The organism is Streptomyces sp. NPDC001920 (genome assembly GCF_053594495.1).
This window is the reverse complement of the sequence record NZ_JBSFEP010000012.1, coordinates 116741-172731: the sequence shown is the minus strand read 5'-3', so window position 1 is coordinate 172731 and position 55991 is coordinate 116741. Positions and strand designations below refer to the sequence as shown.

52 protein-coding genes (2 of these 52 running past the window's edge) are annotated in these 55991 nt (G+C 71.3%); 23 read left to right on the top strand and 29 right to left on the bottom strand.

Annotated elements, in window-relative coordinates; genetic code table 11:
* On the bottom strand, positions 1 to 622 hold the 5' portion of the coding sequence (locus ACWCPI_RS21900; protein WP_451039673.1) for a nitrate- and nitrite sensing domain-containing protein. It extends 2321 nt beyond the left edge of the window; the window shows 622 of its 2943 coding nt (coding positions 1–622); it begins with the start codon at positions 620 to 622; its stop codon lies beyond the left edge, outside the window.
* Between the two features lie 406 nt (positions 623 to 1028).
* Here ACWCPI_RS21900 and ACWCPI_RS21895 point away from each other — a divergent pair, with 406 nt between their 5' ends.
* Complete coding sequence (locus ACWCPI_RS21895) at positions 1029 to 1817, top strand: protein phosphatase 2C domain-containing protein (protein WP_451039672.1); 789 nt, start codon at positions 1029 to 1031, stop codon at positions 1815 to 1817.
* 42 nt (positions 1818 to 1859) lie between these two features.
* On the opposite strand, the gene ACWCPI_RS21890 is transcribed toward ACWCPI_RS21895, so the two are convergent.
* On the bottom strand, positions 1860 to 2354 hold the full coding sequence (locus ACWCPI_RS21890; RefSeq protein WP_388801740.1) for a MarR family winged helix-turn-helix transcriptional regulator: 495 nt from the start codon (positions 2352 to 2354) through the stop codon (positions 1860 to 1862).
* A gap of 242 nt (positions 2355 to 2596) precedes the next feature.
* Here ACWCPI_RS21890 and ACWCPI_RS21885 point away from each other — a divergent pair, with 242 nt between their 5' ends.
* Positions 2597 to 3427 carry a lysozyme gene (locus ACWCPI_RS21885; protein ID WP_451039798.1) on the top strand — a complete coding sequence of 277 codons (831 nt, stop codon included), beginning with the start codon at positions 2597 to 2599 and terminating at the stop codon, positions 3425 to 3427.
* Positions 3428 to 3511: 84 nt separating this feature from the next.
* On the opposite strand, the gene lon is transcribed toward ACWCPI_RS21885, so the two are convergent.
* Positions 3512 to 5935 (bottom strand): endopeptidase La, encoded by a 2424-nt coding sequence (gene lon / locus ACWCPI_RS21880; RefSeq protein ID WP_451039671.1) that lies wholly within the window; start codon positions 5933 to 5935, stop codon positions 3512 to 3514.
* Positions 5936 to 6168: 233 nt separating this feature from the next.
* On the opposite strand from lon, the gene ACWCPI_RS21875 reads away from it, so the two are divergent.
* The 4 genes from ACWCPI_RS21875 to ACWCPI_RS21860 all read left to right on the top strand — a co-directional run bounded on the left by ACWCPI_RS21875 (position 6169) and on the right by ACWCPI_RS21860 (position 12883).
* A complete protein-coding gene (locus ACWCPI_RS21875; RefSeq protein ID WP_451039670.1) occupies positions 6169 to 6846 on the top strand; it encodes a spermidine synthase in 678 nt (225 codons plus the stop codon).
* 132 nt (positions 6847 to 6978) lie between these two features.
* Positions 6979 to 7716, top strand: a complete 738-nt coding sequence (locus ACWCPI_RS21870; protein WP_062706191.1) for a response regulator transcription factor — start codon at positions 6979 to 6981, stop codon at positions 7714 to 7716.
* Positions 7713 to 8819 carry a sensor histidine kinase gene (locus ACWCPI_RS21865; RefSeq protein WP_451039669.1) on the top strand — a complete coding sequence of 369 codons (1107 nt, stop codon included), beginning with the start codon at positions 7713 to 7715 and terminating at the stop codon, positions 8817 to 8819. Before ACWCPI_RS21870 ends, ACWCPI_RS21865 begins: the two co-directional genes overlap by 4 nt.
* 281 nt (positions 8820 to 9100) lie before the next feature.
* Complete coding sequence (locus tag ACWCPI_RS21860; protein ID WP_451039668.1) at positions 9101 to 12883, top strand: multifunctional oxoglutarate decarboxylase/oxoglutarate dehydrogenase thiamine pyrophosphate-binding subunit/dihydrolipoyllysine-residue succinyltransferase subunit; 3783 nt, start codon at positions 9101 to 9103, stop codon at positions 12881 to 12883.
* Between the two features lie 80 nt (positions 12884 to 12963).
* Here ACWCPI_RS21860 and ACWCPI_RS21855 read toward each other — a convergent pair whose 3' ends face one another.
* The 4 genes from ACWCPI_RS21855 to ACWCPI_RS21840 are packed head-to-tail and all read right to left on the bottom strand — an operon-like array spanning position 12964 to position 20684.
* A complete protein-coding gene (locus ACWCPI_RS21855; RefSeq protein WP_451039667.1) occupies positions 12964 to 17253 on the bottom strand; it encodes an SAV_2336 N-terminal domain-related protein in 4290 nt (1429 codons plus the stop codon).
* A complete protein-coding gene (locus tag ACWCPI_RS21850; RefSeq protein ID WP_451039666.1) occupies positions 17253 to 18284 on the bottom strand; it encodes an AAA family ATPase in 1032 nt (343 codons plus the stop codon). Before ACWCPI_RS21850 ends, ACWCPI_RS21855 begins: the two co-directional genes overlap by 1 nt.
* Before the next feature lie 28 nt (positions 18285 to 18312).
* A complete protein-coding gene (locus tag ACWCPI_RS21845; RefSeq protein WP_451039665.1) occupies positions 18313 to 20277 on the bottom strand; it encodes a VMAP-C domain-containing protein in 1965 nt (654 codons plus the stop codon).
* A 2-nt stretch (positions 20278 to 20279) separates the two neighbouring features.
* Positions 20280 to 20684 (bottom strand): CU044_2847 family protein, encoded by a 405-nt coding sequence (locus ACWCPI_RS21840; protein ID WP_451039664.1) that lies wholly within the window; start codon positions 20682 to 20684, stop codon positions 20280 to 20282.
* 187 nt (positions 20685 to 20871) lie between these two features.
* Between ACWCPI_RS21840 and ACWCPI_RS21835 the strand changes: the two genes are divergently transcribed.
* Complete coding sequence (locus ACWCPI_RS21835; RefSeq protein WP_388801758.1) at positions 20872 to 21054, top strand: DUF6104 family protein; 183 nt, start codon at positions 20872 to 20874, stop codon at positions 21052 to 21054.
* A 404-nt stretch (positions 21055 to 21458) separates the two neighbouring features.
* Here ACWCPI_RS21835 and ACWCPI_RS21830 read toward each other — a convergent pair whose 3' ends face one another.
* The gene (locus ACWCPI_RS21830; protein ID WP_451039663.1) at positions 21459 to 22301 is read right to left on the bottom strand and encodes a hypothetical protein; all 843 of its coding nucleotides are present in this window, start codon (positions 22299 to 22301) and stop codon (positions 21459 to 21461) included.
* A gap of 172 nt (positions 22302 to 22473) precedes the next feature.
* Here ACWCPI_RS21830 and ACWCPI_RS21825 point away from each other — a divergent pair, with 172 nt between their 5' ends.
* Complete coding sequence (locus ACWCPI_RS21825) at positions 22474 to 23463, top strand: DUF4097 family beta strand repeat-containing protein (protein ID WP_451039662.1); 990 nt, start codon at positions 22474 to 22476, stop codon at positions 23461 to 23463.
* A 1-nt stretch (position 23464) separates the two neighbouring features.
* Positions 23465 to 24514 carry a helix-turn-helix transcriptional regulator gene (locus tag ACWCPI_RS21820; protein ID WP_451039661.1) on the top strand — a complete coding sequence of 350 codons (1050 nt, stop codon included), beginning with the start codon at positions 23465 to 23467 and terminating at the stop codon, positions 24512 to 24514.
* 104 nt (positions 24515 to 24618) lie between these two features.
* On the opposite strand, the gene ACWCPI_RS21815 is transcribed toward ACWCPI_RS21820, so the two are convergent.
* From ACWCPI_RS21815 to ACWCPI_RS21800, 4 genes are all read right to left on the bottom strand, one after another.
* Positions 24619 to 25182, bottom strand: coding sequence for a Clp protease N-terminal domain-containing protein (locus ACWCPI_RS21815; protein WP_451039660.1), 564 nt, complete (start codon positions 25180 to 25182; stop codon positions 24619 to 24621).
* Entirely contained in the window at positions 25182 to 25391 is a 210-nt protein-coding gene (locus ACWCPI_RS21810; RefSeq protein ID WP_003997975.1) for a helix-turn-helix domain-containing protein, read from the bottom strand. The genes ACWCPI_RS21815 and ACWCPI_RS21810 overlap by 1 nt, the downstream gene beginning before the upstream one ends.
* Before the next feature lie 223 nt (positions 25392 to 25614).
* Positions 25615 to 26577, bottom strand: coding sequence for a zinc-binding dehydrogenase (locus ACWCPI_RS21805; protein ID WP_451039659.1), 963 nt, complete (start codon positions 26575 to 26577; stop codon positions 25615 to 25617).
* A 215-nt stretch (positions 26578 to 26792) separates the two neighbouring features.
* Positions 26793 to 28016: an NAD(P)-dependent malic enzyme gene (locus tag ACWCPI_RS21800; protein ID WP_388801775.1), complete on the bottom strand. Its 1224-nt coding sequence runs from the start codon at positions 28014 to 28016 to the stop codon at positions 26793 to 26795.
* 653 nt (positions 28017 to 28669) lie between these two features.
* Here ACWCPI_RS21800 and ACWCPI_RS21795 point away from each other — a divergent pair.
* From ACWCPI_RS21795 to ACWCPI_RS21785, 3 genes are read left to right on the top strand one after another with little or no spacing between them, the layout of a single operon-like run.
* On the top strand, positions 28670 to 29635 hold the full coding sequence (locus tag ACWCPI_RS21795; protein ID WP_451039658.1) for an ABC transporter substrate-binding protein: 966 nt from the start codon (positions 28670 to 28672) through the stop codon (positions 29633 to 29635).
* Positions 29636 to 29666: 31 nt separating this feature from the next.
* The gene (locus ACWCPI_RS21790; RefSeq protein ID WP_451039657.1) at positions 29667 to 30629 is read left to right on the top strand and encodes an amino acid ABC transporter permease; all 963 of its coding nucleotides are present in this window, start codon (positions 29667 to 29669) and stop codon (positions 30627 to 30629) included.
* Complete coding sequence (locus ACWCPI_RS21785; protein ID WP_451039656.1) at positions 30626 to 31387, top strand: amino acid ABC transporter ATP-binding protein; 762 nt, start codon at positions 30626 to 30628, stop codon at positions 31385 to 31387. The genes ACWCPI_RS21790 and ACWCPI_RS21785 overlap by 4 nt, the downstream gene beginning before the upstream one ends.
* Before the next feature lie 65 nt (positions 31388 to 31452).
* Here the strand turns inward: ACWCPI_RS21785 and ACWCPI_RS21780 are convergent, their stop codons facing one another.
* On the bottom strand, positions 31453 to 32223 hold the full coding sequence (locus ACWCPI_RS21780) for a class I SAM-dependent methyltransferase (RefSeq protein ID WP_451039655.1): 771 nt from the start codon (positions 32221 to 32223) through the stop codon (positions 31453 to 31455).
* A 100-nt stretch (positions 32224 to 32323) separates the two neighbouring features.
* Between ACWCPI_RS21780 and ACWCPI_RS21775 the strand changes: the two genes are divergently transcribed.
* Positions 32324 to 32953: a CGNR zinc finger domain-containing protein gene (locus ACWCPI_RS21775; protein WP_388801789.1), complete on the top strand. Its 630-nt coding sequence runs from the start codon at positions 32324 to 32326 to the stop codon at positions 32951 to 32953.
* On the opposite strand, the gene sodX is transcribed toward ACWCPI_RS21775, so the two are convergent.
* The gene (gene sodX / locus ACWCPI_RS21770; RefSeq protein ID WP_451039797.1) at positions 32857 to 33291 is read right to left on the bottom strand and encodes a nickel-type superoxide dismutase maturation protease; all 435 of its coding nucleotides are present in this window, start codon (positions 33289 to 33291) and stop codon (positions 32857 to 32859) included. The genes ACWCPI_RS21775 and sodX overlap by 97 nt on opposite strands.
* A gap of 145 nt (positions 33292 to 33436) precedes the next feature.
* Between sodX and sodN the strand changes: the two genes are divergently transcribed.
* Positions 33437 to 33832, top strand: a complete 396-nt coding sequence (sodN, locus tag ACWCPI_RS21765; RefSeq protein WP_020123534.1) for a superoxide dismutase, Ni — start codon at positions 33437 to 33439, stop codon at positions 33830 to 33832.
* Positions 33833 to 33955: 123 nt separating this feature from the next.
* On the opposite strand, the gene ACWCPI_RS21760 is transcribed toward sodN, so the two are convergent.
* Complete coding sequence (locus ACWCPI_RS21760; protein ID WP_451039654.1) at positions 33956 to 34090, bottom strand: hypothetical protein; 135 nt, start codon at positions 34088 to 34090, stop codon at positions 33956 to 33958.
* A 464-nt stretch (positions 34091 to 34554) separates the two neighbouring features.
* On the opposite strand from ACWCPI_RS21760, the gene ACWCPI_RS21755 reads away from it, so the two are divergent.
* Entirely contained in the window at positions 34555 to 36009 is a 1455-nt protein-coding gene (locus ACWCPI_RS21755) for a glycosyltransferase family 39 protein (protein WP_451039796.1), read from the top strand.
* 47 nt (positions 36010 to 36056) lie between these two features.
* On the opposite strand, the gene ACWCPI_RS21750 is transcribed toward ACWCPI_RS21755, so the two are convergent.
* Together ACWCPI_RS21750 and ACWCPI_RS21745 are read right to left on the bottom strand one after the other, a co-directional pair.
* Positions 36057 to 36290, bottom strand: a complete 234-nt coding sequence (locus ACWCPI_RS21750) for a hypothetical protein (protein ID WP_451039653.1) — start codon at positions 36288 to 36290, stop codon at positions 36057 to 36059.
* 31 nt (positions 36291 to 36321) lie between these two features.
* Positions 36322 to 37476, bottom strand: a complete 1155-nt coding sequence (locus ACWCPI_RS21745; RefSeq protein WP_451039652.1) for an anion permease — start codon at positions 37474 to 37476, stop codon at positions 36322 to 36324.
* A 149-nt stretch (positions 37477 to 37625) separates the two neighbouring features.
* Between ACWCPI_RS21745 and ACWCPI_RS21740 the strand changes: the two genes are divergently transcribed.
* Positions 37626 to 38375, top strand: coding sequence for a VOC family protein (locus ACWCPI_RS21740; protein ID WP_451039651.1), 750 nt, complete (start codon positions 37626 to 37628; stop codon positions 38373 to 38375).
* Positions 38376 to 38462: 87 nt separating this feature from the next.
* Here the strand turns inward: ACWCPI_RS21740 and ACWCPI_RS21735 are convergent, their stop codons facing one another.
* The 8 genes from ACWCPI_RS21735 to ACWCPI_RS21700 form a co-directional block, all read right to left on the bottom strand.
* The gene (locus ACWCPI_RS21735) at positions 38463 to 38795 is read right to left on the bottom strand and encodes a DUF952 domain-containing protein (protein ID WP_451039650.1); all 333 of its coding nucleotides are present in this window, start codon (positions 38793 to 38795) and stop codon (positions 38463 to 38465) included.
* Between the two features lie 9 nt (positions 38796 to 38804).
* Complete coding sequence (locus ACWCPI_RS21730; RefSeq protein ID WP_451039649.1) at positions 38805 to 40031, bottom strand: RNA polymerase sigma factor; 1227 nt, start codon at positions 40029 to 40031, stop codon at positions 38805 to 38807.
* Between the two features lie 7 nt (positions 40032 to 40038).
* Complete coding sequence (locus tag ACWCPI_RS21725; RefSeq protein WP_451039648.1) at positions 40039 to 40452, bottom strand: YciI family protein; 414 nt, start codon at positions 40450 to 40452, stop codon at positions 40039 to 40041.
* A gap of 96 nt (positions 40453 to 40548) precedes the next feature.
* The gene (locus ACWCPI_RS21720; RefSeq protein WP_451039647.1) at positions 40549 to 40818 is read right to left on the bottom strand and encodes a hypothetical protein; all 270 of its coding nucleotides are present in this window, start codon (positions 40816 to 40818) and stop codon (positions 40549 to 40551) included.
* Positions 40819 to 40844: 26 nt separating this feature from the next.
* A complete protein-coding gene (locus ACWCPI_RS21715; protein WP_451039646.1) occupies positions 40845 to 41429 on the bottom strand; it encodes a dihydrofolate reductase family protein in 585 nt (194 codons plus the stop codon).
* A gap of 163 nt (positions 41430 to 41592) precedes the next feature.
* The gene (locus tag ACWCPI_RS21710; protein ID WP_451039645.1) at positions 41593 to 42186 is read right to left on the bottom strand and encodes a GNAT family N-acetyltransferase; all 594 of its coding nucleotides are present in this window, start codon (positions 42184 to 42186) and stop codon (positions 41593 to 41595) included.
* 463 nt (positions 42187 to 42649) lie between these two features.
* Positions 42650 to 43798, bottom strand: a complete 1149-nt coding sequence (locus ACWCPI_RS21705; RefSeq protein ID WP_451039644.1) for a family 2 encapsulin nanocompartment cargo protein polyprenyl transferase — start codon at positions 43796 to 43798, stop codon at positions 42650 to 42652.
* Between the two features lie 111 nt (positions 43799 to 43909).
* A complete protein-coding gene (locus tag ACWCPI_RS21700) occupies positions 43910 to 45316 on the bottom strand; it encodes a family 2B encapsulin nanocompartment shell protein (protein ID WP_451039643.1) in 1407 nt (468 codons plus the stop codon).
* A 324-nt stretch (positions 45317 to 45640) separates the two neighbouring features.
* Here ACWCPI_RS21700 and ACWCPI_RS21695 point away from each other — a divergent pair, with 324 nt between their 5' ends.
* Positions 45641 to 46231 (top strand): N-acetylmuramoyl-L-alanine amidase, encoded by a 591-nt coding sequence (locus tag ACWCPI_RS21695; RefSeq protein WP_451039642.1) that lies wholly within the window; start codon positions 45641 to 45643, stop codon positions 46229 to 46231.
* 31 nt (positions 46232 to 46262) lie between these two features.
* On the top strand, positions 46263 to 47165 hold the full coding sequence (locus tag ACWCPI_RS21690) for a 1-aminocyclopropane-1-carboxylate deaminase/D-cysteine desulfhydrase (protein WP_451039641.1): 903 nt from the start codon (positions 46263 to 46265) through the stop codon (positions 47163 to 47165).
* An 89-nt stretch (positions 47166 to 47254) separates the two neighbouring features.
* Here ACWCPI_RS21690 and ACWCPI_RS21685 read toward each other — a convergent pair whose 3' ends face one another.
* Positions 47255 to 48850, bottom strand: coding sequence for a Na+/H+ antiporter (locus ACWCPI_RS21685; protein ID WP_451039640.1), 1596 nt, complete (start codon positions 48848 to 48850; stop codon positions 47255 to 47257).
* A gap of 212 nt (positions 48851 to 49062) precedes the next feature.
* On the opposite strand from ACWCPI_RS21685, the gene ACWCPI_RS21680 reads away from it, so the two are divergent.
* From ACWCPI_RS21680 to ACWCPI_RS21670, 3 genes are all read left to right on the top strand, one after another.
* A complete protein-coding gene (locus tag ACWCPI_RS21680; protein WP_451039639.1) occupies positions 49063 to 49323 on the top strand; it encodes a UBP-type zinc finger domain-containing protein in 261 nt (86 codons plus the stop codon).
* 267 nt (positions 49324 to 49590) lie between these two features.
* Positions 49591 to 50004: an ATP-binding protein gene (locus ACWCPI_RS21675; RefSeq protein ID WP_004925829.1), complete on the top strand. Its 414-nt coding sequence runs from the start codon at positions 49591 to 49593 to the stop codon at positions 50002 to 50004.
* A 17-nt stretch (positions 50005 to 50021) separates the two neighbouring features.
* Entirely contained in the window at positions 50022 to 51191 is a 1170-nt protein-coding gene (locus ACWCPI_RS21670; protein ID WP_451039638.1) for a SigB/SigF/SigG family RNA polymerase sigma factor, read from the top strand.
* A 54-nt stretch (positions 51192 to 51245) separates the two neighbouring features.
* On the opposite strand, the gene ACWCPI_RS21665 is transcribed toward ACWCPI_RS21670, so the two are convergent.
* Positions 51246 to 51707, bottom strand: a complete 462-nt coding sequence (locus tag ACWCPI_RS21665; RefSeq protein WP_451039637.1) for a hypothetical protein — start codon at positions 51705 to 51707, stop codon at positions 51246 to 51248.
* 229 nt (positions 51708 to 51936) lie between these two features.
* On the opposite strand from ACWCPI_RS21665, the gene ACWCPI_RS21660 reads away from it, so the two are divergent.
* Both ACWCPI_RS21660 and ACWCPI_RS21655 read left to right on the top strand, forming a co-directional pair.
* Positions 51937 to 52905 carry a diacylglycerol/lipid kinase family protein gene (locus ACWCPI_RS21660; protein WP_451039636.1) on the top strand — a complete coding sequence of 323 codons (969 nt, stop codon included), beginning with the start codon at positions 51937 to 51939 and terminating at the stop codon, positions 52903 to 52905.
* 319 nt (positions 52906 to 53224) lie between these two features.
* Positions 53225 to 53482 (top strand): WhiB family transcriptional regulator, encoded by a 258-nt coding sequence (locus ACWCPI_RS21655; protein ID WP_003992873.1) that lies wholly within the window; start codon positions 53225 to 53227, stop codon positions 53480 to 53482.
* Positions 53483 to 53697: 215 nt separating this feature from the next.
* On the opposite strand, the gene ACWCPI_RS21650 is transcribed toward ACWCPI_RS21655, so the two are convergent.
* On the bottom strand, positions 53698 to 55164 hold the full coding sequence (locus ACWCPI_RS21650) for a sensor histidine kinase (RefSeq protein WP_451039795.1): 1467 nt from the start codon (positions 55162 to 55164) through the stop codon (positions 53698 to 53700).
* 422 nt (positions 55165 to 55586) lie between these two features.
* A protein-coding gene (locus tag ACWCPI_RS21645; protein WP_451039635.1) for a TetR/AcrR family transcriptional regulator crosses the window boundary here: on the bottom strand, positions 55587 to 55991 show its 3' portion. It continues 225 nt past the right edge of the window; 405 of the gene's 630 nt are visible here — the last part of the coding sequence; the start codon falls outside the window, past its right edge; the stop codon is at positions 55587 to 55589.

Below are 55991 nucleotides of genomic sequence, written 5' to 3'. Positions count from 1 at the left end.
GCACGGCGGAGTCCAGCTCGGCCAGGGCGTGGGCGCCGGCGCCCGCGCGCGGCGGCATCTGCTCGGCCAGCCGCTCGGCGAGCCGGTGCAGTTCGGTGATGGCGGCCGAATAGGCGGCGTGCGCCTCCAGCGCGGTGCTCTTGCCGGTGAGCGCGGACCGCCGCACGGCCGCGATGCCGTCGAGGTCGTCGCGCAGTGAGGCGGGTGTGTCGGTGTCGGTGCGCAGTTCCTCGACCTGCCGGTCGACGCGGGCGCTGCGCTGCTCGCTGGGCGCCTTGGACTTGGGGCGGCCGGCGGCGATGTAGGAGGTGACCTCGTCGCGTTCGTCGGCGAGGGAGTGGGCCAGGGTGAGCGCGTCCTCGGTCTGCTCGGCGAGGGTCACCAGTTCCTGGGAGTCGTGCAGTTGCCCGGAGGCGGCGACGATCGAGGGCGCACCGGCTCCGGCGATGGCGGCGGCCACCACGGCCACGGCGACGATCAGCCGGTTGCGCACGTGGGTGGGGCGCCCCTTGCCGGCGGGTGCGGCGTCGGTCGTGGTGCCGGGAGTGGGCTGCGTGGCCCCCGCGGAGGGCGACTGCTTGCCTGAGCGACGAGGCCGCATCTTCTGCACCGGTGCTCGCATTCCTGACTCGTGATACCCATGGGTTCGGATGACGCTTTGTCAACTACCGCTGACCTCGCGTGCACCCCTCCCCCAAGCTCTCGACTCTGCGCGAGCAGGGGGTGCCCTCACCGGTCCCCGACCCTCCCAGTGCCGGTGGGCAACGGTCGCGCATCACCTGACCCGCCACCCGAAGGAGTGAACCCCGGAGGGGAGTTGGCGGGCAAGTTCCTCTGGCTCGTGCACGGGCCTTGCGCGGCGGGCCGGTTGGACGTCTGCGGCGGGCGATGGCAGTATTCGCCGCCACGCCTGGCCGGAGCCGACCATTCCGCCGCAAATCCGGCGGCTGACCTGCGCGCCTACGCCCATTCGGCAACCGATGCAGGCCCTTTGCGAACCTTGTGAAGGGCTCGTGCAGACTGGCCGGATGCGAACTGAGCTTGTTTCGGCACCCGGCGATCCGGCCCGCCCCAACGAGGACTTCGCGAGTGTCGCGCTTCCCGCCTCGGGACAGGGCGGCGCGCTGGTGGTCCTGGACGGGGTGACGCCGCCGAGGGGTGAGACGGGTTGTCTGCATTCCGTCCCCTGGTTCACCGCACGGCTCGGCGGAGCACTGACCGAACTGACCGTTTCACTCCTGGATGTTCCCCTCGCAGATGTCCTGGCCCGTGCCATCGCACGTACCGCCGACTCCCACGCCGCAACCTGTGACCTTTCTCACCCACGCACCCCGCAGGCAACCGTCGCTCTGGCGCGGTGGACGGAGGCGACGGTCGAGTACCTGGTCCTGTCGGACTCCGCGCTTCTGACGGAGTCCCCCGACGGGGCGGTCACCGCCCACCTGGACGACCGTCTGGCCCTCCTCCCCCGCGCGTCGCTGGCCACGGACGCGATGATCGACGCCCACATCCGCAACAAGGAGGGCGGCTTCTTCACGGCCGCCGCGGATCCGACGGTGGCGGCACGGGCGGTGACGGGGGCGCTGCCGCGCACGGAGGTGCGGGCGCTGGCCGCCATGACCGACGGGGCGACGCGGTGGGTGGAGACGTTCCGCGAGGGGGACTGGGGGGACTGCTTCACCTTCGTACGGAAGGAAGGGGCGCGGGCGCTGGTGGAGCGGGTGCGGGCGCTGGAGGCGGCGGACGCCGAGGAGCGGGCGTTCCTCGGGCGGAGCAAGACGCATGACGACGCGACGGTCGTGTACGCGCAGTGGTGAGCGGCGGGAGCGCCCGGCGGCACCGCGGGCCCCGGCCGGGGGCTACTTCTCCATGCCCCGGTTCAACTGGTTGAGCAACCGCGCCAGCTCGGCCACCTCACCCCGGTCCCAGTGGGAGAGCTGCTCGACGTACCGCGCCCGCCGGGCCTCGCGCACCTTGGAGACCCGGCCGCGGCCCTCTTCCGTGAGGTGCACGAGCCATGCCCGCCCGTCGGCGGGGTCCGGCTCCCTGGCGACCAGGCCCAGGTCCTCCAGGGCCCGCAGCTGACGGGACATGGTGGCCTTGCCGACGCCGATGTAGGCCGCGAGCTCGGTGGCCCGCTGGCGGCCGCACTCACCCAGCCGGACCAACAGGCCGTACGCCGCGGGCTCCAGGTCCGGATGGACCTCGCGGGCCATCTCGCCCTGCTTGGCGCGGGCGCGCCGCAGGAGCACCGTCAACTCCCGTTCGAGATCGAGGAACTCGGGCCGGCCCGGGCCACCTCCGGGCACCCCGGATCCGACTCCCCGTCCGTCGCCGTTCCCGTTGTCGTGCACGTCAGCCCCTGCCTTGATTCCCGGTCCCGGGGATTTCGCCGACCGCCGCGGTCGTCACCCCTGCTCCTTCAGTATTTCGCAGGCCGGGACCGACGGCAGCCTCCGGATTCCGCTCCCACCTGCTGTTCTGCGTGCGTGACGGCAGCACCGAAACAGTCGAGCGGCATGTACGCGACATCACGGTAGCCGGAGCCGCGGCCCACTCCTCCACCGAGCGGTTCCGGGCCTTCGGAGGCACGCTGTTGCCCGTGCACAGACCTGAACCGCTTCGCGCCCGGGGCCCGTACCTCGCCGGGCTCCTGCTGCTCGCCCTCACCCTCCTCCTCACCACCCGGACCGCCCCCGCCGCCGCCCGCGACGAGGTCCCGCCCCGCGGCTCCGCCCACATGGGCATGGGGGTCGCGGCCCACGACGGCGTGCACGGCCTGCCCGCCGGCACCAAGGCCGCGCGGACCGAAGGCGTGGACGTATCCAGCCACCAGGGGTACGTCGACTGGCCGACCCTGTGGAACAGCGGGGTCAAGTGGGCCTACGCGAAGGCCACCGAGGGGACCTACTACACCAACCCCTACTTCGCCCAGCAGTACAACGGCTCCTACGACATGGGCATGATCCGGGGCGCGTACCACTTCGCCACCCCGGACACCACCGATGGAGCAACCCAGGCCGACTACTTCGTCGACCACGGCGGCGGCTGGTCCCGCGACGGCCGGACCCTGCCGGGCGTCCTCGACATCGAGTGGAACCCGTACGGGGACACCTGCTACGGCAGGACACCGAGCGCGATGGTCACCTGGATCCGCGACTTCCTGACCCGGTACAAGGCCCGCACCGGCCGCGACGCCGTCATCTACACGGCGACCAGCTGGTGGACCCGGTGCACCGGCAACCACAGCGGCTTCGCCACCGCCAACCCGCTGTGGATCGCCCGGTACGCGGCGACGGTGGGAGAGCTGCCCGCGGGCTGGAGCTACTACACGATGTGGCAGTACACCTCCTCCGGCCCGACGGTCGGCGACCACAACAAGTTCAACGGGGCACTGGACAGGCTGCAGGCGTTGGCCAACGGCTGACCCGGAGCCGTACCGCCCGCTGCCCAGGGCGAAGGCCCGGGCCTCCCTCACGGGACCCGGGCCCTGCCCCTCCGGCCGCGTCCGTCACGCCGCGACCGGAACCTCGGGGGCCGCGCCGTCGGTGGCCGGCGCCAGCGCCAGTTCCAGGACCTGGCAGACGTCGGTCACGGCGTGGACGTCGAGCTTGTCCAGCACCTCGGCCGGGACGTCGTCCAGGTCGGGCTCGTTGCGCTTGGGGATGATCACCGTGGTGACCCCCGCCCGGTGTGCGGCCAGCAGCTTCTGCTTCACCCCGCCGATGGGCAGGACGCGGCCGGTCAGCGAGACCTCACCCGTCATCGCCACGTCCGTGCGGACCAGCCGGCCGGAGAGCAGCGAGGCCAGTGCCGTCGTCATGGTGATGCCCGCGCTCGGGCCGTCCTTCGGCACCGCGCCCGCCGGGAAGTGGATGTGCACACCCCGGTCCTTGAGGTCGGCGACGGGCAGTTCGAGTTCGGCGCCGTGGGAGCGCAGGAAGGACAGGGCGATCTGCGCGCTCTCCTTCATCACGTCACCCAGCTGGCCGGTGAGGGTCAGGCCCGCCGCGCCCGTCTCCGGGTCGGCCAGCGACGCCTCCACGTACAGCACGTCGCCGCCAGCGCCCGTCACCGCCAGGCCCGTCGCCACGCCCGGCACGGCCGTGCGGCGCTCCGCCGGGTCCTGCGCGGACTCGGGCACGTGGTGCGGCCGGCCGATCAGGCCGCGCAGATCGCCGTCCGTGACGGTGAAGGGCAGCTCCCGCTCACCGAGTTCGTGCTGCGCCGCGACCTTGCGGAGCAGCCTCGCGATGGACCGCTCCAGGTTGCGGACGCCCGCCTCGCGCGTGTACTCACCGGCGAGCCTGCGCAGTGCTCCCTCCTCGATGGCCACCTCGTCCTTGTCCAGACCGGCCCGTTCCAGCTGGCGCGGGAGCAGGTGGTCACGGGCGATGACGACCTTCTCGTCCTCGGTGTAGCCGTCCAGGCGGACCAGCTCCATACGGTCGAGCAGCGCCTCCGGGATGGCCTCCAGGACGTTGGCGGTGGCGAGGAAGACCACGTCGGACAGGTCCAGCTCCACCTCCAGGTAGTGGTCCCGGAAGGTGTGGTTCTGGGCCGGGTCCAGTACCTCCAGCAGGGCGGCCGCCGGGTCCCCGCGGAAGTCGGACCCCACCTTGTCGATCTCGTCGAGGAGGACCACCGGGTTCATCGACCCCGCCTCCTTGATCGCCCGCACGATCCGTCCGGGCAGCGCCCCGACGTAGGTACGGCGGTGGCCGCGGATCTCGGCCTCGTCGCGGACACCGCCGAGGGCGACGCGGACGAACTTGCGCCCCATGGCGTGCGCGACGGACTCGCCGAGCGAGGTCTTGCCGACGCCTGGCGGGCCCACCAGGGCCAGCACGGCACCGCCGCGCCGCCCGCCGACGACGCCGAGCCCCCGGTCGGTTCGGCGCTTGCGCACCGCGAGGTACTCGGTGATCCGCTCCTTCACGTCCTCCAGGCCGGCGTGCTCGGCGTCCAGCACGGCCTTGGCGCCCTGGATGTCGTACGCGTCCTCGGTGCGCTCGTTCCACGGGAGTTCGAGAACGGTGTCCAGCCAGGTCCGGATCCATGACCCCTCGGGCGACTGGTCGCTCGCCCGCTCCAGCTTGTCGACCTCCTTGAGCGCGGCTTCACGCACCTTCTCCGGCAGGTCGGCGGCCTCCACGCGGGCGCGGTAGTCGTCGGACTCCTCGCCCTCCTTCTCGCCGTTCAGTTCGCGCAGTTCCTTGCGCACCGCCTCCAGCTGACGGCGCAGCAGGAACTCGCGCTGCTGCTTGTCGACGCCCTCCTGGACGTCCTTGGCGATGGTCTCGGCGACGTCCTGCTCGGCGAGGTGGTCGCGCAGTTGCCTGGTGGCGAGCCGGAGGCGGGCGACCGGGTCGGCGGTCTCCAGCAGCTCCACCTTCTGTTCGGTCGTCAGGAAGGGCGAGTATCCGGAGTTGTCGGCGAGCTGGGACACGTCGTCGATGGCCTGGACGCGGTCCACGACCTGCCAGGCTCCGCGCTTGCGCAGCCAGGCGGTGGCGAGTGCCTTGTACTCCTTGACCAGTTCGGCGACCTGTCCGGGCAGCGGTTCGGGCGCGCTCTCGTCGACCCGCGTCCCCTCGACCCACAGCGCGGCACCCGGCCCGGTCGTGCCGGCCCCGATCCGCACGCGGCCCCGGCCGCGGATCAGGGCGCCGGGGTCACCGTCGGCCAGCCGGCCGACCTGCTCGACGGTGCCGAGCACACCGGTGCTCGCGTACGTCCCGTCGATGCGCGGCACCAGCAGAACCCGTGGCTTCCCCGGCTGCGACCGGGCGGCGGCCTGAGCGGCCTCCACCGCGGCGCGCACATCGGCGTCGTTCAAGTCCAGCGGGACCACCATCCCGGGCAGCACGACCTCGTCGTCGAGCGGCAGCACGGGCAGGGTGAGCGGTGTGAACGCCGTGGACTCAGCAGCCATGATCTCCCCTTCGGCAGTCAAGTTGAGTTATGCCGACTCAATGCACGGGGGGACCCGAATGTTCCCCGACCCACGTTCGCTGTGAGCGATCATCGTTGCCACGGGCTGTGACCTGGGGTTTCCCGGAGTCGGGTGGAGCTCCGGCCGCCCGGGGCAGGCCCGCCCCCACCGTCTGCTCCGCCCCTGCGGGTAATTCCCTCGGCCCGCCCACGCCGAGCTGACAGGATGGCCGGATGCCCACTTCGTACGACATCCCGGAAGTACTGGACCGTCGCGAAGGCCCTCACGGCGAGGTCGCCCTGCGGCGGCACGGCGAGTTGCTGCAGATCATCGCCAACGGCTGCTTCCTGATGGACACCTCCGACGGGCGCTCGGAGCGGCTCCTCGTGGACGCGGCGCTCGGCGCGCTGGACGATCGCGCGCAGCCGGCGGTGCTGATCGGAGGGCTCGGCGTCGGGTTCTCGCTCGCACACGCCGCGGCCGATCCCCGCCCCGGCCGCATCACCGTCGTGGAGCGCGAGCGCGCGATTATCGACTGGCATCTCGACGGACCGCTGTCCCACTTCTCCGCCGACGCCCTCGCCGACCCGCTCACCGAGATTGTGGAATCGGATCTGGTGGCGTACGTGCATGAGACTTCCGCCACGTACGACGCCCTGTGCCTCGACATCGACAACGGCCCCGGCTGGACCGTCACGGAGGGCAACGACAGCCTGTACTCACCGGCCGGACTGGCCGCCTGCGCAGGGGCGTTGAGACCGGGCGGGGTGCTGGCCGTATGGTCCGCCCAGCCCTCTCCGGAATTCGAAGAAACCTTGCGTAATGCCGGATTCCAGCAGGTGCGTACCGAAGAGATCCCCGTTGCCCGGGGCGTTCCGGACGCCGTGCACCTCGGCGTCCGACCTGGATAGCCCTGGCGCGGTGACTCCCCGTACTCTGCTGCTCTGACGCGGATCATTCAAGCGTCAATCGCAAGCATGCGCAGGCATATGCAGTCACAGGAATCACCCCACGGATTCCGGAAAGCAACTTTGGGGCGGGCGATGGAGCAGACACACACCTCCCACAACGGCACGACGGCGACCCCTGGCGCACAGCGCCGGGTCCTCGTGGTCGAGGACGATCCGACCATCGTGGACGCCATCGCGGCCCGCCTGCGCGCCGAGGGCTTCCTCGTGCAGACCGCGGGTGACGGTCCGGCGGCCGTCGACACGGCGGAGGCATGGCAGCCCGACCTGCTGATCCTCGACATCATGCTCCCCGGCTTCGACGGCCTGGAGGTCTGCCGCCGGGTGCAGGCCCAGCGGCCGGTGCCGGTACTGATGCTGACCGCGCGCGACGACGAGACGGACATGCTGGTCGGGCTCGGTGTCGGCGCGGACGACTACATGACGAAGCCGTTCTCGATGCGGGAACTGGCGGCCCGGGTGCACGTGCTGCTGCGCCGCGTCGAGCGGGCGGCCCTGGCGGCCACGACCCCGCGCTCCGGCATCCTGCGGCTCGGCGAGCTGGAGATCGACCACGCGCAGCGGCGCGTGCGGGTGCGCAGTGAGGATGTTCACCTCACGCCCACCGAGTTCGACCTCCTGGTGTGCCTGGCGAACACCCCGCGCGCCGTCCTCTCCCGCGAGCAGCTGCTCGCCGAGGTGTGGGACTGGGCGGACGCCTCCGGCACCCGGACCGTCGACAGCCACATCAAGGCGCTGCGCCGGAAGATCGGGGCCGAGCGGATCCGCACCGTGCACGGCGTGGGCTACGCCCTGGAGACACCGACGCCATGAGCGACGGGCCGGCCGCGCGGAGAGGCCCCGGGGAACCCTGGGCCGGCGTCAGTCCGTTCTCGATCAAGACCAAGCTCGGCGCGCTGGTCGTCATCTCGGTGCTGATCACGACAGGGCTGTCGATGATCGCCGTGCGCACCCAGACGGAGCTGCGCTTCATCACGGTCTTCTCGATGATCGCCACACTGCTCATCACGCAGTTCGTGGCCCATTCGCTCACCGCTCCGCTGGACGAGATGAACGCGGTGGCCCGGTCCATCTCGCACGGCGACTACACCCGCCGGGTGCAGGACAACCGCCGCGACGAGCTGGGCGATCTCGCCGAGACGATCAACCTCATGGCCGACGAGCTGGAAGCCCAGGACCAGCAGCGCAAGGAGCTGGTGGCGAACGTCTCGCACGAGTTGCGCACCCCCATCGCGGGCCTGCGAGCGGTCCTGGAGAACGTGGTCGACGGCATCGCCGAGGCCGACCCGGAGACCATGCGTACGGCACTGAAGCAGACCGAGCGGCTGGGCCGCCTGGTGGAGACGCTCCTGGACCTGTCCCGGCTGGACAACGGCGTCGTACCCCTGCGCACACGGCGTTTCGAGGTCTGGCCGTATCTCTCGGGCGTGCTGAAGGAGGCCAACATGGTCGCCTCCGCGCGTGCCGGCATGGCCTCGGGCTCCGGAAGCCACACCCGCACCGACGTCCATCTGCACCTGGACGTCTCCCCACCGGAGCTGACCGCGCACGCCGACCCCGAGCGCATCCACCAGGTCGTCGCCAACCTCATCGACAACGCGATCAAGCACAGCCCGCCGCACGGCCGCGTGACCGTCAAGGCACGGCGCGGGGACCACCCGGAGTCGCTGGTGCTGGAGGTCCTGGACGAGGGTCCGGGCATTCCGAGGTCGGACTGGCACCGGGTCTTCGAGCGGTTCAACCGGGGTGCCGTCAGCAGGCCGCACGGGCCGGGCAGTGACGGCGGTACGGGTCTGGGGCTGGCGATCGCGCGCTGGGCCGTCGATCTGCACGGCGGGCGGATCGGTGTGGCCGAATCCGAGCGGGGTTGCCGGATCCTGGTCACGCTCCCGGGGCAGCCTTCTTTGCCAAGTTGACGTAAAGTTCGAAGCGGAGCCACAAGATCCATGTGCGTCCGGACGGGCGGACACGTGTGATCAGGCACAGGCCCGCACGTTCGCCGTGCCGAGGCCCGCCTCATCCTTCCCATTCGAAGCGGAACCACGCTTGTTTCCCGCCATTTCCGGGCCCGAAACACGCTTTCAGATGTGACTTACACGACGATGACCTTGCCCGGCCTGACCTTCCCGGCCATGGAGGCGTAGCCTTTATTCCCGCTGTCCATCACCTTGTGAAGCGGAAGAGGGCGGTTGCCGCCGTGTCGCCACAGTCCCCCAGTAACTCGAGCATCTCGACCGACGCCGACCAAGCGGGCAAGAACCCCGCTGCCGCGTTCGGTCCGAACGAGTGGCTCGTCGACGAGATCTATCAGCAGTACCTCCAGGACCCGAATTCGGTAGACCGCGCCTGGTGGGACTTCTTCGCCGACTACAAGCCCGGGGCGGCCGCCGCCTCGGCTCCGGCGGGTACCGCGGCCACGGGGGCCGCGGAGACCACCAGTGCGGCTCCGGCCGCCCCGGCGACCCCGTCGGTTCCCGCGCCGGCCCCCACGGCTGCGAAGCCCGCGGCCGCCGCGCCCGCCGCTGCGGCCCCGGCCGCGGCGAAGCCCGCCGCCCCCGCTCCGGCCGCGAAGCCCGCTCAGCCGAAGAAGGCCGAGCCCGCCGCGGCCGCCGACGGTCCCGAGCTCGTGACGCTGCGCGGCCCGGCCGCCGCGGTCGCGAAGAACATGAACGCCTCCCTGGAGCTGCCGACGGCCACGTCCGTGCGCGCGGTGCCGGTGAAGCTGCTCTTCGACAACCGCATCGTCATCAACAACCACCTCAAGCGCGCCCGGGGCGGGAAGATCTCCTTCACGCACCTGATCGGCTACGCGATGGTGCAGGCCATCAAGGCCATGCCGTCGATGAACTACGCGTTCGGCGAGAAGGACGGCAAGCCGACGCTGATCAAGCCGGCGCACGTCAACCTCGGCCTCGCCATCGACCTGGTCAAGCCCAACGGCGACCGCCAGCTGGTCGTCGCGGCGATCAAGAAGGCCGAGACGCTGAACTTCTTCGAGTTCTGGCAGGCCTACGAGGACATCGTCCGCCGCGCCCGCGACGGCAAGCTGACGATGGACGACTTCACCGGTGTCACGGTCTCGCTGACCAACCCCGGCGGTCTCGGCACGGTCCACTCGGTGCCGCGCCTGATGCCCGGCCAGTCGGTGATCATGGGCGTCGGCTCCATGGACTACCCGGCCGAGTTCCAGGGCACCTCCCAGGACACCCTCAACAAGCTCGGCATCTCGAAGGTCATGACGCTCACGTCGACCTACGACCACCGGGTCATCCAGGGCGCCGCCTCCGGCGAGTTCCTGCGCCAGGTCGCCAACCTCCTCCTCGGCGAGAACGGCTTCTACGACGACATCTTCGAGGCGCTGCGCATCCCCTACGAGCCGGTCCGCTGGCTCAAGGACATCGACGCCAGCCACGACGACGACGTCACCAAGGCCGCCCGCGTCTTCGAGCTGATCCACTCCTACCGGGTCCGCGGCCACGTCATGGCCGACACCGACCCGCTGGAGTACCAGCAGCGCAAGCACCCCGACCTGGACATCACCGAGCACGGGCTCACCCTGTGGGACCTGGAGCGCGAGTTCGCCGTCGGCGGTTTCGCCGGCAAGTCGATGATGAAGCTGCGCGACATCCTCGGCGTGCTGCGCGACTCGTACTGCCGCACCACCGGCATCGAGTTCATGCACATCCAGGACCCCAAGCAGCGCAAGTGGATCCAGGACCGCGTGGAGCGCCCGCACTCCAAGCCGGAGCGCGAGGAGCAGCTGCGCATCCTGCGCCGCCTGAACGCGGCGGAGGCCTTCGAGACCTTCCTGCAGACGAAGTACGTCGGCCAGAAGCGCTTCTCGCTGGAGGGCGGCGAGTCCGTCATCCCGCTGCTGGACGCGGTGCTGGACTCGGCCGCCGAGTCCCGCCTCGACGAGGTCGTCATCGGCATGGCCCACCGTGGCCGCCTGAACGTCCTCGCCAACATCGTCGGCAAGTCGTACGCCCAGATCTTCCGTGAGTTCGAGGGCAACCTCGACCCGAAGTCGATGCACGGCTCCGGTGACGTGAAGTACCACCTGGGCGCCGAGGGCACCTTCACGGGCCTGGACGGCGAGCAGATCCGCGTCTCGCTGGTCGCGAACCCCTCGCACCTCGAAGCCGTCGACCCCGTCCTGGAGGGCGTCGCCCGCGCCAAGCAGGACATCATCGGCAAGGGCGGCACGGACTTCACCGTCCTGCCGGTGGCGATCCACGGCGACGCGGCCTTCGCGGGCCAGGGCGTGGTGGCCGAGACCCTGAACATGTCGCAGCTGCGCGGCTACCGCACCGGCGGCACGGTCCACATCGTCATCAACAACCAGGTCGGCTTCACGGCGGCGCCGGAGTCCTCGCGCTCGTCGATGTACGCCACCGACGTGGCCCGCATGATCGAGGCCCCGATCTTCCACGTGAACGGCGACGACCCGGAGGCCGTGGTCCGCGTGGCCCGCCTGGCCTTCGAGTTCCGTCAGGCGTTCAACAAGGACGTGGTGATCGACCTCATCTGCTACCGCCGCCGCGGTCACAACGAGTCGGACAACCCGGCCTTCACCCAGCCGCTGATGTACGACCTGATCGACAAGAAGCGCTCGGTGCGCAAGCTCTACACCGAGTCCCTCATCGGTCGCGGCGACATCACCCTGGAAGAGGCCGAGCAGGCGCTGCAGGACTACCAGGGCCAGCTGGAGAAGGTCTTCACGGAGGTCCGCGAGGCCACCTCGCAGCCGGCCGCCGTGGAGCCCTCGGACCCGCAGGCCGAGTTCCCGGTCGCCGTCAACACGGCGGTGACCACGGAGACCGTCAAGCGGATCGCCGAGTCCCAGGTCAACATCCCCGACCACATCACCGTCCACCCGCGTCTGCTGCCGCAACTGCAGCGCCGGGCGTCGATGGTCGAGGACGGCACCATCGACTGGGGCATGGGCGAGACCCTGGCGATCGGCTCCCTGCTGCTGGAGGGCGTTCCGGTCCGCCTGGCGGGCCAGGACTCGCAGCGCGGTACGTTCGGCCAGCGCCACGCGGTCATCATCGACCGTGAGACGGGCGAGGAGTACACGCCGCTGCAGTACCTCTCCGAGGAGCAGGCGCGGCTGAACGTCTACAACTCCCTGCTGTCCGAGTACGCGGCCATGGGCTTCGAGTACGGCTACTCGCTGGCCCGCCCCGACGCCCTCGTGATGTGGGAGGCGCAGTTCGGCGACTTCGTCAACGGCGCCCAGACGGTCGTGGACGAGTTCATCTCCTCGGCCGAGCAGAAGTGGGCCCAGACCTCCGGCGTCGTCCTGCTGCTGCCGCACGGCTACGAGGGCCAGGGCCCGGACCACTCCTCGGCCCGCCCGGAGCGGTTCCTGCAGCTCTGCGCGCAGAACAACATGACGGTCGCGATGCCGACGTCGCCGTCGAACTACTTCCACCTCCTGCGGTGGCAGGTGCACAACCCGCACCACAAGCCGCTGGTGGTCTTCACGCCGAAGTCGATGCTGCGTCTGAAGGCGGCGGCCGCGAAGGCGGAGGAGTTCACGACCGGCCAGTTCCAGCCGGTCATCGGTGACGCGACGGTCGACCCGGCCGCGGTCAAGAAGGTCGTCTTCTGCGCCGGCAAGGTCTACTACGACCTTGAGGCCGAGCGGAAGAAGCGCGGCGTCACGGACACGGCGATCATCCGCATCGAGCGCCTGTACCCGCTGCCGGGTGCCGAGCTCCAGGCCGAGATCGCCAAGTACCCGAACGCCGAGAAGTACCTGTGGGCCCAGGAGGAGCCGGCGAACCAGGGTGCGTGGCCGTTCATCGCGCTGAACCTGATCGACCACCTGGACCTGGCCGTCGGCGCCGACGTCCCGCACGGCGAGCGCCTGCGCCGCATCTCGCGTCCGCACTCCTCGTCCCCGGCCGTGGGTTCCGCGAAGCGGCACCAGGCCGAGCAGGAGCAGCTGGTCCGCGAGGTGTTCGAGGCCTGAGCCGCTGAGCACCGGTTGATCGACGGGTCGGCCCCATCGCCTCGGACGAGGTGATGGGGCCGACCCGTTTCACGGCGCCCTCAGAAGAGCGAGTGCCCGAGGGGCGGGTCGTAGAGGACGGCGAGGCCGCGGGCCCAGGCGTTCGCCGGGTCGTCCTGGGCGACCCGCAGCAGCCGGACCCGTTCGAGGAGGTTCGCCGCCGTCCCGGCGGAGCGCACCAGCTCGGCGGCCCCGGCGTGGAACTCCGCACAGTCGCGGTGGTCGTCACCTCGCCGCCACAGCAGCAGTCCGTACCCGTTGCCCAGGGCCGCGTCCAGGGCGCCGATCCCCCTGCCGTCGCTCAGCGTTCCGCAGTGGATCGGCACGGTCGCCAGGGTTGCGAAGAGCAGATCGGCGTGCGCGTCCCGGCCGGTGTCATGGGTGAGGGCCAGCGGCCGCAGCGGGCCCTTGGTGACGCCGGCCCAGCGGAATCTGCGCGGAGCCTCGCCGTCCTGGTGGGGCAGGTCGTCCCGCTCGACGGCCACACTGACTCGGCAGCGCCGCCCCAACGGCCCGCGCGCGGTTTCCCATTCCTCGAACCCCTCGTCGAGCAGCGGTCCGGGTGACACGACGAACGCGACATGGGCCACCTCGCCGTGCGCCTCGCTGAACCCGACGGCCGCCTCGAACCCGCTGTCACGGTACGCCGCCAGGGGTGACGGCGATCCGGCGGTGCTCTCCTGAACGGTCCGCAGGACTTCCCCCTCCCGTCGGCATACACGCCAGCCGTGCCCGCCCGGGGCGTGGACCAGCTCGACGAAGATGTCCGAGCGGGCAAGGGCCCGGCCTGCGTCGAGGATGCCGAGCACCTCGCGCCGGGCGCCTTCGTCGAGCCGGTCGCGCGCCACTTCCTCCGTCCAGGCCCGTAGTTCCACCAGCGCCCGGTGGTCCTCCCCATGTCCGGCACCGAGGCGGAAGGCCCAGATGTGCGCGGCGCACCGCGCGATGATCTCCAGTCCTTGTCCGTACGCCACCAGCAGCCGGAGCCCGTCGCCCCAGTCGCGCGGCGCTTCGCTCACCTCGACGCCCGCCATGACCAGCGGGGATCGCGCCTCCTCGGGGCCGGGGGGCGCGGTGAGGGAGGCGACGACCCCGTACAGGCGGGTGCGCAGCTGCGGGGTGAGGGCCTCGGCGTCGCCCCCGCGCGCCAGCCCCGACTGGACGGCGGGCCAGCTCTGGGCGCGGTGGAGGCGGCCGAGGTGGTGGCGGTCGTGTGCGCGCATGATCTCCCGCCAGAGGTAGGCCGTCGGTGCGGCCTCCAGAAACTGGGCGGCCAGCGCGGTGGTGGACACGAACGCCGCGTCCCGCCAGTCTCCGCCGTGGCCTGGCAGCGCCAGCCCGACGGCCTTTCCCTGCGACCGGTCGACGACGGGGCAGCCCACCCCGGGTGTCCGGGCGCGGGGGCCCGCGACGACGTACTCGTGCTCCGAGACGGCCGTGACGGGCGGACCCGGCATCGTGTCCGCGAGCCAGACGCACTCGTGGTCGATGCCTTCCGGCAGCTGCACCAGGGCGGGGCGAGGCTCCTGGAACGACGCCGGGACGTGCGCCAGTTGGCCGGGGACCGCCCGTCCGTCAGCCAGGGTGACGGTGAACGTGCCTTCCTCGCCCAGCGCGTCCGTCAGGGTGAGGACCCAGCCCGGCGCCACCAGGACACCGCAGCCGGTGCCGAGATCCACCACGCAACGACGCGCCAGATCGTCCAGTTGCCGCAGCACGGCGGCCGTGTCGGCGGTCGGCACGGGTGCCCGGTCCACGAGCCGCGTCAGGGCTGCCGGGCGGTCCGCGCAGGCCCTGGCCCGCGACTCGGCCTCCGCCCGGGGCACGCGCAGTATCCGCATGAGGTACGCGACCGACTCCTGCCGGGTGAGGGCACCGACCGGAACATCACGGCAGAAGGCCCAGTCGGGCACCTCGCGCGCGGTCATCAGCACCTGGCTGCCGCCGGTGAGTTCGGCCAGGTCGTACAGGTCGGCGCCGTCCCAGTCGTCGACCACCAGGAGGCAGCGGTCCGGCGCCGAGGGCCGACTCGGCGCGGTGGCTTCCGTCGGCGTGCCCGTCCATCTCACCTCGTCGTAGTCACCGGCGAACCGATGGACGTACTCGACCGCCGTCGCGGTCTTCCCGATGCCCTCCTCCCCGGTCAGGACCAGGACGGCGCCGGCCCGCCGGGCCTGCCGAAGCCGCTCCGGCAGGGCGTGGAGCAGGTCGCCGCGTCCGGTGAAGTACGGGTCGCGCGCGGGCACGTTCGTCAGGTCGACCGGCAGCACCGGTGGGAAGCGCCGCGCGGCCGCCGACTTGCGATAGCGGACCGAGACGCCGATGTCGAGGGCGAGCGCCGCGAGCAGCCGCTCCTCGGCCTCCGCCGGGCCGACCGCGTCCAGAGCCGGGGGGAAACCGGGCCAGCTCTCCTCGGGCAGCCGTATGCCGAGGGCGACCAGGGCGAGCGTGCCGCGCATGCCGTTCCCGACCAGGTCGAGCGCCCAGCGCCACTCCTCCAGCGGTCGGACACCGGGTTGCAGGAGGGCCTCGCTCAGCATCACCAGCACCCGGCCGCCGGGCGCGGCCCTCAGATCGCGCACCGTCGCCAGAGCGTCGACCAGGTCTTGGTCCGGGCCGGGATCCCACCGGGTCACCGTGATCTGCATGCCGTACGAGCCCAGCACCCACGTCGCCCACAGGGCCCACGGCCAGTCGTGGCCCGCGCACAGGATCGCGCAACGCCCCACGGAGACATGCGCCTGCGGCAGCAGCGTGCCGCGCCGACGCTCCTCGGGCTCCGCCACCGCACCGCCGTAGCGCCGCACCACCCTGCGCGACACCTCGGCGAACGCGCCCGGCACCCCTGCCTCGGCCCCTTCCGGTGGCTTTCCGCCGGTGAGCACGGCGTGGGCCAGGGCGGGGAAGTTGCGGGCCCGGCGGCCGAAGTGGCGGTCGACGTAGTCGCCGCAGTGCTTCAGCACGAGCAGGGCGTCGCCGCGCGGCAGCAGATCGAGGAGCTGGGTGCGCACCCCTGGCAGGAACTCGTACCAGCCGTCCTGCCCGCCCCGGCGCAGCAGCCCGCCGAGCATCACCTCGGCGAGCACGGCCGGGCCGGTCGTGGGGAGCATCGCGCGCTGGACGAGTTGCATCACCGGGACGGTGAGAGGGACGGCGGACAGGAGTACCGCGAGTTCGACCGCGTGCTGGGAGGCGGTCGTGCGGAAGAGGGCCCACGGATCGTGCCCCGGCGCGCGGTGGCCCGGCGCCTCCCGGCCGGGGGCGGTGTGGTCCGGGCGGACCCAGGCCGCCGCCGCGGGCAGGGCCAGTCCCGTGCTGCCCGACAGAAGCCTCGCCCAGGTGCCCAGCGCGGCACCGGTCAGACCGAGCACCGGCACGGGCAGCTCGGGGCCTTGCGAGTCGGCCGGGGTGAAGTCCAGGCGGGCGCCCAGGCCCTCACGGCGGCGCAGGGTGCCCGCGAGCGGGGGCAGATGCGTGCGCTGCCACAGCCGTTGGGGCAGCGGCTGCACGATCGCGACGGGCGCCGCCTGTGCCCAGTCGTACAGCAGTCGCTGCATGCGGCCGTCGCGCCACAGCGGCCCGGCGCAGTCGCTGAGGACGAGGGTCAGCTGGTGTCCCGTCGGGTCGCGCAGCTGCTCGGCGGGGCGAGGCGCGCGGTCCCGGCGGCGCGAGGGAGCGACGAGGAGCGTGCCGTCGGGGCCTTCGTGGACGTAGTCGACGAGCACCTCGCGGAAGGCGCCGGTGCCCGCGCAAAGCTGCGCGAGTTCGCCGAGTGCCTTGTCCCAGACGGGCGTGGACGTCGACGCGTCCATCAGGAGCCGCAGCCGGGCCTGACGGCGGACGACGGGGGTGAGGACGGGCAGGAGCAGGCCGGTCTCGGCGGCGCGCTCGGCGGTGGCCTGTTCGTCCAGCCGGTGGGCGAGCGCGCGGACCGGCGGGTGGTAGCGCTGGAGGGGCCGAAGGGCGCGCTGCAGCCGGAGGGGGCGGGGCAGCGCGGTGGCCTCGGGGGCGCGTACCCGGACGAGAGGGCCGCCGGTGGGCGGCGGCGCGGCCGGTGGGCCGGAGGGCTTGGGGTCGGGGTACAGGCGGGTCCGGTCGGGCTCGGCACGGAGGTCGTCCGGCTGGGGCGTGCCCGGTGGTGGGACGGCTGCGGGCTTCGCTGCCCCAGCGGTGGGGCGGGGCCGTGCGGGCCGCTCGGGCGGCGACGACGGCTCGGCCGGAGTCAGGTGCCGGGCCAGCCACAGGGCCTCCGCCAGTTCCCGGGCGGAGGGTTCGACGCCCAGTGCACGCAGCCGTTCGGCGAGCCTGCCGATGGCACCCCCGGCACTCATCAGCGCCCTCCGTGCTCGCCGTGGTCGAGCGGGCGCATCAGCAGCTCGGCCAGCCGCTGCCGGTCGGGATGGGCGGCGCGCAGCGAACGCTGGGTCAGGTAGACGGCGTTGAGGAGCTGGTCGGCGGCGCGCAGGGAGCCGGGGCTGCTCTGGAGGAAGTGCTGGACCAGCGTCTCGTACTCCACGGCGTCCCCCTCTCCGAAGTGGGCGCTGACCAGGGCGGCGAGGCGGTCGGCGCCCGCGCGGTCGTTCTTCGGAGACGGCAGGTCGAGGTGGACGCAACGGCGCAGCAGCGGCGCAGGGAAGTCCCGTTCGCGGTTGCTGGTGATCACGACCACCGGGAAGGCCCGGCAGCGCACTTTGCCGTCGCTCACCTCGGCTCGGCCGCCGTCGTCGGTGAGCACCTCGGCGGTCGGCTCCACGCGGGCGATCCGCTGGAGTTCGGGGATGCCGAACTCGCCCTCCTCCAGGGCGTTCAACAGGTCGTTGGGCAGGTCGATGTCGCTCTTGTCGAGTTCGTCGACGAGCAGCACGCGCGGCCGTTCATAAGGCAGCAGCGCGGTGCCCAGCGGGCCGAGCCGCACATACTCCCCGATGTCGGTTCCGGCTCGCTCGCCCAGTTCCCGGGCCATCTGGATGTCCTGGAGCCGGGCGATGGCGTCGTAGGTGTAGAGGCCGTCGCGCAGGGTGGTGCGGCTGACGACGGGCCAGTGCAGCACGCGGCCGAGGCCGAGTTCGTGGGCGATGGCGTGCGCGAGGGTGGACTTGCCGGAGCCGGGGTCGCCGGTGACGAGCAGCGGCCGCCTCAGGTGCAACGCGGCGTTGACCAGATCCAGTTCCTCGGTGCGCCAGGCCGGGGCGCGGCTGGCGTGGCTGCCGAGGCGGCGCACGGACTCGGTGCCCAGGGGCGGTACGGCGGTCAGCGGCGGGCCGCCGTCGAAGTCCCGCCAGGGCGGCGGGGCGGGCAGCCGGCTGATGCCCGCGTGGGGCTCGCCCGAGCCTGTGAAGACGTACCAGTCGGGGGTTGTCACGTGCCCTCCTCGGGCTGTGGGCGGCGGATCAGGGCGAGTTCAGGGGCTCGTCGCAACGCGGGAGGGGGCGATGCGGATCGTCGTAGAGCAGGGCGAGGGGTTCGGCCCACTCGGCTTCCTCGTCGTATTCGCCCATGCGTTCGCGCAGCCGACGCAGGGCCTCGGGGAGCGCCACGGCGTGACCGGTGCGGCGCAGCAGCTTGGCGGCGTGCCCGTGCAGTTCGTCGCAGTGCTGTCCGCATCCGTAGGTGTGCTGGACGCCGCGGGCCCACAGGGCGAGGCCGTAGCCGGTGCCGATCGCCTCCTCCAGCGCCTCGCGGCTCTCGGCGGCGGTACGGCACAGTACGGGCACGGCAGGGCCGGGGGCCGCCTCCAGTGTGCCGCGCACGGATGAGGGCAGGCTCAGCGGCAGGGCCTCCAGGCCCCCTTCGGCCAGGGCCTGCCAGCGCCGCGACCATGCTTCGGCGGCGCTGTCGCGGGTGGGGCCCAGGCAGCGGAGCACGACTTGCCGGTGCACGCCGAGGGGGCGCTCGGCGGGGTGCAGACGGTAGCTGCGCACGGCGGTCCTGGGTCGCCAGAAGTCGACGTCCATGTCGAAGTGCTCGACGGGCAGGGCGATTTCGAGCCGGGCGCGGCGTCGGTGGGCGTCGAGCAGCTCGAACGCCTTGGCCAGGGGCACCCTCAGCTCGTCCTCCAGCGCCGTCAGCGGTACGCCCTCCATGCCGTCCGACTCAGCCCAGGACCTGGCCGTCCCGGGGCCGCCGGGCCAGATCCAGACCTGCCAGTGGAACCGGTCGGCGGGGCGGAAGGCATCGGGCTCCAGCACGACGGTCACCACCGGCTGCTGCCCGTCGTCACTGTGGGCCCGAGGCGCCGGTGCCGTCGCGGTCCCCTGCGGCCGGCCGCCCGACAGCTTGTCCTTGAGCAGACCCCGCTCGCCGTCCGGCAGGGCCTCCACGCGCTCGCGCAGCCAGTCCTCCAGGGCGGCGACGGGGGCCGGGCAGTCCTGGGCGCACCACTGGGCGACCAGGGTCAGATAGTGCAGGAAGGCGAGGTCGGCACGCTCGCTGCGGTCGTACAGCCAGCCGTGGCCGTCACGCCAGTCGCGCGGCGGTGGCGCCCCCCGCCAGTGGGGCTCGACGTCGAGAACGACCTTGATGAGCCGGTGCAGGGTGTCCACTCCGTCCGGCAACGGCAGGTCGGCCAGCAGCGCGCAGGCCGCCGCGCCGTCGGACGGGCTCCACACGCGCGCGTGCGGCGCGGCCATCCGCTCCTGTGCGGCGACCCAGCAGGTGCGGCGGGTCGTGCGGTCCCGGAGGCGGTGATCGTGCCACTGGTCGTGGGCGCGGATGAGGGCGTGGTACGGGTCGGGGCCCAGTGTGTCCTCGCCGTCCAGGGCGATGGCCTCCCGGAAGCCGCGCAGGGCGGTGGCGGCGACGGCGAGGCCGCCGTCGCGGCCCCTGCGGCGGGCCTTGACGACTCCGGCGACGACCCCGTGCAGCCGGTCCAGGACGGGGCCGCCGGAGGCGCCGTGCGGTATCTCGGTCTGTGGGCCCAGGGTGACGCCGTAGTCGCCGTCGGTGCCGCTGACCTGGCAGCGGCCGCTCCACGTCTCGGGGCCGCCGGAGCGGACGCGCCAGCCGAACGCGGTGATCTCGTGCGGCCGGTCGTAGCGGTCGCTGAGCCGTACGCAGGCGTGCGGCATGTCGTCGAGCAGCCGGAGCAGGACGAGGTCCTGGTCGGGGTCCACGCGCGAGCCCAGCCAGTAGGCGGGACGGGCGCGGGCCGCGCCGTGCTCGCCGGAGATCCGCAGCGGGCCCGTGCGCTCGCCGTCCGCGCCGTCGCCTTCGCCGTCGCCGAGGCGCAGGACGTGGGCGCAGCTGACCACCCAGCCGGGCGCGACGAAGAAGCCGCTGCCCCACAGCACGTCGGGGTCGTCCGCCGGCCCCAGGCGGACGGTGGCCGAGCGCGTCAGGTCTTCCAGTTCGGACACGGTCAGGCCCCGCCGGCCGCGCCTTCTCCGCTCGCCGCACGGTCCACGGCCTCTTGTAGGGCACGTCCGTTCAGGTGCCAGGTCAGTGTCACGGAGATCGCCGCCTTCGCCTCGCCGTCCGCGAGGAGGGCCACGGCCTTGCCGGGCTTGGCCGCGAGTTCGACTCCGAAGGTCGCGCTGATCTCGTCCGGCGCGGCGGCCCGGCCGGCGGTGAGGACGGCGTTGCCGACGCCCGTGACGAGTTCGTTCAGCTGGTCGACCCGGGCGGCGAGCTGGTCGAGGGCGCCGACGTCGTCGTAGGCGAACTCGTCCTCGCCCCCGGGGATCTCGTCGGCCTTGAGGACTGCGACCCGGGCGAGCACCGTCTGCCCTCCGGGCAGCTCGATCTCCTGGATCCTCCGCTCCATGGCTCCCCCGCACTCCGGGACAACTCCCCTGTGTCCCTGACCGGTCGGCGCTTTCGCCGCGCCTGCGGACATTGTGCCGCGCACGCGCGCGCGGCGTGCGGAAACCAGCGGTACGGCCGGGGTTCGGGGCCGCATAACCTGGAGGTGTAGGACCCGTGGCCGCAGGCCCAGCCCCAGGAGAGCATCCGTGTACTTCACCGACCGAGGCATCGAAGAACTGGAGAAGCGGCGCGGCGAGGAGGAGGTCACCTTCGAGTGGCTCGCCGAGCAGCTGCGCACCTTCGTCGATCTGAACCCGGACTTCGAGGTACCGGTGGAGCGCCTGGCGACCTGGCTGGCCCGGCTGGACGACGAGGACGACGACATCTAGGAGCCCGACGGCTCCCGCCGGCCGTCGACGCGGGGTGGACCGGTCGGCGGCCACCTCGTGCGCTCTTGTGGGGGCGCTCCGTGTAGGGAGCGCCGGTGTCGGGGGCCTTGGCGTACGAGGGCTGGTGTCGCGTGGGCCTGGCAGCACGTGGCCTGGCCGCACGCGGGTCCGGCGGGGGCCGGAGCGCCTCGACGCTTGACCCCGGGGGCTTGGCCTGCGGGGGTACGCGTCCCGGGGAGATGCTCCCGTTCCGCAGTTCTCATGGGGCCGGACCCGCACGGGTCGTACGCCCGCCTGCGCGACCGTCGCCCGCACCGCCCGTGGGGGCGACACCGCCCGCTGGGCGCCGAGAGCGCCGCCGAGAGCGCCGGCCGCGTCCACCCGCGCGGGAACCCACCCGCCCCTCAGTCCAGCGGCCGCACCGCCTCGTACGCCAGCCCCAGCACCCCGTGCGCCAGCAGCACCGCGCCCGCCGCCACCCAGCCCCCGCTGCGACGCCGCAGGCCCCACGCCGTGAGGGGCAGGCCGGCCGTGATCTGGGTCAGGGCGAGGGTGTGGGCTCGGGGGCCGCCCGCCCAGGGGAGCCAGGGGCCGAGGCGGCCGCCCTCGACGGCGTCGAGTTCCGCGCGGAGCGCATCGCGCCAGCCCGACGACTCGATCCGTACGTGCGGCCCGCCGCGGGCGGCCTCATGGAGGTTGTCGGCGCTTTCGCCGGGGGCGAGCCCCGCGGGCAGGGACATGCCCGCGCGTGTGAGGACGGCGATGAGGCCGCGTATACGGGCCCGCGCGTCGACCTGGGGGTCGGGGCGGGTCAGCCCGTCGAGGGACTGCATGTCCAGGACCGGATCGAGGCCCAGCCGGCCGGCGAAGGTGCGCATGGCCTCGTCCTCCCCGGCCGGGGTGCCGTCGGCGAGCCAGACGTAGCCGACGGGGCGGCGGAAGCCCGAGGCGAGGGTGAATCCGGCGCGGTCCGCGTCCCACCACAGGGCGAGGACGGGCCAGGGCGCGCCGACGGCGAGCGCGGTGGCCCAGCCGGTGAGGACGCGGTCGACCGGCTCGTCGCCCTCCAGCCAGGGCCTGCCCTCCGGGACGAGCACACTCCACTCCCCGCCGGCCGACGCGAGCAGCATGTGCTCGCGCAGCAGATGGGCCGCGGCGGCGACGGACTCGGGCTCCGCGCGGCAGAGCAGCAGGGCCCCCGGCGCGGGGCGGGCCCGGCGAGCGGTCCGGGGCTCTTGCGTCGACATGGCACCACGCTAGGCCGGTTTGTCCACCTGGCGTGATTTGTGATCACCAGAACGAGTGCCTTGACTTTCCCGGGCCGCGATATATCGTGTTTTCCCTGAGACGCGATATGGCGCGTCGCGTCCCCAGATCCGGCCCGCGCGGCCGCGACCGGTCGTCCAGGAGGTCAGCACCATGTCCGAGTGGTCCGTGGCAGAGCCCAGGAAGCTCACCTTCGACGAGCCGGTGAGCGAGCTCCACGTACGCATCGTCAACGGAAAGGTGAACGTGGTGGGGACGGACGAGGGTTCCGCCCGCCTTGAGATCTCCGACATCGAGGGCCCGCCCCTGGTGGTGACCCAGGAGGGCGGCACACTGACGGTGGCGTACGAGGACCTGCCCTGGAAGGGCTTCCTCAAGTGGCTCGACCGCAAGGGCTGGCGCCGCAGCGCGGTGGTCTCCCTGGCGGTGCCTCCCACCACCCGCGTCGAGGTCGGTGTGGTCGGCGCCGGCGCGGTGGTCTCCGGGATCCGCGGCCCCTCCGTCGTCAAGGGCGTCACGGGCGACACGACACTCGTCCGGCTGTCCGGCCCGGTCCGCGCCGACACGGTCTCCGGGAACCTGGAGGCCCAGGCCGTCACCGGCGACCTCCGCTTCAACTCCGTCTCCGGTGATCTCACGGTCGTCGAGGGCTCCGGGTCCGCCGTGAAGGCCGATTCCGTGAGCGGCTCCATGATCGTCGACCTCGATCCGGAAGGCCCGACCGACGTCCGGCTGACCAGCGTCTCCGGCGAGATCGCCATCCGCCTGCCCGCCCCGGCGGACGCGGACGTGGAGGCCAACACCGCGAGCGGCACGATCTCCAACGCGTTCGAGGACCTGCGGGTCCACGGACAGTGGGGGGCCCACAAGGTCACCGGCCGCCTGGGCGCCGGCACCGGCAGGCTGCGGGCGACGACGGTCTCGGGCTCGATCGCACTGCTGCGCCGCCCGCCCGAGGAGGACGAGCCATGGGAAGCGGAGGCCTGGGACGAGCCCGAGCCGCCGAGTGCGCCGCCCACGGGCGTGACGACCGACCCGGTGGACAGCGCACAGGACGACTCGGGGGACAATTCCGTCTCCGGCCGGAGCGGCGGTCCCACCGACGCCCCGGCCGACGGCACGACCGACAAGAAGGTGCTCTGACATGCCCCCCGTCTTCGCTCACGGCCGCCTCCGCCTCTACCTGCTGAAGCTGCTGGACGAGGCCCCGCGCCACGGTTACGAGGTGATCCGCCTCCTCGAAGAGCGCTTCCAGGGGCTGTACGCACCGTCGGCGGGCACCGTCTACCCCCGTCTGGCCAAGCTGGAGGCCGAGGGGCTGGTCACCCACACCACCGAGGGCGGCCGCAAGGTCTACGCCATCACGGACTCCGGCCGGGCCGAACTGGCGGACCGAAGTGGCGAGTTGGCCGATCTGGAGCTGGAGATCAGGGAATCGGTCGCCGAACTCGCCGCCGAGATACAGGCCGATGTGCGCGGCGCGGCGGGTGACCTGCGGCGTGAGATGCGGGCCGCGGCCTCCGAGGCCCGCCAGGGTTCCGACGCCAAGGGGGAGCGGGCGTTCGGTGACTTCACGGAGTACACCGACAAGGAGGCGTGGCGCGCCGCGAAGGAGGAGATGCGCCGGGCCAAACAGGAGTGGAAGGAGCAGGCCCGACGCGCCAAGGACGAGAGCCGCCGTGCCCGCGAGGAGGCACAGCGCGCCCGGCGCCAGGCCAAGGAGGCACAGGACCGCGCCCGGACCCAGGCCCAGGAGGAGGTGCAGCGCATCGCCCGCCGGGTCCAGGAGCACGTACAGGACCACTTCGCGCGCGGTGACTGGCCGACGGGTGTCCGGGAGGGCCTGACGGAACTGGCCAAGGAGTTCGGTGAATTCGGGATGGACCTGGGCAAGGAGTTCGGCAGGGACTTCGGCTTCGGCCGCCCGGGCGAACCCAGGTCCGCGCACCAGCGCCCCGACTACTCCGAGACACCGGAGGACTTCCCCGCCGGCTACGAGCCCGCCTGGGCCCATGAGCCGCCGACCGACGACCCGGCCCGCGACCTGGACCGCCTGCTCGACCGCTTCCGCGACGACATCCGGGACGCGGCGAGGGACCACGGTGTGACGCCGGACCAGCTCCGGGACGCCCGGGGCCACTTGTCGACGGCGGCGGCGCACATCGGCGCCCTGCTGCGCACCCCGAAACCGTGACCCGCCCCCCGGGCGGTACGGCAGCCGTCGCGGCCGTACCGTCCGGAGGCCGAAGCAGACCGTGGCGGCCTCGGCGCCGCTCCCCCGGTGACGACGCCCGACCGTCAGCCGGCCTTGGACTCCCCCTCCCCGTGCAGCACCCGCACGAGCGCCTCGTACGTCATCCCGTGATCGGCGAGCACTTCGGCGGGGACACCGGGCCGCGCGGTCAGGGACAGCAGGATGTGCTCGTCCCCGATCTGCCGGTCCCGGCGGGCGACGGCGATACGCAGCGCCCCTTCAAGGACCTCCTTGGCGGCACGGCTGAAAGACCGGTGCCCGGACCACCATCCCTTGTCCTTCCGGTCCCCGGACATCGCACCGACCCCGTGAACCTCCTCCACCCGGGCGACGATCTCCGTCACATCGATCCCCAGCCCTGCCAGCGCCTCGGCTTCGGCCTGCGACAGTCCGGCCCGCCGCCGCGCCTCCCCCAGCGCCCGCCGCACCGACTCCAGCCACTCCCCGCCCCCGAGCACGGCGAGCGCGTACGAGGCCCGGCTGCCCTCGCGGTCGAGCAGGGCGAGCAGCAGGTGCTCGGCGCCCACGGTTCGCGCCCCGCCCCGCTCCGCCTGCTCGACGGCACCCGTGACCACCGCACGGGCATCCTTCGTGAACCGCTCGAACATCAACGCCTCCCGTACTTCTTGTGCACGGCCTGCCTGCTGACACCGAGTTCCGCGGCGATCTCCTGCCACGACCACCCTTGATTGCGCGCACTGCGCACCTGCACGGCCTCCAGCTGCTCCAGCAGCCGGCGCAACGCCGCGACGGCCCGCAGCCCGACGCGTGGATCGCGATCACCGGCGCGCTCGGCGAGATCTGTTGCTTCGGTCATGATGTCAACCTACATTGACACGCCCGGGTGCGTCAACCTTAATTGACAGAAGGCAGGCAGAGAAGGCGCCAGACATCCGGGGCCGGACACCGGCACCGGCAGCGGCAGCGGCAGCCAAGCGGACGGCAGACGGACAGGCGAACGGCGGACGCGGACGGACAAGCGAACGGCGGGCCCGGGGCACAAGCCCGGACCCGCCGCACATGCCGAAGGAGGGGAACCGTCAGTTGGTGAGCACGATCTTCCCGAACAGCTCTCCCGTCTCCATCCGCTCGAAGCCCTCACGAGCCCGGTCCAGGGGGAGCAGATCGTCGATCACGGGCCGCACACCCGTGGCGGCGCAGAAGGCGAGCAGATCCTCCAGCTCGTCCTTCGTCCCCATCGTGGAGCCGACGACCTTCAGTTCCAGGAAGAAGATCCGCGTGAGCTCGGCGTGCGAGGGCCGGTCGCCACTCGTGGCACCGGAGATGACCAGCGTGCCCCCCGGCTTGAGCGACTTCACCGAGTGCGACCAGGTGGCCGCGCCGACGGTCTCGATCACGGCGTCGACCCGTTCCGGCAGCCGCGCCCCCGGCTCGACGGCCTCCACGGCGCCCAGCTCGACGGCGCGCTTGCGCTTGGCCTCGTCGCGGCTGGTGGCGAAGACACGCAGGCCCGCGGCCTTCCCGAGCGCGATGGCGGCGGTGGCGACGCCACCCCCGGCCCCCTGCACGAGCACGGAGTCACCGGGCCGCACCCCGGCGTTGGTGAACAGCATCCGGTAGGCCGTCAGCCAGGCGGTCGGCAGACAGGCGGCCTCCGCGAAGGACAGCTCCTTGGGCTTGGGCAGGATGTTCCAGGTCGGCACCGCGACCTGCTCCGCGAACGTGCCCTGGTACCGCTCGGTGAGGATGGACCGGGGCTCCTTGGGCCCCACCCCGTGCCCGCTCTGACCGATCACGGAGTGCAGGACGACCTCGTTGCCGTCCTCGTCGACACCGGCGGCGTCACAGCCGAGGATCATCGGCAGCCGGTCCTCCGGGAGGCCGACGCCTCGCAGGGACCAGAGATCGTGGTGGTTGAGGGAGGCGGCCTTGACGTTGACCGTGCTCCAGCCGGGACGGGCCTCAGGGGCCGGGCGCTCCCCCGACTCCAGTCCGGAGAGCGGCTGGTCGCGGTCGATTCGGGCGGCGTAGACAGCGAACATGACCTTGACGATAGGGGCCCGCGACGGCCGACGGAACCGCGGCGCCTTGTGAGACACACCCTCTTGCCAGGGGGCCCGCCGGGCCTCCGTCGCCACCCCGCCGGCCCTCCGTCGCGCCCCCGGTGGGCCTTCGTCGCGCGCCTGGAGTCACCCCCGACAAGGAAAGGGCCCCGTCCACCCGGACGGGGCCCTCCCTCACAAGCCGCACCGCTGCTTCAGCGCCGGGCAACGCCCTCCGCCCGAGCGGCGGCGGCCACGGCGGCGGTGACCGCGGGGGCCACCCGCTCGTCGAACGGCGACGGGATCACGTAGTCGGCGGCGAGATCGTCACCCACGACGCCCGCCAGCGCCTCCGCGGCGGCGATCTTCATGCCCTCGGTGATCCGGGACGCCCGCACCTGGAGCGCACCCGCGAAGATGCCGGGGAACGCCAGCACGTTGTTGATCTGGTTCGGGAAGTCCGACCGGCCGGTGGCCACGACGGCCGCGTACTTGTGCGCGACGTCGGGGTGCACCTCGGGGTTCGGGTTGGCCATGGCGAAGACGAACGCGCCCTCGGCCATGGAGGCGACCGCCTCCTCCGGCACCGTACCGCCGGAGACACCGATGAAGACGTCGGCGCCCGCCAGCGCCTTCTCCAGCGATCCGGTGATGCCCGCCTTGTTCGTGAAGCCGGCCAGCTCGCGCTTGACCGACGTCAGGTCCTCCCGGTCGGCCGACACGACGCCCTTGCGGTCGGCCACCGCGACGTCCCCGATCCCGGCCTCGACGAGCATCTTGGCGATGGCGACGCCGGCGGCCCCGGCACCCGAGATGACGGCCCGCAGATCACCGAGCCCCTTCCCGGTCAGCCGCGCGGCGTTGCGCAGCGCGGCCAGCGTCACGACGGCGGTGCCGTGCTGGTCGTCGTGGAAGACCGGGATGTCCAGCCGCTCCTGGAGCTGCTTCTCGATCTCGAAGCAGCGCGGCGCCGAGATGTCCTCCAGGTTCACACCGCCGAAGGACGGCGCGAGCCGCACCACGGTCTCGACGATCTCGTCGACGCCGGTGCAGTCCAGCGCGATCGGGACCGCGTCGACGCCACCGAACTGCTTGAACAGAATCGCCTTGCCCTCCATCACCGGGAGGGAGGCCTCGGGGCCGATGTCCCCGAGCCCCAGCACGGCCGTACCGTCGGTCACGACGGCGACCACGGACGACTTCCACGTGTAGTCGTTGACGAGCTCCGGCTGCTCGGCGATCGCGCTGCACACCTTCGCGACGCCGGGCGTGTACGCCAGGGACAGGTCGTCCTTGTCACGGACCGGCACGGTGGCCTGCACGGCCATCTTGCCGCCGCGGTGCAATGCGAAAGCCGGATCGAAGGAATCGAGGGGTTCGACCCCGCCGTCCTGATCGGTATTGCTGCCGCTGCGAGGATTGACGATCTCCGCTGCCACTTTGTATGACCCCTTAGTGTTCATGGTTTGAGGGTGGGACCACTCCTGGTGAGAAGTGGGCGGGGACGCGTATGACCCTGCTCGTTGATACGTACGACGTACGACGTACGGCCCATACGCGACGGGCGCGCCGCACACGCGCCCTGAGCCCCGGATGAGGGGTGTAAAGAACCTTCTTACCGGACGGACGGCGCCGACGACGAGTCCAATTGGTGCAAGATCACATGACGGGCACGGAAACAACGGCGGCGACGACACGAATCGGACACGACCGGATGGTGGCACCGCTGTGATTCGTGGCTAAATAAGCGGACAATCAACACCAGAAGCCGTAAAGAACCCGAACAACAGCAAAGGTTGCGCACGACTGACCTGTGTGGCGTGATATGCCGAAGATCTTCCGGCCGGAAGCTCGGATTCCCGTAGAAGGTGCGGTCGTGATGTACCGACCTGAGGCATTTCGGGGGTCACCCGTTATCCGATTTTGACATGGCGGGCGCCCTGAATGGCTCAGTCCGAATGGCAAGATGCCGTAATCACACGAGGTCGCGACCCTCGAAGGCGCGTGCTCTCGTCGACCCACGACAGCGCCGAGCCCCTCGGTAGCTGTACGCCCCATCGGCAACTCCACCCATCCGCCGGAGGAACCCACCATGACCGCAAGCTCCACCCGCCGTACGTCCCCCGCGCGCTCAAGGGCAGCCGCGGTAGGTGCGATCGCGGTCGCAGGCGCCCTGCTGCTCACCGGCTGCGGCGACCAGACCAACGGCAACGGCAGCGAGGGCACCAAGGAGACGGGCAAGTCCAGCACGGCTCCCCTCTTCGACAAGCTGCCGAAGAAGATCCAGGACGCGGGCGTCATCAAGGCCGGCACGAACGCCGAGTACGCCCCGATGGAGTTCCAGGAGGGCGGCAAGATCGTCGGCGTCGACCCCGACATCGCCGCCGCGCTGGGCGAGAAGCTGGGTGTCGAGGTCCAGTTCACCTCCGGCTCCTTCGACGGCCTGATCACCGCCCTGAACTCCGGGCGCTACGACATCGCCATGTCCTCCATCACGGACAACAAGCAGCGCCAGGAGGGCCTGGACGACAAGGGCAAGAAGCTCGGCCCGGGCGTCGACTTCGTCGACTACTTCGTGGCCGGCACCGCCGTGTACGTCCAGAAGGGCAACCCGAAGAACATCAACTCGATCGAGGACCTCTGCGGTCAGACGGCCGCCGTGCAGCGCGGCACGACGTACGAGAAGGCGCTGCAGACCCAGTCGAAGACCTGCACGGACGACGGCAAGAAGAAGATCAACATCGAGTCGTTCGAGAACGACACCGAGGCCCAGACCCGTGTGAAGTCGGGCGGCGCGGTGGCCGGCGTCAACGACTACCCGGTGGCCGTGGACCTGGCCCGCAAGGCCGGTGGCGGCAACGACTTCGAGGTCGTCGGCGAGCAGGTCGACGCCGGTCCGTTCGGCATCGCGGTGAACAAGGACAACAAGGAGCTCACCGCGGCCCTCGAAGAGGCCGTCAACGCCATCATCGAGGACGGCACGTACAAGAAGATCCTCGAGAAGTGGGGCGCCGAGTCCGGCGCGATCGACAAGGCCGCGATCAACGGCGGCAAGTGACCGTCCCGAGCAAGACTGAAGGGCAGTCACAGTGACTGACAAGTTCGACAAGGAGCCGGCCGACGCGGAGCCGTCGGCCGCCGTCTCCAAGGGCGAGAGCCTTCCGCCCGAGGCGATCAAGGCCATTCCGGTACGGCACTACGGCCGCTGGGTCAGCGGTGTCGTCGTGCTGGCCCTGGTGGCGCTGCTCGTCAACGCCTTCGCCACCGCCGAGAAGATCCAGTGGAACGCGGTCGGCGAGTACATCTTCGACTCCACGGTTCTCGCGGGCGCCGGCCGCACCCTGCTGATCAGCGTCCTCGCGATGGTCATGGGCGTGGTGCTCGGCGTGATCCTGGCCGTGATGCGCCTGTCCAAGAACCCGGTGACGAGCTGGGTGGCCTGGGTCTACATCTGGTTCTTCCGCGGCACGCCGGTCTACGTCCAGCTGCTGCTGTGGTTCAACCTGGCGCTGATCTTCCCGATGCTGAATCTCGGTCCGATCTACAAGGACGAGATGGTCGACGTCATGACGCCGTTCATGGCCGCCCTGCTGGGCCTGGGCCTGAACGAGGCGGCGTACATGGCGGAGATCTGCCGCGCCGGTCTGATGGCCGTGGACGAGGGCCAGACCGAGGCTTCGCACGCGCTCGGCATGAGCCAGGGGAAGACGCTGCGCCGCATCGTGATCCCGCAGGCGATGCGGGTGATCGTGCCGCCCACGGGCAACGAGTTCATCAACATGCTGAAGACCTCGTCGCTGGTGTACGCGGTGACGTACAACGAACTGCTGCGCGCCACCTCCACGATCGGCTCCACGTCGTACGCCGTGATGGAGATGCTGTTCGTGGCGTGCATCTGGTACCTGGTCATGACCAGTGTGTTCAGCGTCTTCCAGTACTACCTGGAGCGCCATTACGCCCGCGGCTCGACCCGGAACCTGCCGCCGACTCCGTGGCAGAAGATCAAGGTCAACATGATGGCCTTCAGCCGCGAAAGGGGCAGTTCGGTATGACGGCCATGGTGAAGGCCGAGGGCGTCCACAAGTCCTTCGGCCCCGTACAGGTCCTCCAGGGCATCGACCTGGAGGTGCAGACCGGCGAGGTGTTCTGCCTCATCGGCCCCTCCGGCTCCGGCAAGTCGACGTTCCTGCGGTGCATCAACCACCTGGAGAAGATCAACGCCGGCCGGCTGTACGTCGACGGCGAGCTGGTCGGCTACCGCCAGAAGGGCGACAAGCTGTACGAGCTCAAGGACAGCGAGGTCGCGCGCCAGCGCCGGGACATCGGCATGGTGTTCCAGCGGTTCAACCTGTTCCCTCACATGACGGCGATGGAGAACGTCATGGAGGCGCCGATCCAGGTCAAGGGCGTGAGCAAGGCCCAGGCCAGGGATCGGGCGCGGGAGCTGCTGGACCGGGTCGGCCTGGCCGACAAGGCCGGCAACTACCCCTCGCAGCTGTCCGGTGGCCAGCAGCAGCGGGTGGCCATCGCCCGTGCGCTGGCGATGGACCCGAAGCTGATGCTCTTCGACGAGCCGACCTCGGCCCTGGACCCGGAGCTGGTCGGTGACGTCCTCGACGTCATGCGCGACCTCGCCGAGTCCGGCATGACGATGGTCGTCGTCACCCACGAGATGGGCTTCGCCCGCGAGGTCGGTGACAGCCTGGTCTTCATGGACGGCGGCGTGGTCGTCGAATCCGGCGACCCGCGCGAGGTCCTGACCAACCCGCAGCACGAGCGGACGCAGGCCTTCCTGTCCAAGGTGCTCTGACGGTACGACCCGCGAGGGGCGGTACGGGATTCCCGTACCGCCCCTTCGTCGTCCCCGGCGCCGGCCTACCTCAGGGCGAGCAGCAAGGTGTCGGAAGGCGAGCACCACACCGGCCGCGCCTCCGCGAACCCCTTCTCGCGCAGCACGCGCGCGTGCCACTCGGCGGACGGCGTGTCGCCGTCCGCGTGTTCGCCGTAGATCTCGAAGCGGCGGGCCGTCCGCTCGGCGAGGACCGGGTCCTTGGCGGCCAGCTGCCACCACTCGGACCAGTCGAGGGCTCCGTCCGCCTTGGCCTGATCCATGCGGGCGTGGCGCTGGGCGCGCTCGGCCGCGTTGATCCGGGGCGTGGACTGGTCGATCATGTGGTCCGCGTTGAGGAAGACACCGCCGTCGCGTACGAGGTCCGCGATCCGGCCGTAGAGGTCCGCGAGGGGGTCACGGTGCAGCCAGTGCAGTGCCGTGGCGGTCAGGACGGCGTCGTAGGAGTCGTGGGGCAACTTCGCCGGCCAGTCCGGGTCCTTGAGGTCGGCCGTGACGAACGAGACCCGTGTGTCGCCCGCGAAGGAGCCCTCGGCGATGGCGAGCAGCGCCGGGTCGAGGTCGACGCCGGTACTGGTGGCCTCCGGGAACCGCGCGAGCAGCCGGGCCGTGATACTTCCCGTGCCGCACGCGAGATCAAGCACCCGGGGCGCGGGGCCGACGAGGGCCTCGACCATGTCGAGCATGATCCGGAAGCGTTCCTCGCGGTCGGGCATGTACCACTCCTGCTGCCGGTCCCAGCTCTCCTGCCAGGCGTGCCAGTCGGTACCGGTCGTGGTGGTGGACGTGTCCGTCATCGAGCCCCTCCATCGCGCGCGTCACGTAATACCCTGGAAGCACGATCAGCTGTTACCCCGACCGCACCCCGACGATAGAACGCCTCCGTAAGGACTACAAGTGGAACTGGCCTATTACTCGGACTACGCCGTACGACTCGTCAACAGCGAGGACCCGGCCCGGGGCAAGGACTCGCTGACTTCGGTCGAGGCCGTCCGCGACCTCTTCGGCGGCAACCAGTCGGCGGCCCGCCGTGCCACCGACGCCGACGTCACGCGCTTCCGCTCGGTCCGGGCCAGGCTGCGCTCGGTCTTCGAGGCGGCGGACCAGGGCGACGAGACCCTCGCCGTGGACCTGCTGAACGCCCTGCTGCTGGAGTTCCCGGTGAGCCCGCAGATCTCCGGCCACGACTTCCGGGACGACGACGGCCGCCCCCTGTGGCACATGCACCTCGCGGACCACCCCTCGAACGCGACCTCCGGGTACGCGGCCATCGCGGCGATGGGTCTGGCCTTCCATCTGACGGAGTACGGCGTCGACCGTCTGGGCCTGTGCGAGGCGGCCCCGTGCCGCAACGCCTACCTGGACACCTCCACCAACCGCTCCCGCCGCTACTGCTCGGACCGCTGCGCGACCCGCGCCAACGTGGCCGCCTACCGCGCCCGCAAGCGCCTGGAGGCGGACCGGTCGGCGAACACGGGCCGCACGGCCGACACCGCCCAGCGCGCCAGCGCGAACAGCGAGCGCTGACCGGGCTTGCGCGGCCGGTACCGCAGGCGCACCTTGCCGAGGATCAGCTCGTCGGGCACGACGCCGTAGTCGGTGCTGTCCCCGCCGGCGTACACGTTGTCCCCGAGCACCCACCAGCCGCCCTCACGCCGCTCCGCGGCCCGCTTGACGACGAGCAGGTCCTGCTGGAACGGATGCCGCAGGATGACGACGTCACCGGCCCTGATCCGGCCCCGGTGCACCACCACGAGCAGATCGCCGTGGTACAGCGTGGGCACCATCGACGGCCCGGTCACCTCGGCCCACCCGAAGGGCCGCCCCGCCCGCCCGTGCTCGGTCTCCTGCGACAGCTCCGGCATTCCCGGCACCTCCCCGGTACGGTCCTCCACCAGTCTCAGTCTGACCCTGGACTTTTGTCCTAAGCCCATGGGGGCACTCGCGAAAACCCGTCTCGCAGGGAGTAATGTCCCACCTGAGAAGACGATCACGAGGAAGGAACGCTCCATGCTTTCCCGCCTGTTTGCCCCCAAGGTCAAGGTCAGCGCGCACTGCGACCTGCCCTGCGGTGTGTACGACCCGGCCCAGGCCCGCATCGAGGCGGAGTCGGTGAAGGCCGTCCAGGAGAAGATGGCCGCCAACGACGACCCGCACTTCCAGGCGCGCGCCACCGTCATCAAGGAGCAGCGCGCCGAGCTGGCCAAGCACCATGTCTCGGTCCTCTGGAGCGACTACTTCAAGCCCCCGCACTTCGAGAAGTACCCGGAGCTGCACCAGCTGGTCAACGACGCCCTGAAGGCCCTGTCGGCCGCCAAGGCCTCCACCGACCCGGCGACCGGTCAGAAGGCGCTGGACTACATCGCCCAGATCGACAAGATCTTCTGGGAGACCAAGAAGGCCTGATCTTGAATCATGCCCTCTGACCCGCGGTTTCCTTGATCGCCTGGTCTTGCAGTCCGCACCCGGTCCGCAGTCCGCCGAGAACGGCGGGCATGACGGACCGGGTGCGTTCTTCTCGTGGGTCACTCACCATGTGCGGCAGCTCGACGGGCTTGCGGCCTCGCGTTCGGCCGCCTTGCTCTCCTGCGCTTGGAGCGCCTTGCGGGCGCGGTTCCACTCGGTCTTCCAGCGCCGGCGGTTGAGCGGCTCCCCCTCCTCCATCGTGAACAGGACTTGGTGGTCTTCGGCGGGCCCCAGGTGTCTTTGGACGGTTGGAAGCAGCGTGTGCCGCCCGTCGAAAGGGCACGGCGCTTGCTCACGCCGCCGGGGTCGATGACGAGGACCAGGCCGCTCGCGCAAGACACCCGCTCAAGAACGTCACCCCCTCCCCTTCCATCTCTACGGGCGAAGGCCCCCCGGGTCGCGACGGCTCCACGGGCTGAAGGTTGCCTGGAACGCCGGTGATTGTGTTCACGCGGTGGACGCTGGCCGCGGTCTGTCCTGTGCCGTAGGTTCTGGCATGTCCACCCCCGCGGCTGAGCTGCACGACGGGTGGGCGCACGGGGGAAGGTGAGCACCACACGGATCCCGTCTCGGCCCGCGCGGCCGAGGCGCTCTTCGGTGTGTCTGCGGCAGCGGGCGAGTGGGGACCACACCACCTGGCGGCCCGGCCCCCGCCGAATGGAGTGCCGATCCCGCGGGAGTACCCCCTGAGCCGCCGCCTGCCCCTGTGGCCGATCCCTCTGGTGTGGACCCTCGCCCTCGGTCTGTGGGGCCTGTCCCGGGAGCACAGTGTGTGGCGGGACGAGGCCGCCACCTGGCAGGTGGCCCGGCGACCCGTCGCCGACATAGGGCACATGCTGGGGAACGTCGACGCCGTGCACGGGCTCTACTACCTGCTGATGCGCGGGCTCTTCGTGTGCTTCGGCCCCGGTACCACCACCCTGCGCCTGCCCTCGGTGCTGGCCATGGCGGTGGCGGCGGTCTGCGTGGCGGCCATCGGCCGACGCCTGGCCGGGTACTGGGCGGGTCTGGCCGGCGGGCTGGCGTTCGGGCTGCTGCCGGCCGTGCAGTCCTACCTCCAGGAGGGCCGCCCGTACGCCCTGATAGCGGCGGGTGCCGGTGTCTCGACGCTGCTGCTGGTGACCGTGCTGCAGGGGCGTGGCCGGGCGGCGTACTGGGTCGCGTACGGCGGCACGGTCGCGGTGTGCGGGCTGTTGAACTGGCTGTCGCTGCTGATCCTGCCCGCACATCTGGCGACCCTGCTGTGGACCCGGGCCCGGCGCCGGACCTGGACGTGCTGGGCGGCGGCCTCGACCGGTGCCGTGGCGGCGGTGCTGCCGTTGATCCTGTTCAGCCGGCGTCAGGCCGCCCAGGTCTCGTGGATACCGCCGCTGACCTGGCACATGCTGATCGGCCCGGCGATCCTGCTGGCGATCGGCGGTCTCGGTGCCCTGCTGGACCGGCCCCGGGCCGGCCGGCTGTCGATCGCCGCCGTCGGGCTGCCCCTGCTGGCGGTACCTCAGCTGGGCCTCATCGGTCTGTCCCTCGTGCGGCCGCTCTTCCTGGACCGGTACGTCCTTTTCAGCATGCTCGGTCTGGCCCTGCTGATCGGCGCGGCGCTGGGCACGGCGGTACGGGTGGCCGGGCCGCGTTTCCCGCGGGGCTCGCGGTGGATCGTCCCGGTCGTGGTCACCGTGGCCGTGGCCGCGCTGTTGCCGCTGTCGCTGGCCAAGCGCTCGCCTGCGAGCCGGGTGGACGACGTCCTGGCGGTGGCGGCGGACGTGCGGCGGCTGAAGAAGACGGGGGACGCGGTGGTCTTCATACCGGCGGCCCGGCGGGACACCGCCCTGGTCTCCCCGGGACACTTCGCCGGTCTGCGGGACGTGGCACTGGCGGAGAGTCCCGTGGCGTCCGGGACGCTGAAGGGCAAGGAGGCGGATCCGGCCCGGATACGGGCCGCGATGCTGGCGCACCGGCGGATCCTGCTCGTCACCGACGCGCCCGAGGTCGCCCGGCCCCCGTCGAACAAGCGGGACGAGGTGAAGACCGCCGTGCTGAAGGAGCACTTCAGGGTGGTGGCCGACGAGCAGGTCCGGGGGCGGCGGGTCACGGCGTACGAGCGGACCTCGGGAGGCTGAGGACCGCCCCTTCCCCGGCCTGTGGTGCGGACCGTCCGGGACCACCGTCAGTGGAACTGCGGCACGAGCACATGGATCCCGTACGCCACCACCGCCGCGCACGCCAGGAAGCACAGCCCGGCCTGTGCGAGACCGGCCACGCGGGTGCCGCCGCCCTCCTCGCGCGCCTCCTCGTAGCGGGCCAGGCCCACCACGCCGAAGGCGAAGACGGCGACCACGGCCACCGTGACGGCGAGGCTCACCGCGGTGACCTGGCCGAGTGCGGTCCAGTCGAGCTTCATGAGGTGGACTCCCTTCACTCACGCGGTGTGTTCACGCGGCCGTGCCGACCTTGGCCGGCTCCGCGTCGCGGATGGTGACCTCATGGGCGTCGTTGACGTTGTGCGCGGACACCGGGTTGCGGCGGGAGACGAGCACGATGCCGGCGGCCAGGGCCGCGCCGCCCAGAGCGACGACGGCCGTACCGAGGTCGCCGCCGTGCTTGACCACGCTCGCCGAGACACCGCCGATCAGCGCCGCGGCGGGCAGGGTGACCAGCCAGGCCACGACCATGCGGCCGGCCACGCCCCAGCGGACCTCCCCCAGACGACGGCCGAGGCCCGCGCCCAGGATGCTGCCGGAGGCGACCTGGGTGGTGGACAGGGCGAAGCCCAGGTGGGCCGAGGTGAGGATCACCGTCGTGGAGGCCGTCTCGGCGGCGAAGCCCTGCGGGGAGCGGATCTCCGTCAGGCCCTTGCCCATGGTGCGGATGATCCGCCAGCCCCCGAGGTAGGTGCCCAGGCCGATGGCCAGGCCGGCCGCGGCGATCACCCAGAAAGGCGGGCCCGCGTCGGGGCCCAGTGCGCCCGCGGAGATCAGGGTCAGGGTGATGACACCCATCGTCTTCTGCGCGTCGTTGGTGCCGTGCGCGAGCGAGACGAGCGAGGCCGAGGCGATCTGCCCCAGGCGGAAGCCGTCGGTGACGGACTGTTCACGGGCGCGGGAGGTGAGCCTGTACGCCAGGTACGTCGCCAGCAGTGCCGCGACGCCCGCCACGACCGGCGAGACCACCGCCGGGATCAGCACCTTCTCGACGACTTTGCCGAAGTGCACGCCGTGCGCCCCCGCACCGGCCCAGACGGCCCCGATCAGCCCGCCGAACAGCGCGTGCGACGAGCTGGACGGCAGTCCGACCAGCCAGGTGAGCAGATTCCACAGGATCGCCCCGACCAGACCGGCGAAGATCATGCCCGGGGTGACGAGCGTGTCCTGGACGATGCCACCGGAGATCGTCCTGGCGACCTCGGTGGACAGGAAGGCACCGACGACGTTCAGGACGCCGCTGATCAGGACGGCCGTCCGGGGACTCAGGGCCTCCGTCGCGATGGAGGTGGCCATCGCGTTCGCCGTGTCGTGGAATCCGTTGGTGAAGTCGAAGGCGAGGGCCGTCACGATGACGACCACCACCAGGAAGGTGATGTGGTCCATTCCCCCATGCAAACAAGTGTGGGTCCAGATCCGGGGACCCGACGGCAGAGCGTGTCCGAGGATCCGGCGCGCGGGCGCTGTGACTCCGGCAAGGCCGCTCCCGCCTTCACGCCTGCCCGCCGACCCGGCCTCCGATCTACGATCGCCCCATGAGCATCCGCTGGACCTACGCCTTCGTCGACCGCCCCAGCGCGTCGTTCGGCCGCGCGCACGCCTTCTGGACCTCGGTCACGGACACCCGGCTGTCCGAATTCCGGGGTGACCAGGGGGAGTTCGTGACCCTGCTGCCGGGTGACGGGGCCGACGCCTGCGTCAAGGCCCAGGCCGTCGGCTCGGGCGCCGGGGGCGCGCATGTGGACTTCGCCGTGGACGACGTGGCGGCGTTCGTGCGGTCGGCGCTGCGGCTGGGGGCGGACGTCGCCGCCGAGCACGAGGGGTGGGCCGTGCTGCGGTCGCCCGCCGGGCAGTTGTTCTGCGCGGTGCCGTGGCACGGGGAGTCGGTGCGCCCACCCGTGGTGCGCGGCAGCCGGCTCGACCAGGTCTGCCTCGATGTGCCGCCATCGGCGTACGACACCGAAGTCGCCTTCTGGACAGGCCTGTTGGACGGCTGGCGGTCGGCGGCGGGCTCCCTCCCCGAGTTCCATGTGCTCGCGCCGCCGGCCGGGCTGCCGATCCGTGTCCTGCTCCAGCGGCTCGGCCAGGAGCGCCCCGCCTCCGCCCATCTGGACTTCGCCTGCGCGGACATCGAGGCGACCCGTGCCCGGCACGAGGAACTGGGCGCGAGTTTCGTCGCCCAGGGATCGCACTGGACGGTGCTGCGGGACCCGGCGGGCGGCGTGTACTGCCTGACGGGACGTGACCCGGAGACAGGCGGACGGCCCGGCGCCGGCGCGTCCTGAGGAATCACAGGCCGCGAGTCGGCCCGGTGCCGCCCTGGGCGGGCCTGGGGTACGACGTCACCGGCCCCCGTGACCGGCGGCGACCGGTCACCGCCACGACTCCACCTCCACCACCGCGCCCACCGGGATCGGCCCGTACACGTGCGGGAACTCCTCACCACCGGGCTGCGGCGCCTCGTACTTCACCGGCACGTCCAGCCGCCCGGGGTCCACGACCAGCACCACCAGTTCGTCGGGGCCGTCGTAGGAGCCGTACAAGAAACCGGCGACGGCGGGGAGTTGGGCGCGGGTCGAACAGTGGATGAAGCCCTCCTCCTGGAGGGTGCGGCCACGCGTCGAGATCTCGTACGTGCCGCGCTCGCGCGCTGCGTCCCACAGGGAGCGCTCGGTGATGTGAAGGATGAAGCTCTGCTCGGGCATGGGCCCACGCTACGACCTCAGCCGTGCCGCCCGCCCGTGCAGATAGCGCTGCTCCGGCAGGCTCAGGGTCTTGGCCGCCGCGGACTCGTAGGCGGCCCGCGCCTCGTCGTGGGCGCCCGCCCGCTCCAGAAGGTGCCCGCGGACCGCGTCCAGACGGTGCCCGGTACCCAGCTCACTCTCCAGCGCGCCCAGTTCGGCCAGTCCGGCCCGCGGGCCGTGGACCATGGCGACGGCGACCGCCCGGTTGAGGCGCTCCACGGGGCCGGGGACGAGGCGCAGCAGCACGTCGTAGAGGCCGAGGATCTCCTGCCAGTCGGTGGCCTGCGCGGAGGGCGCCTCGTCGTGGACGGCGGCGATGGCGGCGCGCAACTGGTACGGTCCGGCGCTGCCCCGGGCGAGGGCCCGGGTGACCAGCGCGACGCCCTCGTCGATCGCGTCCTTGTCCCAGCGGTCGCGGTCCTGTTCGTCGAGGGGGACCAGTTCGCCGTGCGCGCCGGTGCGGGCGTCGCGGCGGGCGTCGGTGAGCAGCATCAGGGCCAGCAGGCCGGCCACCTCGCCGTCGTCGGGGAGGAGCCGGTGCACCGCCCGGGTCAGCCGGATCGCCTCGCCCGCGAGGTCCCGTCGTTGCAGGTTCGCACCCGAGGTCGCCGTATAGCCCTCGTTGAAGATCAGGTACAGGATCTGAAGGACCGCGGGCAGGCGGTCCTCCCAGTTGTCGGGACGTCCGAAGCGCACCCCGCGGACCTTCTGCTTGGCCCTGCTGATGCGCTGGGCCATCGTCGCCTCGGGGACCAGGTACGCGCGGGCGATCTCCGCCGTGGTCAGGCCGCCGACGGCCCGCAGGGTCAGGGCGATCTGGGCGGGCGGCGTCAGGTTCGGGTGGCAGCACAGGAACAGCAGAACGAGGGTGTCGTCCTCGCGGGGCGCGCGGTCCGTACCCGGCGGGGGTGCGGTGAAGGCGTCCCGTGGTGTCAGCGCGGCGACCTTGTCCTCCCTGGCCCGGCGCGCCTCCTCCGCGCGCAGGGCGTCGGTCAGCCGGCGCGCGGCGACCTTGATCAGCCAGCCGCGCGGATTGTCCGGCAGACCGGCCCGCGGCCACTGCTCGGCCGCCGCGAGCAGCGCCTCCTGCACGGCGTCCTCGGCGGTGTCGAAGCGGCCGTACCGCCGCACCAGCGCGCCGAGAACCTGCGGCGCGTGGCGGCGCAGCAGGTCCTCGGTCTGCGATGGGGCGCTCATGTACGGATCAGATGTCCCCGGCGCCGTCCATGATGGGCCGGATCTCCACCGGGTACACGGGGGCCCGGGCGGGCTGGGGGCAGCGGATGATGCGGTCGGCGATCTCGGTGACCCGCTCCAGGCTGGCGCAGTCGAGCACCCAGTAGCCGGCCAGCAGTTCCTTGGTCTCGCTGTACGGCCCGTCGGTGATCACCGCCTTGCCGTCCTCGCCCAGGGTGACGTGCCGGATCCTGGCGGGTTCGGCCAGCCCTTGCCCGTCGACCATCTCGCCGGTCTCCGCGAGGTCGTCGTTGAGGGCGCTCATGTAGGCGTACATGGCCTGGACCTCCTCCGGCTTCCAGGCCACGGAATGCTCGGACGCCTTGCCCTGCATCGCCTCGTAGTCCGCCTGCGTGCCCTGCACCATGACCAGGTACTTCATGACTGAACTCCTTCGGTGTCCGTCGGCTCGGGCCACCCTCGGCGGGCGGCTCTCACTGGGGACGTCGGAGCCGGGCCGGGATTTTCGACAGGGACGTCAGGATTCTTTGGCGGCCGCGGGTCCAGCTGTCTCCCCGGCCTCTTCGGCGGCCGCCGCCGCGCCCGCCTGGGCGGCCGTCCTCCCGGACCTCTTCCGGTGCGGTTCCTCGACGTGTTCGGCGCCTTCCTCCACGTACGCCTCGCACTCCCGGTTACGACAGGGACCGGCCACCCACACCGGGACCCATGCGCCCAGCGTCTTGTGACGCTTGACGACCGTCTCCACGGGCTGTCCGCAAGCGGGACAGACGTGTTCTTGGCTGTCCATGCCTTCAGAGTAGGGCGGGCAGGCCGTCAGCGCTTCCTGCTGTACGTCCGCACCAGCACTCCGTTGCCGAAGGCGCGCACCGAGTCCAGGGTGAACTCGGTGACGGCGAAGCCGGAGCCGAACATCGGCATGCCCGCGCCGAGCACGATCGGGTACGTCTTGATGACGAGTTCGTCGATCTCGTCGAGCAGTTCACCGGCGAGCTTCGAACCGCCGCACAGGTAGATCCCCAAGGCGCTGTCCTCGGCCTTGAGTTCGCGCACCTTGGCGACCAGGTCCTCGCGGATGATCTCGACGTGCGGGTCGGGCGACTGCGCGAGGGTGCGCGAGGCGACGTACTCGCGCAGATGGGCGTACGGGCTGGTGATGCCGTCCTTCAGGGCCACGTCGTAGCTGCTGCGGCCCTGGACGATCGTGTCGAACCTCTTGTTCTCCAGGTCGTCGACACCGAGGGCCCGGCGGCCCGGGGTCGCGATGGTCTCCGGGTACTCCGCCTTCAGGAATGCGCGGAACTCCTCGTCGACGAACGCATACATGAAGGCGGCGTCCCCGCCCGGGTCTCCGATGAAGCCGTCGATGGAGCAGGCGATGAAGTAGGTGAGCTTTCGCAAGTCGGACTCTTTCCGTGGTGGGCCCCGTTTACCACTCCAGTTGTAGTACTCCACTTGTAGTGGTTGCAAGGGTGTTTTCGGGTCCGGGTGAAGTGAGAGCTGACATTCCGCCTACTGGCCGGTGCGGGACCGGCTCGGTCCGGCACCGGGTCCCGACGGTGGCTCAGCCGCGCGGCTCACGCCACATCGGCCACATCCGCGGGCCCGCCGGAAGGTCGAGGGGACGGCCCACCAGCTCGAAGCCGAGACGCTCGTAGAGCTTGCGGCTGCGGGCGCTGCTCGCCTCCAGATACGCCGGCCGGCCCTCGCGGTCGCAGCGGTCGAGGACCGAGGCCATGAGCGCGGTGCCGAGGCCCTCGCCCTGACGCTCGGGGGCCGTGCCGATCATCCACAGGTACTCGTGCGCACGGTCGGACGGGTGGATACGGGCCGTCAGGCGCCCGATCGACTCGACGCGCTCGTTCCGCGGGTCGACGGCCTCGCGTATCCGGGCGGGCCCTTCGTCGTCCTGGTCGTCCGCACCGGCCGGCACGGACATCCACAGCGCGCAGGCCGCGCCGTCCTCGGTGACGTCGATCCGCCCGACCGTGAGCACGATGTCGGTGAACGCGGCCATGAGCCGGGGGTGGGTGACACGGCGGTACTCCTCGCCCGGGAACACCCAGCAGCTGACCGGATCGTCCTGGAAGGCCGCGTCCAGCAGCCGGACCACCAGTTCCCGGTCCGCCTCGCCCGCCGTCCGGATCGCCACACCCATGTGTACCCCGCCCCTCCTCGTCAACCGGCCTTGATCGTAAGGCGATTGGGGCGCGTGTGACGCCTGTGGGACTGGCTTTGTCGAGATCCGTACGCAGGGACGGAACCGGCGCAGGTACGGAATCTGGCGCAGGCAGGCACCTGGGCACAGGAACCAAACCTGGCGCAGATAGACACCCGAGCGTACGAACAGCATCGGGCGCAGGTAGGCACCCGGGCACAGAAACAGCACCAGGCACAGGAACGCACCCGGGCACAGAAACAGCACCAGGCACAGGAACGGGCCCGGGCACAGAAACAGCACCAGGCACAGGAACGGGCCCCGCACACCGTGGGGATGTGCGGGACCCGCCGGACCGGGGCCGCCCGCCGGCCGTACGGGGTCAGGAACCGTACGGCCCGGGTGGCCCCGGGGTCTGCACCACGGCTGCCTGCGGCAGCCGTGGGTCGTACGGCCCTCGGCCTCAGTTGCTGCGCCGCGTCACGAACTCGGCCAGGGCCAGCAGTCCGCCCGCCTCCTCCGGGTCGGGGACGGCACGAGCCAGTTCCTGCATGGCGCGGGCCATCCGGTCGGCGGCCTGGGCCTGGGCCCAGTCGCGCCCCCCGGCTCGCTCGACGGCGAGCGCGGTCCGCGCGATGTCCTCCTCGCTCTCCTTGTCGTACGGCGATGCGTACAACGCGGCCAGTTCCGCCGCCGCCGGCCCACCGGAGGTCAGCGCGGCAACGACCGGCAGGGACTTCTTGCGGGCGGTGAGGTCCGCACCGGCCGGCTTGCCGGTGTGGCTCGGGTCGCCCCATATGCCGATCACGTCGTCGATGAGCTGGAAGGCGAGCCCGGCCTCGCGGCCGAACGCGTCCAGCGCCGCCACGTCGTCGTCCGCCGCACCCGCGTACAGCGCGCCGAGCGCGCAGGCGCACCCCAGCAGCGCGCCGGTCTTGGCCTCCGCCATGGCGAGCACCTCGTCGAGGCCGACCTCCCCGGGGCCCCGCCGCTCCATCTCCGTGTCCGCGTGCTGACCGGCGCACAGTTCGACGACGCAGGTCGCCAGCCGGGCGACGGCCGCGGTGGACGCCGGGTGCGAGTCCTCGGCGAGCAGCCGCAGGGCCAACGCCTGGAGGGCGTCCCCGGCGAGGATCGCGTCGGCGTCACCGAACACGGTCCAGGCGGTGGGCCGGTGCCGGCGGGTGGCGTCCCGGTCCATCACGTCGTCGTGCAACAGCGTGAAGTTGTGCACCAGTTCCACGGCGACAGCCGCCCGTACCGCCGCCGCCCGTGCCCCCGGCCCGCCGAGCGCGCCGGCCGCGGTGAGGACGAGGGCCGGACGGATCGCCTTGCCCGCGCTGCCCGTCGCCGGGGTCCCGTCCGGGTGCTCCCAGCCGAAGTGGTAGCGGACGACCCGGCGCATGGAGGCGGGCAGCGATGCGACCGCCGCCCGGAGTTCGGGCTCGACCGACGCCCGGGCACGCTCCAGGATCACTGCCGCCTCGGGCCCGTCGAGCGGACCCGGGCCGCCGTCCCTCTGGGCCGCGATGGACCTCCGCCTTTCGGGCACCTCGGTGGACGGCCCCGCCCCGGCGGGCCGTTGCTGTGTCTGCGTCATGAACTCACCCATGGCATGGCCTCGGAGACTCGGCGGACGGTGGCCCTTCCGCTGCGGCCGGGCGCTTACCCCGAGGGTGTACCCACGCCCGGGGCGCGGGACACGGCGGATCGGCGGGTGAGGTCACCGCCAGCGCCCGATCTCGACGTTCTCCAGCACACCGAGGGCGTCCGGGACGAGCACCGCTGCGGAGTAGTAGGCCGTCACCAGGTACTTGATGATGGCCTGTTCGTTGATGCCCATGAAGCGGCAGGACAGGCTCGGCTCGATCTCGTCGGGGATGCCGGCCTGCTGAAGCCCGATGACGCCCTGCTCCGCCTCGCCCGTACGCATGGCGATGATCGAGGTCGTACGGGCCTCGGAGACCGGGATCTTGTTGCACGGGAAGATCGGCACACCACGCCAGGTGGGGATGCGGTTGCCGGCCATCTCGATGGTCTCGGGGACGAGGCCGCGCTTGTTGAGCTCACGCCCGAACGCGGCGATGGCGCGCGGGTGGGCGAGGAACAGCTTGGTGCCGCGGCGCCGGCAGAGCAGCTCGTCCATGTCGTCGGGGCTGGGAACGCCGTCGTGCGGCTGGAGCCGCTGGTCGTACTCGCAGTTGTGGAGCAACCCGAACTCGCGGTTGTTGACGAGTTCGTGCTCCTGGCGCTCCTTGAGCGCCTCGACCGTCAGCCGCAGCTGCTGCTCGGTCTGGTTCATCGGCTGGTTGTAGAGGTCGGCCACGCGCGAGTGGATGCGCAGCACGGTCTGGGCGATGCTCAGTTCGTACTCGCGGGGCCGGGCCTCGTAGTCCACGAAGGTGTGCGGGATGTCCGGCTCACCGCTGTGGCCGGCCGCGAGGTCGACCTCCTTCTCGCCGTACCTGTTGGTGCGCTGCGCGGGGATCGCCCGCAGCTGTTCGAGGTGCTCGCGCAGGGAGTCGGCTCGCTCCGCGACCTGCTCGACGTCCTGGCGGGGCAGTACGAGCACCGTGCATGCGGTGACCGCGCGGGCCGTGTACTCCCAGATGGAGTCGGCGTCGAGGAGCGCCTGGTCACCGAGGTAGGCGCCGTCGGCGAGGACCCCCAGCGACTCGTCCTCGCCGTACGGACCCGTACCGATCTTCTCCACCCTGCCGTGTGCCAGCAGGAACACCTCGTCGGCCTGGCTGCCGAACGAGGCGATCACATGCCCCGCCCTGAACTCCCGCTGCTGGCAGCGCTGCGCGAGTTCGGACAGGACGTCCTCGTCCTCGTACGACCGCAGCGCCGGCAGCTCGCACAGTTCCTTCGGGATGACCTCGACGCGGTCGCCCGTCTTCACGAAGGTGACGCGCCCGTCCCCCACGGCGTAGGTCAGGCGCCGGTTGACCCGGTACGTGCCGCCCTGCACGTTCACCCATGGCAGCATGCGCAGCAGCCAGCGGGAGCTGATCTCCTGCATCTGGGGTGCCGACTTGGTCGTGGTGGCCAGGTTCCGCGCGGCCGCAGTGCCGAGGCTCTGCTGCGGCTTGCCCTGCTCTGTGCGGACCTCTTCGCCTACCGACATAGAGAACTGCCCTCCCGGTCGTACCCCGGCACCGCTCTGGCACCGCGCATCGCAATCTGCACGACAGAGCCTTCCATCACGGAGCGTGTCTGTGCTATTACCCGAAAGAGGGGGAATGGATCATGAGGGCACTGGGCAGACAGAGGGCCCTTGTCCACTCCTGAACTGCGGCGTCGTCCGGTACGAGCCCCGGCAGGTGTCCAAATCCAGTCGCACAGTGTGCGATTCAACGGATCCGAGGAGTCCCGTCTGCCCGTTTTCGGTAAAGCACCGGTACGGGACGGCCGCGCTCGGCGGCCGACGCACGTCATGAAGGAGGCGGTCATGGCCACACCCATGTCCGCGAGCAGGTTCCTGGAGAGACTCAGAGCAGAGGGCGCGACGGTCGTCGAGGTCGGCGACTGGGAGCACCACAACCGCAACCACGTGGGCCCATGGGGCCCGGTCCACGGCGTGATGATCCACCACACGGTGACCCAGGGCAGCGCAGCCACCGTGGAGCTCTGCCGCAAGGGCTACGCGGGACTGCCGGGCCCGCTGTGCCACGGCGTCATCACCAAGGACGGCAGGGTCCACCTCGTCGGCTACGGCCGCGCCAACCACGCCGGCCTCGGCGACGACGACGTACTGCGCGCGGTCATCGCCGAGACGGCCCTGCCGCCCGACAACGAGGCCAACACCGACGGCAACCGCCACTTCTACGGCTTCGAGTGCGAGAACCTCGGCGACGGACTGGATCCGTGGCCGCAGGCCCAGCTGGAGGCCGTCGAACGGGTCTCGGCGGCGATCTGCCGCCATCACGGCTGGAACGAGCGGTCCGTGATCGGGCATCTGGAATGGCAACCGGGGAAGGTGGACCCGCGGGGGTTCACGATGGCGTGGATGCGGGAGCGGATCCGGGAACGCCTGCGGTAGCCCGCTCGCGGGGCGGGGCGACAATGGCCGTGTGACCAGCGCCGATCTCAACGCTCTCCGCCCGCGGCTCCCCTCCCCGTTGCAGGAGCCGGCGGACGGACGCCTCACCCGTCGCGGCGTCCGTCTGCTCCTCAAGCGTGACGATCTGATCCACCCGGAGCTGATCGGCAACAAGTGGCGCAAGCTGGCGCCGAACCTGCAGGCGGCGGCCGGCCGCACCGTCGTCACCTTCGGCGGCGCCTACTCCAACCACCTGCGCGCCACCGCCGCGGCGGGCCGCCTCCTCGGGCTGTCCACGGTCGGCGTGGTGCGCGGCCAGGAACTCGCCGGCCGCCCGCTCAATCCGTCGCTGGCGCGGTGCGTGGCCGACGGCATGCGGCTGCACTTCGTCGACAGGTCGACGTACCGCCGCAAGACCGAACCGGAGACCCTGGCGGCCGTCCTGCGCGCGGCCGGAGCGCGGGACGCGTACGTGGTTCCGGAAGGCGGCAGCAACGCCCTCGCCGTACGGGGGTGCGTGGCGCTCGGCGAGGAACTGCGCGGGCAGGCCGACGTCGTCGCGGTCGCGTGCGGCACGGGCGGCACGCTCGCGGGTCTCGCCGCCGGGCTGGGCCCCGGCCAGCGGGCGCTGGGCGTACCCGTCCTCAAGGGCGGCTTCCTGGCCGACGACGTACGGGACCTGCAGAAGGAGGCGTTCGGCGGGCCGCGGGGTGAGTGGCGGCTGGACGAGCGGTTCCACTTCGGGGGGTACGCGCGTACTTCCCCTGAGCTCGATGCCTTCGCGGAGGAGTTCGAGCGACGGCACGGGGTCCCCGTCGAGCGTCTCTATGTCGCCAAGTTGCTGTACGGGCTTGTCGCCCTCGCCGAAGAGGGGGCGTTCCCCCGCGGGACGACGGTCGCAGCCGTGGTGACGGGGGCGCCGTTCGACGGCTGACCGCGGGGCGCGGCCGTCGTCGCGGGGGCGCCGTTCGACGGCTGGCCTCCGGGCGCGCGGCCGGTCACCAGCCGTACGGACGCCTGCCGTCAGCCGGCCTCCCGGTAGGCCGCCGCCTCCTCCAGGTCCAGCCTGCGCAGCAGGGTCCGCAGCATCTCGTCGTCGATGTGACGGCCGTCCCTCAGCTTCACGAACACCGCGCGCTCGGCCCCGATCACCTCGCGGGACAGGCGCCGGTACGTGTCGTCGACGGACTCGCCGGTGACGGGGTTGGACTGGCCCAGCCGCTCCCAGACGGAGTTGCGGCGCCGTTCCAGCACCGCGCGCAGACGGTCGGCCAGCGGCTCGGGAAGGGCGTTGCGCTCGTCGGAGAGGAGCTCCTCCAGGCGTCGTTCGGCGGCGCGGGATGCCTGTGCCTGGGCGTTCGCCTCCGCGAGGGTCTCGGCCTGCGCGTCCCGGCCGGGCAGCTTCAGGACCCTGATCAGCGGCGGCAGCGTCACGCCCTGGACGACCAGGGTGCCGATCACGGTCGTGAAGGTCAGGAAGAGGATGAGGTTGCGCTCGGGGAAGTCCGCGCCGCCGTGCACGGTGAGCGGGATGGAGAAGGCGATCGCCAGCGAGACCACGCCCCGCATCCCGGCCCAGGAGACGACGAACGCCCCCTTCCAGGTCGGGTCGTCCTCACGTTCCCGGATCCGCGCCGACAGCATCCGAGGCAGGAAGGTCGCCGGGTACACCCAGACGAACCGCGAGACGACGACCACGGCGAAGACGGCGACCGCGTACCAGGCGGCCCGGCCGCCCTCGTACTCCCCGAGGCCCTTGAGGACCACCGGAAGCTGAAGTCCGATCAGGGCGAACACCGCCGACTCCAGTACGAACGCGACCATCTTCCACACCGCATCCTCCTGGAGGCGGGTGGCGAAGTCGACCTCCCACGCGCGGTGCCCGAGGTACAGCGCGACGACCACGACCGCCAGCACTCCGGAGGCGTGCACCTGCTCGGCGGCCGCGTACGCGACGAACGGGATCAGCAGGGAGAGCGTGTTCTGCAGCAACGCCTCCTTCACATGGGTGCGCAGCCAGTGGAGCGGCACCATCAGCACCACCCCCATGCCGATGCCGCCGAGCGCCGCGAGCAGGAACTCACCGATGCCGCCGGCCCAGGTGGCGCCCTCCCCGACGGCGGCGGCGAGGGCCACGCGGTAGGCGGTGATCGCGGTGGCGTCGTTCACCAGGGACTCGCCCTGCAGGATCGTGGTGATCCGGGACGGCAGCCCCACCCGGCGTGCGACCGCCGTCGCCGCGACCGCGTCCGGCGGCGCCACCACCGCCCCCAGCACCAGTGCCGCGGTCAGCGGCAGATCGGGCACGACGAGATACGCGACCCAGCCGACGGCGAAGGTCGCGAAGAGGACGTAGCCCACCGACAGCAGCATCACGGGCCGCAGTTGGGCCCGCAGATCGAGGTACGAGCTGTCCGTCGCCGCGCTGTGCAGCAACGGGGGCAGCACCAGCGGCAGGACGATGTGCGGATCGAGGGTGTACTCGGGTACGCCTGGCACGTACGAGACCGCCAGGCCCGCTGCGACCAGCAGCAGCGGTGCCGGCACGGGCGACCGCCGGCCGGCCGCGGCGATGGCCGCGCTTCCCGCGACCAGCAACAGCAGCGGCATCACGTTCATACGCCTCGCCCGCCCTTCCCACCACTCCCACGCCCACCGATCAGCACCGGCCCGAGCCCTTTCGCCGTCCTGCCCCTGCCCCTGCCCCTGCCCCTGCCCCTGCCCCTGCCCCTGCCCAGATCATGGTGTTCGCCCGTCCCGGTTCATCGCCGCCGCGGCCCGCCCTCGATTTTCCACGCGCCCCTGCGCGTGGCCGTCGTAACCTGGCAATCATGAAACAGTGCACGCACGCCGACGCGCTGCCGCACCCGGAACCCGTCGCGCTCAGCGAGACGTGTCCGGAGTGCCTGGCGGACGGAGGGCATCCGGTGCAACTGCGGCTGTGCCTCTCCTGCGGTCACGTCGGCTGCTGCGACTCCTCGCCGGGACGGCACGCCACGGAGCACCACAAGGAATCCGGGCATCCGGTCATGCGGACGTTCGAGCCAGGAGAGCGCTGGCGCTGGTGCTTCGTCGACCACGTTCTCGTGTGAGGCCGACGTACCCTGGACGACCGGGGAGCCGGACGGTTCGATCGTCTGACGTCTGGGTACGTCAAACCGGCGCGCGCTCTTCCCAATTGGGCCCGCGAACCCCCTAGCCACGGAGCGTATCCGTGTGTTTACTATGAGTGACAGCAAGGGGTTGGGGTCCTGGGGACAGGAGACTTCGAGGCGCGGTAGCGTCACCGCTGAACCAACATCGCGTTACCGGGGGGCGACCCTCGGCCCCGAGAAGCTTGTACCACCTTGGAGGTGAGGGTGTCCCAGATCGCAGGCGAGCCCGCGACCCAGGACTTCGTGGAAGTCCGGCTGCCGGCCGCGGGTGCCTACCTGTCGGTGCTGCGTACGGCGACTGCCGGCCTCGCGGCCCGTTTGGACTTCACCCTCGACGAGATCGAGGACCTGCGCATCGCGGTGGACGAGGCCTGCGCGATCCTGCTCCAGCAGGCCGTGCCCGGCTCGGTGCTCAGCTGTGTCTTCCGACTCGTCGACGACTCGCTCGAGGTCACCGTCTCGGCCCCGACCACGGACGGCCACGCTCCCTCCAGGGACACCTTCGCCTGGACCGTCCTGTCCGCCCTCGCGGGCAAGGTCTCCTCCGCCGTGGACGAGGACAAAACCGTTTCGATCAGCCTCTACAAACAACGCGGCGCGGGACCAGGGCCGGCGTGAGGAACGGGGACGGGCCGGTGCGGGACGAAGAGCGCGGCACACGGGAGCTGCCGGAAAGCACTCACCCCTGCTCGGACGGAGCCGAGAGCCCGGGGGCGGGCCCCAGCGGTCCGAGCGCTTCCCGACGCATGGTCGACGGCATCGACGGCATCCCCGAGCAGGCCCGGCCGCATCCGGAGGACGACTCCGTGGCGACCGGCAGCCTCCTCGACGAGGGACGGGCCGCCGAAGGTGCCGTGCAGGGCGCGCCTCCGGGCGGGCGGAGCGGGGCCGTCCCTGTCCATGGGGGTCTGTCCGCTCAAGCCGATCCGAGAGTGGGGGCGGAGGCGAGGGCTCGGAAGAGGGCGACGGGCAGGACGATGAGCGAGCACGAGCGACACGCCGAGGACGAGGCGACGGGCGCGCGCAGCGCGCAGGCCACGCACCACGACCCTCAGGACCGCAGCGGGGCGCGCGCCATGTTCGTCGAGCTGCGCAAGCTGCAGGACGGCAGCACGGAGTACGCGGAGCTGCGCAACCAGCTGGTCCGCATGCACCTGCCGCTCGTCGAGCACCTCGCGAGACGGTTCCGCAATCGCGGCGAGCCGCTGGACGACCTCACCCAGGTCGCCACGATCGGTCTGATCAAGTCGGTCGACCGGTTCGACCCGGAGCGCGGCGTCGAGTTCTCGACGTACGCGACCCCGACGGTCGTCGGCGAGATCAAGCGGCACTTCCGCGACAAGGGCTGGGCGGTGCGGGTCCCGCGGCGCCTGCAGGAGCTGCGGCTGGCGCTCACCACGGCCACGGCCGAGCTGTCCCAGCTGCACGGCCGCTCCCCCACGGTCCATGAACTCGCCGAGAAGCTGGCGATCTCGGAGGAGGAGGTCCTGGAGGGCCTGGAGTCCGCCAACGCGTACTCCACGCTGTCCCTGGACGTACCCGACACGGACGACGAGTCCCCGGCGGTGGCGGACACCCTCGGCGCCGAGGACGAAGCGCTGGAGGGCGTCGAGTACCGGGAGTCGCTGAAGCCGCTGCTCGAAGACCTCCCGCCACGGGAGAAGCGGATTCTGCTGCTGCGTTTCTTCGGCAACATGACCCAGTCGCAGATCGCGCAAGAGGTCGGGATCTCCCAGATGCACGTGTCGCGACTGCTGGCGCGGACGCTGGCGCAGCTCCGGGAGAAGCTGCTGGTGGAGGAGTGACGGTCCGGCCTGAGTACGGTCAGGCCCGGCCGGTGCCGGTTCTCTGAGAACCGCTCACCGCTTCTGACCCTGCGACCGGTCCTCCGCCCGGCCGGGCCCCCGGATCCCGAGAGCCTCGGTCGTCGCCGGGTTGACCAGGAACACCAGCGTAGTGACGGCGATCACCGCGAGAGCGATGCCCACCGGGATCGCGATGCTGTCGGCCTGCAGCAGGCTGTAGGCCACCGGCAGCGCCAGGATCTGCGTGATGACGGAGGGCCCGCGGCTCCAGCTGCGCCGAGCGAACAGGCCCCGCGCGGCCAGCAGGGGCAGCAGGGCGAGCGCCACGAGCGTCACACCCAGGGTCACGGCCTGCTGCCGGTCGTCCGGGTCCCCGGTCAGCCCCAGCACGAGCACCCACACGCCCCCCACGGCGAGCCCCAGCCCTTCCAGGGCGGTGAGTACCGCCGCGTACGTCAGCCGCCGCGGACGCGGGCCGGTGGTTTCCGGGGTGGTGGGGGTCTGCTCCTTGGTCACTCCTGAAGGGTAGCCCGCCACGATGTGGGCCTCGCCGGCCGAGGCTGGTCCTGCCGTGCGACGCCGGTCAGCACTCCTCGGTCCGTCCTTCGTCACTGCTCGGCCCGTCCGTCGTTCGAGTCGGGGCCGAACCGGCGCAGTCCACCCGTGTCGAGGCTCACGCCTGATCTCTCACCGGATCCCCACCTCGATCTGTGCCCGGTACCCCCCAGTAGGTACGCTGCCAGTCATGCGTGCACTTCTCGTGGTCAATCCGGCAGCAACCACCACAAGCGCACGTACGCGCGATGTCCTGATCCACGCGCTCGCCAGCGAGATGAAGCTGGAGGCCGTCACCACCGAGTACCGCGGCCACGCCCGCGACCTGGGCCGACAGGCGGCGGAGAGCGACGATGTCGACCTGGTGGTCGCCCTCGGCGGTGACGGCACCGTGAACGAGGTCGTCAACGGTCTGCTGCACAACGGCCCCGACCCCGAGCACCTCCCCCGCCTCGCCGTGGTCCCCGGCGGCTCCACCAACGTCTTCGCCCGCGCCCTCGGCCTGCCGAACGACGCCGTCGAGGCGACCGGTGCCCTGCTGGACGCCTTGCGGGAGGGGAGCGAACGCACGGTCGGGATGGGCATCGCGGCGGGCACGCCGGGCACCGCGGACGAAGCCGTGCCGGGCAGATGGTTCACCTTCTGCGCCGGGCTCGGTTTCGACGCGGGCGTCGTCGGGCGGGTCGAGCAGCAGCGCGAGCTGGGCAAGAGATCCACACACGCTCTTTACCTGCGCCAGGTTGCACGGCAGTTCCTCCAGGAACCCAACCGCCGGCACGGCACGATCACGCTGGAGCGGCCGGGCGAGGACCCGGTGACCGATTTGGTGCTGTCCATAATCTGCAACACCGCTCCGTGGACGTATCTGCTCAATCGCCCGGTGTACGCGGCACCTAAGGCCTCGTTCGATACCGGTCTCGACGTGCTCGGTCTCAGCCGTATGTCCACGGTCTCGGTTGCCCGGTATGCGACCCAGTTGCTCACTTCGTCCCCCGAGCGGGGACCCCACGGCAAGCACGCCGTCTCGCTGCATGACCTGGACCAGTTCACCTTGCATTCGAAGGTCCCTTTGCCCCTCCAGATGGACGGCGACCACCTCGGGCTGCGTACGAGCGTGACGTTCACAGGCGTACGCCGTGCACTGCGTGTGATTGTGTGAGCGGAACGGGCTAAAGTCCTTTCACTCGAACGTTTAGGCCAGGATCCACCCCATGGAAGTACGGCTGTGACCTAGTCGACACCGAGGAATCAAAAAAAACTTTCCGGAAGGGGTTGTATCCGTCGCTGAGGTTTGCGAGTCTCTACGTGGCGATCGGGACGGCCCGCAAGACCGGCCTCCACTGATCACCGGAACCCCTCTTCAACTCACAGGACCCACGCCAGGGAACCTGGCGGTAGGCCCTTCACTTGTTGAGGGATTCGTGAAAGCGTTCACATTCACAAGCAACCCAGCAGTAACACAAGGAGAGGTAGCAGCCATGGACTGGCGTCACAACGCCGTTTGCCGCGAGGAAGACCCCGAGCTCTTCTTCCCCATCGGCAACACTGGTCCTGCGCTGCTGCAGATCGAGGAAGCCAAGGCCGTCTGCCGTCGCTGCCCGGTTATCGAGCAGTGCCTGCAGTGGGCGCTCGAGTCCGGTCAGGACTCCGGCGTCTGGGGTGGTCTCAGCGAGGACGAGCGCCGTGCCATGAAGCGCCGCGCCGCCCGCAACCGGGCCCGTCAGGCCTCCGCCTGACAACACCCACCCCGCTAAACAGCCTGAGCTTGGCGGCGCGTACAGCGAGTACGCATCTCCCGCCCCCGAGCCGCAGCGCGCAGTACCCCCGATGCGCAGCGAATGCTGGCAACGAGCATGTTGAGCCCCAGCCCCCTGAACGGGCTGGGGCTCTTTGCTGTCCGCGGCACACAGCGCGGTAATCCCGGATCCGCTCGTCCGGGACCCCGAGGCTCCTACTTGGGCGCCCGCACCGGGATGTCGAGGATCACCCGGGTCCCCCGCTCCGGCGCCGGAACCATGTCGAACGTGCCGCCCAGCTCGCCTTCCACCAGCGTCCGCACGATCTGCAGTCCGAGGTTGCCGGCGGTGTGCGGGTCGAAGCCCTCGGGCAGGCCCACCCCGTCGTCCTGGACGGTGACCAGGAGGCGGATCTGCTTCGACGTACCGCCACGGACCGCCGAGACCTCGACCGTGCCGGCGTCGCCGTCGCGGAAGCCGTGCTCCAGCGCGTTCTGGAGGACCTCGGTGAGGACCATCGACAGCGGCGTGGCGACCTCGGCGTCCAGGGTGCCGAAGCGGCCGGTGCGCCGGCCGGTCACCTTCCCCGGTGAGATCTCGGCCACCATCGCCAGCACCCGGTCGGCGATCTCGTCGAACTCCACGCGCTCGTCGAGGTTCTGGGAGAGCGTCTCGTGCACGATCGCGATGGAGCCGACGCGTCGCACCGCCTCTTCGAGGGCCTCGCGGCCACGGTCGGACTCGATACGGCGGGCCTGGAGGCGGAGCAGAGCGGCCACCGTCTGGAGGTTGTTCTTGACGCGGTGGTGGATCTCCCGGATGGTCGCGTCCTTGGTGATCAACTCACGCTCTCGGCGACGCAGTTCGGTGACGTCCCGGAGCAGGACCAGTGAACCGATGCGCGGGCCCTTGGGCTTGAGGGGGATCGCCCGGAACTGGATGACCCCGTCGCTCGACTCGATCTCGAACTCCCGGGGTGCCCAGCCGCTGGCGACCTTGGCGAGCGCCTCGTCCACCGGGCCGTGGGTCGGGGCCAGTTCGGCGGTCGTCTTGCCCAGATGGTGGCCGACGAGGTCGGCGGCGAGACCGAGGCGGTGGTAGGCGGACAGCGCGTTCGGGGAGGCGTACTGGACGATGCCGTCGGCGTCGACGCGGATCAGGCCGTCGCCGACACGTGGGGAGGCGTCCATGTCGACCTGCTGGTTGGCGAACGGAAAGGCGCCGGCCGCGATCATCTGCGCGAGGTCCGAGGCGCTCTGCAGGTACGTCAGTTCCAGGCGGCTCGGGGTGCGGACGGTCAGCAGGTTGGTGTTGCGCGCGATGACGCCCAGGACGCGCCCGTCCCGTCGTACCGGAATCGACTCGACGCGGACCGGCACCTCCTCGCGCCACTCGGGGTCGCCCTCGCGCACGATCCGGCCCTCGTCGAGCGCGGCGTCCAGCATCGGGCGGCGCCCGCGTGGGACGAGGTGGCCGACCATGTCGTCCTGGTACGAGGTCGGGCCGGTGTTGGGCCGCATCTGCGCGACGGAGACATAGCGGGTGCCGTCGCTGGTGGGGACCCACAGGACGAGGTCGGCGAAGGACAGGTCGGAGAGCAGCTGCCACTCCGAGACCAGCAGGTGCAGCCACTCGAGGTCGGAGTCGTCGAGGGCCGTGTGCTGGCGTACGAGTTCGTTCATGGAGGGCACGTGGCCGAGCGTACCTGGCGGTACGGACATCGTTCGAAACCCGCCACCGGGAAGCGATCCGGCCCCGGAAACACCCGCGGGCCGCGGCGCCTGAGAGGGACCCTCAACCCTCTCGGCACCGCAGCCCGGAGCAATATCGGCCGTGGGGTGTGCGGTCCCGGTCGGCCGAAGGATGAGGAGCCGGGGCAGTCAGGGCAGAGAGCTCCGGTTCCTCGGTCCGCCTTCCTGTGCGGGGAAGACGGAAGTCGGTGCGTTCTTGCGCTACGCACTCCCCCGCATTGTGGACTAGACCACTTGGGTGTGTCCATGCGTTGGAGCCTGTTTGCTGTTGACGCCTCTTCGCGGGGCTGCGAACCAGTTGGAGAAACGGTCGGACCCCCTCGCATACACCACGCAGCCTAACCCGTGTGGGTTCATGTGCGGGGCCAGATGGCCAAGGCAATTTCCGCGAGTGCCTCCAGTTCCTCCCGGCTCGCCCCGTCGCGCGCCTGTTGTGACATGCCCTGGATCATCGCACCGGCATGCCGGGCGAGCGCGGCGGCGTCGATGCCGGCAGGGAGGACGCCCGCGGCGATGTCCGCTTCCACGCGGCTGCGGATGGCGGCGATGCCGGCGTTGCGCCGCGCTCGGAGCGAGGCCTCGACCTCGGGTGTGGAGCAGTTGGTCGCCGCATGGACCACGAGGCAGCCGTACGGATGGGCCGGATCGGTGTACTCCGCGGCGGCTTCGTGCAGTATCCGCGCCACCGCGGCGCGGGCGGTGGGCTCCTCGGCGAGGGCGCGGTCGACGAAGGAGCCGTAGCGCACGCCGTACTCACG

What these genes read in the sequence shown, in the direction of transcription:
- ACWCPI_RS21895 (WP_451039672.1), top strand. Translation starts at nt 1,029, where the DNA reads ATGCGAACTGAGCTTGTTTCGGCACCCGGCGATCCGGCCCGCCCCAAC.
- lon (WP_451039671.1), bottom strand. Translation starts at nt 5,935, where the DNA reads ATGGCTGCTGAGTCCACGGCGTTCACACCGCTCACCCTGCCCGTGCTG.
- ACWCPI_RS21875 (WP_451039670.1), top strand. Translation starts at nt 6,169, where the DNA reads ATGCCCACTTCGTACGACATCCCGGAAGTACTGGACCGTCGCGAAGGC.
- ACWCPI_RS21870 (WP_062706191.1), top strand. Translation starts at nt 6,979, where the DNA reads ATGGAGCAGACACACACCTCCCACAACGGCACGACGGCGACCCCTGGC.
- ACWCPI_RS21865 (WP_451039669.1), top strand. Translation starts at nt 7,713, where the DNA reads ATGAGCGACGGGCCGGCCGCGCGGAGAGGCCCCGGGGAACCCTGGGCC.
- ACWCPI_RS21855 (WP_451039667.1), bottom strand. Translation starts at nt 17,253, where the DNA reads ATGAGTGCCGGGGGTGCCATCGGCAGGCTCGCCGAACGGCTGCGTGCA.
- ACWCPI_RS21840 (WP_451039664.1), bottom strand. Translation starts at nt 20,684, where the DNA reads ATGGAGCGGAGGATCCAGGAGATCGAGCTGCCCGGAGGGCAGACGGTG.
- ACWCPI_RS21830 (WP_451039663.1), bottom strand. Translation starts at nt 22,301, where the DNA reads ATGTCGACGCAAGAGCCCCGGACCGCTCGCCGGGCCCGCCCCGCGCCG.
- ACWCPI_RS21825 (WP_451039662.1), top strand. Translation starts at nt 22,474, where the DNA reads ATGTCCGAGTGGTCCGTGGCAGAGCCCAGGAAGCTCACCTTCGACGAG.
- ACWCPI_RS21820 (WP_451039661.1), top strand. Translation starts at nt 23,465, where the DNA reads ATGCCCCCCGTCTTCGCTCACGGCCGCCTCCGCCTCTACCTGCTGAAG.
- ACWCPI_RS21815 (WP_451039660.1), bottom strand. Translation starts at nt 25,182, where the DNA reads ATGTTCGAGCGGTTCACGAAGGATGCCCGTGCGGTGGTCACGGGTGCC.
- ACWCPI_RS21810 (WP_003997975.1), bottom strand. Translation starts at nt 25,391, where the DNA reads ATGACCGAAGCAACAGATCTCGCCGAGCGCGCCGGTGATCGCGATCCA.
- ACWCPI_RS21805 (WP_451039659.1), bottom strand. Translation starts at nt 26,577, where the DNA reads ATGTTCGCTGTCTACGCCGCCCGAATCGACCGCGACCAGCCGCTCTCC.
- ACWCPI_RS21795 (WP_451039658.1), top strand. Translation starts at nt 28,670, where the DNA reads ATGACCGCAAGCTCCACCCGCCGTACGTCCCCCGCGCGCTCAAGGGCA.
- ACWCPI_RS21785 (WP_451039656.1), top strand. Translation starts at nt 30,626, where the DNA reads ATGACGGCCATGGTGAAGGCCGAGGGCGTCCACAAGTCCTTCGGCCCC.
- ACWCPI_RS21780 (WP_451039655.1), bottom strand. Translation starts at nt 32,223, where the DNA reads ATGACGGACACGTCCACCACCACGACCGGTACCGACTGGCACGCCTGG.
- sodX (WP_451039797.1), bottom strand. Translation starts at nt 33,291, where the DNA reads ATGCCGGAGCTGTCGCAGGAGACCGAGCACGGGCGGGCGGGGCGGCCC.
- sodN (WP_020123534.1), top strand. Translation starts at nt 33,437, where the DNA reads ATGCTTTCCCGCCTGTTTGCCCCCAAGGTCAAGGTCAGCGCGCACTGC.
- ACWCPI_RS21760 (WP_451039654.1), bottom strand. Translation starts at nt 34,090, where the DNA reads ATGGAGGAGGGGGAGCCGCTCAACCGCCGGCGCTGGAAGACCGAGTGG.
- ACWCPI_RS21750 (WP_451039653.1), bottom strand. Translation starts at nt 36,290, where the DNA reads ATGAAGCTCGACTGGACCGCACTCGGCCAGGTCACCGCGGTGAGCCTC.
- ACWCPI_RS21745 (WP_451039652.1), bottom strand. Translation starts at nt 37,476, where the DNA reads ATGGACCACATCACCTTCCTGGTGGTGGTCGTCATCGTGACGGCCCTC.
- ACWCPI_RS21740 (WP_451039651.1), top strand. Translation starts at nt 37,626, where the DNA reads ATGAGCATCCGCTGGACCTACGCCTTCGTCGACCGCCCCAGCGCGTCG.
- ACWCPI_RS21735 (WP_451039650.1), bottom strand. Translation starts at nt 38,795, where the DNA reads ATGCCCGAGCAGAGCTTCATCCTTCACATCACCGAGCGCTCCCTGTGG.
- ACWCPI_RS21730 (WP_451039649.1), bottom strand. Translation starts at nt 40,031, where the DNA reads ATGAGCGCCCCATCGCAGACCGAGGACCTGCTGCGCCGCCACGCGCCG.
- ACWCPI_RS21725 (WP_451039648.1), bottom strand. Translation starts at nt 40,452, where the DNA reads ATGAAGTACCTGGTCATGGTGCAGGGCACGCAGGCGGACTACGAGGCG.
- ACWCPI_RS21720 (WP_451039647.1), bottom strand. Translation starts at nt 40,818, where the DNA reads ATGGACAGCCAAGAACACGTCTGTCCCGCTTGCGGACAGCCCGTGGAG.
- ACWCPI_RS21710 (WP_451039645.1), bottom strand. Translation starts at nt 42,186, where the DNA reads ATGGGTGTGGCGATCCGGACGGCGGGCGAGGCGGACCGGGAACTGGTG.
- ACWCPI_RS21705 (WP_451039644.1), bottom strand. Translation starts at nt 43,798, where the DNA reads ATGGGTGAGTTCATGACGCAGACACAGCAACGGCCCGCCGGGGCGGGG.
- ACWCPI_RS21700 (WP_451039643.1), bottom strand. Translation starts at nt 45,316, where the DNA reads ATGTCGGTAGGCGAAGAGGTCCGCACAGAGCAGGGCAAGCCGCAGCAG.
- ACWCPI_RS21695 (WP_451039642.1), top strand. Translation starts at nt 45,641, where the DNA reads ATGGCCACACCCATGTCCGCGAGCAGGTTCCTGGAGAGACTCAGAGCA.
- ACWCPI_RS21685 (WP_451039640.1), bottom strand. Translation starts at nt 48,850, where the DNA reads ATGAACGTGATGCCGCTGCTGTTGCTGGTCGCGGGAAGCGCGGCCATC.
- ACWCPI_RS21680 (WP_451039639.1), top strand. Translation starts at nt 49,063, where the DNA reads ATGAAACAGTGCACGCACGCCGACGCGCTGCCGCACCCGGAACCCGTC.
- ACWCPI_RS21660 (WP_451039636.1), top strand. Translation starts at nt 51,937, where the DNA reads ATGCGTGCACTTCTCGTGGTCAATCCGGCAGCAACCACCACAAGCGCA.
- ACWCPI_RS21655 (WP_003992873.1), top strand. Translation starts at nt 53,225, where the DNA reads ATGGACTGGCGTCACAACGCCGTTTGCCGCGAGGAAGACCCCGAGCTC.
- ACWCPI_RS21650 (WP_451039795.1), bottom strand. Translation starts at nt 55,164, where the DNA reads ATGAACGAACTCGTACGCCAGCACACGGCCCTCGACGACTCCGACCTC.